This window comes from Streptomyces sp. NPDC005393, assembly GCF_040606675.1.
Classification (GTDB): Bacteria; Actinomycetota; Actinomycetes; order Streptomycetales; family Streptomycetaceae; genus Streptomyces.
In genome coordinates, this window is record NZ_JBEXFG010000014.1 from 6,362 (window position 1) to 62,460 (window position 56,099).

General features: G+C 70.9%; 51 protein-coding genes, 6 pseudogenes and 2 riboswitches (1 of these 59 cut by a window edge). Of the genes and pseudogenes, 34 read left to right on the top strand and 23 right to left on the bottom strand.

The genetic code is table 11. The annotated features are described in order from the left end of the window. On the bottom strand, positions 1-2,740 hold a 2,740-nt coding region (locus ABZS71_RS14610), incomplete at its 3' end, for a type I polyketide synthase (protein ID WP_356210015.1). A gap of 304 nt (positions 2,741-3,044) precedes the next feature. Here ABZS71_RS14610 and ABZS71_RS14615 point away from each other — a divergent pair. The 4 genes from ABZS71_RS14615 (at position 3,045) to ABZS71_RS14630 (ending at position 7,651) form a co-directional block, all read left to right on the top strand. Next, positions 3,045-3,857 carry a methyltransferase domain-containing protein gene (locus tag ABZS71_RS14615; RefSeq protein ID WP_356210017.1) on the top strand — a complete coding sequence of 271 codons (813 nt, stop codon included), beginning with the start codon at positions 3,045-3,047 and terminating at the stop codon, positions 3,855-3,857. Positions 3,858-4,630: 773 nt separating this feature from the next. After that, positions 4,631-5,401: an AfsR/SARP family transcriptional regulator gene (locus ABZS71_RS14620; RefSeq protein WP_355858786.1), complete on the top strand. Its 771-nt coding sequence runs from the start codon at positions 4,631-4,633 to the stop codon at positions 5,399-5,401. Positions 5,402-5,427: 26 nt separating this feature from the next. Beyond that, entirely contained in the window at positions 5,428-5,658 is a 231-nt protein-coding gene (locus ABZS71_RS14625) for a DUF5988 family protein (protein ID WP_355858789.1), read from the top strand. Positions 5,659-5,749: 91 nt separating this feature from the next. Next, entirely contained in the window at positions 5,750-7,651 is a 1,902-nt protein-coding gene (locus tag ABZS71_RS14630; protein ID WP_356210019.1) for a Xaa-Pro dipeptidyl-peptidase, read from the top strand. A gap of 70 nt (positions 7,652-7,721) precedes the next feature. Here ABZS71_RS14630 and ABZS71_RS14635 read toward each other — a convergent pair whose 3' ends face one another. Next, the gene (locus ABZS71_RS14635) at positions 7,722-8,486 is read right to left on the bottom strand and encodes a DUF2127 domain-containing protein (protein WP_355858795.1); all 765 of its coding nucleotides are present in this window, start codon (positions 8,484-8,486) and stop codon (positions 7,722-7,724) included. A gap of 223 nt (positions 8,487-8,709) precedes the next feature. On the opposite strand from ABZS71_RS14635, the gene ABZS71_RS14640 reads away from it, so the two are divergent. Then, positions 8,710-9,870, top strand: coding sequence for a CapA family protein (locus ABZS71_RS14640; RefSeq protein WP_355858798.1), 1,161 nt, complete (start codon positions 8,710-8,712; stop codon positions 9,868-9,870). 40 nt (positions 9,871-9,910) lie between these two features. On the opposite strand, the gene ABZS71_RS14645 is transcribed toward ABZS71_RS14640, so the two are convergent. Further along, a complete protein-coding gene (locus tag ABZS71_RS14645; protein ID WP_356210022.1) occupies positions 9,911-12,457 on the bottom strand; it encodes an ATP-dependent Clp protease ATP-binding subunit in 2,547 nt (848 codons plus the stop codon). A 61-nt stretch (positions 12,458-12,518) separates the two neighbouring features. Continuing rightward, positions 12,519-13,628: a PP2C family protein-serine/threonine phosphatase gene (locus ABZS71_RS14650; RefSeq protein WP_356210024.1), complete on the bottom strand. Its 1,110-nt coding sequence runs from the start codon at positions 13,626-13,628 to the stop codon at positions 12,519-12,521. Between the two features lie 523 nt (positions 13,629-14,151). Here ABZS71_RS14650 and ABZS71_RS14655 point away from each other — a divergent pair. Further along, positions 14,152-14,535, top strand: a complete 384-nt coding sequence (locus ABZS71_RS14655; protein ID WP_356210026.1) for a hypothetical protein — start codon at positions 14,152-14,154, stop codon at positions 14,533-14,535. A 293-nt stretch (positions 14,536-14,828) separates the two neighbouring features. Here the strand turns inward: ABZS71_RS14655 and ABZS71_RS14660 are convergent, their stop codons facing one another. After that, positions 14,829-15,311, bottom strand: a complete 483-nt coding sequence (locus tag ABZS71_RS14660; RefSeq protein ID WP_356210029.1) for a DUF3293 domain-containing protein — start codon at positions 15,309-15,311, stop codon at positions 14,829-14,831. A gap of 45 nt (positions 15,312-15,356) precedes the next feature. Then, a riboswitch (SAM riboswitch) is annotated at positions 15,357-15,471 on the bottom strand. 85 nt (positions 15,472-15,556) lie between these two features. Beyond that, positions 15,557-15,665, top strand: a riboswitch (SAM riboswitch). Positions 15,666-15,714: 49 nt separating this feature from the next. Between ABZS71_RS14660 and ABZS71_RS14665 the strand changes: the two genes are divergently transcribed. Continuing rightward, complete coding sequence (locus ABZS71_RS14665) at positions 15,715-16,728, top strand: hypothetical protein (RefSeq protein ID WP_356210031.1); 1,014 nt, start codon at positions 15,715-15,717, stop codon at positions 16,726-16,728. A 659-nt stretch (positions 16,729-17,387) separates the two neighbouring features. On the opposite strand, the gene ABZS71_RS14670 is transcribed toward ABZS71_RS14665, so the two are convergent. Next, on the bottom strand, positions 17,388-18,017 hold the full coding sequence (locus ABZS71_RS14670; protein ID WP_356210034.1) for a DUF1877 family protein: 630 nt from the start codon (positions 18,015-18,017) through the stop codon (positions 17,388-17,390). A gap of 360 nt (positions 18,018-18,377) precedes the next feature. Between ABZS71_RS14670 and ABZS71_RS14675 the strand changes: the two genes are divergently transcribed. The 3 genes from ABZS71_RS14675 to ABZS71_RS14685 all read left to right on the top strand — a co-directional run bounded on the left by ABZS71_RS14675 (position 18,378) and on the right by ABZS71_RS14685 (position 20,806). Beyond that, positions 18,378-18,707 carry a hypothetical protein gene (locus tag ABZS71_RS14675; protein WP_355858816.1) on the top strand — a complete coding sequence of 110 codons (330 nt, stop codon included), beginning with the start codon at positions 18,378-18,380 and terminating at the stop codon, positions 18,705-18,707. A 480-nt stretch (positions 18,708-19,187) separates the two neighbouring features. Next, positions 19,188-19,799, top strand: a complete 612-nt coding sequence (locus tag ABZS71_RS14680; protein ID WP_356210036.1) for an NAD(P)-binding domain-containing protein — start codon at positions 19,188-19,190, stop codon at positions 19,797-19,799. A 50-nt stretch (positions 19,800-19,849) separates the two neighbouring features. Next, the gene (locus tag ABZS71_RS14685) at positions 19,850-20,806 is read left to right on the top strand and encodes a hypothetical protein (protein ID WP_356210039.1); all 957 of its coding nucleotides are present in this window, start codon (positions 19,850-19,852) and stop codon (positions 20,804-20,806) included. Between the two features lie 10 nt (positions 20,807-20,816). Here the strand turns inward: ABZS71_RS14685 and ABZS71_RS14690 are convergent, their stop codons facing one another. Further along, on the bottom strand, positions 20,817-21,329 hold the full coding sequence (locus ABZS71_RS14690) for a hypothetical protein (RefSeq protein ID WP_355859148.1): 513 nt from the start codon (positions 21,327-21,329) through the stop codon (positions 20,817-20,819). A gap of 819 nt (positions 21,330-22,148) precedes the next feature. Here ABZS71_RS14690 and ABZS71_RS14695 point away from each other — a divergent pair. Then, positions 22,149-22,565: pseudogene (locus ABZS71_RS14695) on the top strand (tetratricopeptide repeat protein); the annotation flags it as partial. A gap of 372 nt (positions 22,566-22,937) precedes the next feature. On the opposite strand, the gene ABZS71_RS14700 reads toward ABZS71_RS14695, so the two are convergent. After that, entirely contained in the window at positions 22,938-23,264 is a 327-nt protein-coding gene (locus ABZS71_RS14700) for an MmcQ/YjbR family DNA-binding protein (RefSeq protein WP_355859158.1), read from the bottom strand. A gap of 56 nt (positions 23,265-23,320) precedes the next feature. Beyond that, on the bottom strand, positions 23,321-24,097 hold the full coding sequence (locus ABZS71_RS14705; RefSeq protein WP_356210042.1) for a GNAT family N-acetyltransferase: 777 nt from the start codon (positions 24,095-24,097) through the stop codon (positions 23,321-23,323). A 145-nt stretch (positions 24,098-24,242) separates the two neighbouring features. On the opposite strand from ABZS71_RS14705, the gene ABZS71_RS14710 reads away from it, so the two are divergent. Further along, positions 24,243-24,902 carry a PhzF family phenazine biosynthesis protein gene (locus ABZS71_RS14710; RefSeq protein ID WP_356210044.1) on the top strand — a complete coding sequence of 220 codons (660 nt, stop codon included), beginning with the start codon at positions 24,243-24,245 and terminating at the stop codon, positions 24,900-24,902. 26 nt (positions 24,903-24,928) lie between these two features. Here ABZS71_RS14710 and ABZS71_RS14715 read toward each other — a convergent pair whose 3' ends face one another. After that, complete coding sequence (locus ABZS71_RS14715) at positions 24,929-26,434, bottom strand: glycosyltransferase family 39 protein (protein WP_356210046.1); 1,506 nt, start codon at positions 26,432-26,434, stop codon at positions 24,929-24,931. Between the two features lie 108 nt (positions 26,435-26,542). After that, a pseudogene (locus ABZS71_RS14720) lies at positions 26,543-26,758 on the bottom strand (PLP-dependent aminotransferase family protein); the annotation flags it as partial. A 68-nt stretch (positions 26,759-26,826) separates the two neighbouring features. On the opposite strand from ABZS71_RS14720, the gene ABZS71_RS14725 reads away from it, so the two are divergent. Then, on the top strand, positions 26,827-27,111 hold the full coding sequence (locus tag ABZS71_RS14725) for a hypothetical protein (RefSeq protein WP_356210049.1): 285 nt from the start codon (positions 26,827-26,829) through the stop codon (positions 27,109-27,111). Here the strand turns inward: ABZS71_RS14725 and ABZS71_RS14730 are convergent. Both ABZS71_RS14730 and ABZS71_RS14735 read right to left on the bottom strand, forming a co-directional pair. After that, complete coding sequence (locus ABZS71_RS14730; RefSeq protein ID WP_356210051.1) at positions 27,060-28,016, bottom strand: pseudouridine-5'-phosphate glycosidase; 957 nt, start codon at positions 28,014-28,016, stop codon at positions 27,060-27,062. The genes ABZS71_RS14725 and ABZS71_RS14730 overlap by 52 nt on opposite strands. Then, positions 28,013-29,137, bottom strand: a complete 1,125-nt coding sequence (locus ABZS71_RS14735) for a PfkB family carbohydrate kinase (RefSeq protein WP_356210054.1) — start codon at positions 29,135-29,137, stop codon at positions 28,013-28,015. Before ABZS71_RS14735 ends, ABZS71_RS14730 begins: the two co-directional genes overlap by 4 nt. A 157-nt stretch (positions 29,138-29,294) precedes the next feature. Between ABZS71_RS14735 and ABZS71_RS14740 the strand changes: the two genes are divergently transcribed. The 4 genes from ABZS71_RS14740 (at position 29,295) to ABZS71_RS14755 (ending at position 32,528) form a co-directional block, all read left to right on the top strand. Continuing rightward, positions 29,295-30,215, top strand: coding sequence for a hypothetical protein (locus ABZS71_RS14740; RefSeq protein WP_356210056.1), 921 nt, complete (start codon positions 29,295-29,297; stop codon positions 30,213-30,215). Further along, entirely contained in the window at positions 30,212-31,039 is an 828-nt protein-coding gene (locus tag ABZS71_RS14745) for an alpha-L-glutamate ligase (protein WP_356210059.1), read from the top strand. Before ABZS71_RS14740 ends, ABZS71_RS14745 begins: the two co-directional genes overlap by 4 nt. Positions 31,040-31,211: 172 nt before the next feature. Further along, complete coding sequence (locus ABZS71_RS14750) at positions 31,212-31,970, top strand: alpha/beta fold hydrolase (RefSeq protein ID WP_355859175.1); 759 nt, start codon at positions 31,212-31,214, stop codon at positions 31,968-31,970. Between the two features lie 177 nt (positions 31,971-32,147). After that, positions 32,148-32,528: a hypothetical protein gene (locus ABZS71_RS14755; protein WP_356210061.1), complete on the top strand. Its 381-nt coding sequence runs from the start codon at positions 32,148-32,150 to the stop codon at positions 32,526-32,528. A 46-nt stretch (positions 32,529-32,574) separates the two neighbouring features. Here the strand turns inward: ABZS71_RS14755 and ABZS71_RS14760 are convergent, their stop codons facing one another. Together ABZS71_RS14760 and ABZS71_RS14765 are read right to left on the bottom strand one after the other, a co-directional pair. After that, positions 32,575-33,789, bottom strand: coding sequence for a DUF4032 domain-containing protein (locus tag ABZS71_RS14760; RefSeq protein ID WP_356210063.1), 1,215 nt, complete (start codon positions 33,787-33,789; stop codon positions 32,575-32,577). Between the two features lie 30 nt (positions 33,790-33,819). After that, complete coding sequence (locus ABZS71_RS14765; RefSeq protein ID WP_356210066.1) at positions 33,820-34,422, bottom strand: TetR/AcrR family transcriptional regulator; 603 nt, start codon at positions 34,420-34,422, stop codon at positions 33,820-33,822. Positions 34,423-34,581: 159 nt separating this feature from the next. On the opposite strand from ABZS71_RS14765, the gene ABZS71_RS14770 reads away from it, so the two are divergent. From ABZS71_RS14770 to ABZS71_RS14815, 10 genes and pseudogenes are all read left to right on the top strand, one after another. Next, the gene (locus ABZS71_RS14770; protein WP_356210068.1) at positions 34,582-35,373 is read left to right on the top strand and encodes an SDR family oxidoreductase; all 792 of its coding nucleotides are present in this window, start codon (positions 34,582-34,584) and stop codon (positions 35,371-35,373) included. Further along, a pseudogene (locus ABZS71_RS14775) lies at positions 35,370-36,092 on the top strand (DMT family transporter); the annotation flags it as partial. The gene ABZS71_RS14770 and the pseudogene ABZS71_RS14775, both read left to right, overlap by 4 nt. 66 nt (positions 36,093-36,158) lie before the next feature. Further along, positions 36,159-36,653: pseudogene (locus ABZS71_RS14780) on the top strand (DMT family transporter); the annotation flags it as partial. A gap of 87 nt (positions 36,654-36,740) precedes the next feature. Then, positions 36,741-36,965: pseudogene (locus ABZS71_RS14785) on the top strand (Ada metal-binding domain-containing protein); the annotation flags it as partial. Positions 36,966-37,712: 747 nt separating this feature from the next. After that, a pseudogene (locus ABZS71_RS14790) lies at positions 37,713-37,907 on the top strand (cytochrome P450); the annotation flags it as partial. Between the two features lie 61 nt (positions 37,908-37,968). Beyond that, complete coding sequence (locus tag ABZS71_RS14795) at positions 37,969-38,166, top strand: ferredoxin (protein WP_356210070.1); 198 nt, start codon at positions 37,969-37,971, stop codon at positions 38,164-38,166. Further along, entirely contained in the window at positions 38,163-39,371 is a 1,209-nt protein-coding gene (locus ABZS71_RS14800) for an FAD-dependent oxidoreductase (protein ID WP_356210073.1), read from the top strand. The genes ABZS71_RS14795 and ABZS71_RS14800 overlap by 4 nt, the downstream gene beginning before the upstream one ends. Before the next feature lie 102 nt (positions 39,372-39,473). Then, a complete protein-coding gene (mptB, locus tag ABZS71_RS14805; protein WP_356210077.1) occupies positions 39,474-40,964 on the top strand; it encodes a polyprenol phosphomannose-dependent alpha 1,6 mannosyltransferase MptB in 1,491 nt (496 codons plus the stop codon). Further along, positions 40,961-42,214 carry a glycosyltransferase 87 family protein gene (locus ABZS71_RS14810; protein ID WP_356210080.1) on the top strand — a complete coding sequence of 418 codons (1,254 nt, stop codon included), beginning with the start codon at positions 40,961-40,963 and terminating at the stop codon, positions 42,212-42,214. Before mptB ends, ABZS71_RS14810 begins: the two co-directional genes overlap by 4 nt. A 3-nt stretch (positions 42,215-42,217) precedes the next feature. After that, positions 42,218-43,177 (top strand): lysylphosphatidylglycerol synthase domain-containing protein, encoded by a 960-nt coding sequence (locus ABZS71_RS14815; RefSeq protein WP_356210082.1) that lies wholly within the window; start codon positions 42,218-42,220, stop codon positions 43,175-43,177. A gap of 22 nt (positions 43,178-43,199) precedes the next feature. Here the strand turns inward: ABZS71_RS14815 and ABZS71_RS14820 are convergent, their stop codons facing one another. After that, the gene (locus ABZS71_RS14820; RefSeq protein WP_356210085.1) at positions 43,200-44,312 is read right to left on the bottom strand and encodes a CapA family protein; all 1,113 of its coding nucleotides are present in this window, start codon (positions 44,310-44,312) and stop codon (positions 43,200-43,202) included. 259 nt (positions 44,313-44,571) lie between these two features. Between ABZS71_RS14820 and ABZS71_RS14825 the strand changes: the two genes are divergently transcribed. Continuing rightward, positions 44,572-46,632 carry a phosphocholine-specific phospholipase C gene (locus ABZS71_RS14825; protein WP_356210088.1) on the top strand — a complete coding sequence of 687 codons (2,061 nt, stop codon included), beginning with the start codon at positions 44,572-44,574 and terminating at the stop codon, positions 46,630-46,632. 86 nt (positions 46,633-46,718) lie between these two features. Here the strand turns inward: ABZS71_RS14825 and ABZS71_RS14830 are convergent, their stop codons facing one another. After that, positions 46,719-47,603 (bottom strand): AraC family transcriptional regulator, encoded by an 885-nt coding sequence (locus ABZS71_RS14830; protein WP_356210090.1) that lies wholly within the window; start codon positions 47,601-47,603, stop codon positions 46,719-46,721. A gap of 274 nt (positions 47,604-47,877) precedes the next feature. Here ABZS71_RS14830 and ABZS71_RS14835 point away from each other — a divergent pair, with 274 nt between their 5' ends. Next, a complete protein-coding gene (locus ABZS71_RS14835) occupies positions 47,878-48,450 on the top strand; it encodes a MarR family transcriptional regulator (RefSeq protein ID WP_355852208.1) in 573 nt (190 codons plus the stop codon). Positions 48,451-48,511: 61 nt separating this feature from the next. On the opposite strand, the gene ABZS71_RS14840 is transcribed toward ABZS71_RS14835, so the two are convergent. After that, positions 48,512-49,258 carry a dienelactone hydrolase family protein gene (locus ABZS71_RS14840; protein WP_356210093.1) on the bottom strand — a complete coding sequence of 249 codons (747 nt, stop codon included), beginning with the start codon at positions 49,256-49,258 and terminating at the stop codon, positions 48,512-48,514. 152 nt (positions 49,259-49,410) lie between these two features. Between ABZS71_RS14840 and ABZS71_RS14845 the strand changes: the two genes are divergently transcribed. From ABZS71_RS14845 to ABZS71_RS14855, 3 genes are all read left to right on the top strand, one after another. Next, the gene (locus ABZS71_RS14845; RefSeq protein ID WP_356210096.1) at positions 49,411-49,593 is read left to right on the top strand and encodes a maleylpyruvate isomerase N-terminal domain-containing protein; all 183 of its coding nucleotides are present in this window, start codon (positions 49,411-49,413) and stop codon (positions 49,591-49,593) included. A 103-nt stretch (positions 49,594-49,696) separates the two neighbouring features. Then, positions 49,697-50,203 carry a DinB family protein gene (locus ABZS71_RS14850; protein ID WP_356210099.1) on the top strand — a complete coding sequence of 169 codons (507 nt, stop codon included), beginning with the start codon at positions 49,697-49,699 and terminating at the stop codon, positions 50,201-50,203. 40 nt (positions 50,204-50,243) lie between these two features. Then, entirely contained in the window at positions 50,244-50,669 is a 426-nt protein-coding gene (locus ABZS71_RS14855) for a hypothetical protein (protein ID WP_356210101.1), read from the top strand. A gap of 35 nt (positions 50,670-50,704) precedes the next feature. Here ABZS71_RS14855 and ABZS71_RS14860 read toward each other — a convergent pair whose 3' ends face one another. The 5 genes from ABZS71_RS14860 to ABZS71_RS14880 form a co-directional block, all read right to left on the bottom strand. Continuing rightward, on the bottom strand, positions 50,705-51,880 hold the full coding sequence (locus ABZS71_RS14860) for a damage-control phosphatase ARMT1 family protein (RefSeq protein ID WP_356210103.1): 1,176 nt from the start codon (positions 51,878-51,880) through the stop codon (positions 50,705-50,707). A gap of 76 nt (positions 51,881-51,956) precedes the next feature. After that, on the bottom strand, positions 51,957-52,790 hold the full coding sequence (locus tag ABZS71_RS14865) for a pentapeptide repeat-containing protein (RefSeq protein ID WP_355852192.1): 834 nt from the start codon (positions 52,788-52,790) through the stop codon (positions 51,957-51,959). Between the two features lie 115 nt (positions 52,791-52,905). Beyond that, positions 52,906-53,139: a hypothetical protein gene (locus ABZS71_RS14870; RefSeq protein ID WP_355852189.1), complete on the bottom strand. Its 234-nt coding sequence runs from the start codon at positions 53,137-53,139 to the stop codon at positions 52,906-52,908. Positions 53,140-53,201: 62 nt separating this feature from the next. After that, positions 53,202-54,344, bottom strand: coding sequence for an inorganic phosphate transporter (locus ABZS71_RS14875; protein WP_356210106.1), 1,143 nt, complete (start codon positions 54,342-54,344; stop codon positions 53,202-53,204). Positions 54,345-54,504: 160 nt separating this feature from the next. After that, positions 54,505-54,744, bottom strand: coding sequence for a hypothetical protein (locus ABZS71_RS14880; protein WP_356210272.1), 240 nt, complete (start codon positions 54,742-54,744; stop codon positions 54,505-54,507). A gap of 77 nt (positions 54,745-54,821) precedes the next feature. Here ABZS71_RS14880 and ABZS71_RS14885 point away from each other — a divergent pair, with 77 nt between their 5' ends. Further along, positions 54,822-55,064 (top strand): LysR substrate-binding domain-containing protein, encoded by a 243-nt coding sequence (locus ABZS71_RS14885; RefSeq protein ID WP_356210257.1) that lies wholly within the window; start codon positions 54,822-54,824, stop codon positions 55,062-55,064. A gap of 1,005 nt (positions 55,065-56,069) precedes the next feature. Further along, positions 56,070-56,099, top strand: the start of a protein-coding gene (locus ABZS71_RS14890; protein ID WP_356210108.1) for a TauD/TfdA family dioxygenase. The gene runs 906 nt beyond the window's last position; the window shows 30 of its 936 coding nt (coding positions 1-30); its start codon is at positions 56,070-56,072; the stop codon falls past the right edge of the window.

A 56,099-nucleotide genomic window follows, 5' to 3' on the forward strand; every position in this document is an offset into this window, starting at 1 on the left:
CGGTGGGGGCCGTGGGGGCCGTGGGGGCCGTGGGGGCCGTGGGGGCCGTGGGGGCCGTGGGGGCCGTGGGGGCCGTGGGGGCCGTGGGGGCCGTGGGCACGAGCGTCGTGTCGGGCCAGTAGCGGTCCCGTTGGAAGGCGTAGGTCGGCAGTGTGACCCGCTCACGGGGGTGCCCGGCGAAGGCCCGCTCCCAGGTGACTGCCGCACCTCGTACATGTGCGTGGGCCATGGCGGAGGCGAACGTGCGCACCTCGGGCCGGTCGCGGCGCAGCGCCGCGAGGGCGACGGGGCATGGCCGCTCGGGGCCCGCACCGTGCCGTACGGCGAAGCATTCGCGGGCCATGGCGGCGAGCAGGGCGTCCGGCCCGAGCTCGACGCATGTGGTGACCCCGGCGTCGCGGAGGGTGTGCACACCGTCCAGGAACCGCACCGCGTTACGCGCGTGTTCGGCCCAGTAGTCCGGTGAGCCGAGCTGCTGTGCGGTGGCGAGCCGACCGGTCACATTGGAGACAAGGGGAATGGCCGGCGGGGCGAAGGTCAGCCCGGCGGCGACAGCGCGCAGTTCGTCGAGCGTGCCGTCCATATGGGGTGAGTGGAAGGCATGGCTGACCTTGAGCAGATGGGCCTTGCGGCCGCGTTCGCGCCAGGCGGCGGTCGCCTCGTGGACGGCATCCCGGTCGCCGGAGATCACGACGGACGACGGTCCATTGACCGCGGCGACACTCAGCCGGCCCTCTCGCCCGGCGAGGAGTTCCGCGGCGTCGTCGGGCGTGGCCTGCCATGCGGCCATCGCACCCTCCGCCGTGACCGACTGCATCAGCCGGCCGCGAGCGGCCACCAGCGTGCAGGCGTCAGGCAGGGTGAGTACTCCCGCCACATGTGCCGCGGCGATCTCACCGACCGAGTGGCCCATGAGGTAGTCGGCCTTCAGCCCCCAGGACTCGACGAGCCGGTAGAGGGCCACCTCGATGGCGAACAGCGCGGGTTGGGTGTACGAGGTCCGGTCGAGCAACCTCGCCAGGGGCGAGGCGGGTTGGGCGAACATGACGTCGCGCAGCGGCTGTTCCAGATGCGGGTCCAGCCGGCCGCACACCTCGTCCAGGGCGTCGGCGAAGGCCGAGTGGGCGGCGTACAGCTCGCGGCCCATGGCGGGGCGCTGGCTGCCCTGACCGCTGAAGAGCAGGGCAAGGCCGCCGTCCGCCACTCTGCCCCGGGTCAGTCCCGGCGCCTCGGTGCCCCGCGCCAGCGCCTCCAGTCCGCTCAGCAGTTCGTCGGTGTCATCGCCGAGGATCACGGCGCGATGGGTGAAGGCGGTCCGGGCGGTGGCGAGGGTGTATCCGACGTCCGCCGGGGCGAGATCGGGGTGGTCCGCCAGATGCTCGCGCAGCCGTCGGGCCTGGGCGCGCAGCGCGTCGGGGCTCTTCGCGGAGACCAGCCAGGGCAGGGCGGGGGGCGGGGGCGCGGATACGGCGTCCGCCACCGGGGTCGCGGGCGCTTCGGCGAGCACCAGATGGCAGTTGGTTCCGCCCATGCCGAAGGAGCTGACACCGGCGAGCAGCGGCCGGTCGGGGCGCGGCCAGGCGGTCAGTTCGTTCTGGACCCGCAGTCCGAGCTCCGCCAGGGGGATCCGCGGGTTCGGCTCGGTGAAGTGGAGGCTGGGCGGGAGCTGTCGGTGCGTGATGCTGAGGGCGGTCTTGAGCAGTCCGACGATGCCGGCGGCGCCTTCCAGGTGGCCGACGTTGGTCTTGGCGGAGCCGACGAGCAGCGGTGTCCCGTCCGTTCGGGCGGTGCCCAGGGCGGCGCCGAGCGCGGCGGCCTCGACGGGATCGCCGACGGGGGTGCCGGTGCCGTGCAGCTCGACGTACTGGACGTCGGCGGGCGAGGTACCGGCCCGCTGATGGGCCAGGCGCAGCACGGCTTCCTGGGCCGCCGGGCTGGGGGCCGTGAGGCCGTCGGTGGCGCCGTCGTTGTTCACGGCGCCGGCGCGGATGACGCAGTACACCGGGTCGCCGTCGCGTACGGCCGCGGCCAGCGGTTTGAGCAGTACGGTGCCGCCTCCCTCGCCGCGTACGAAGCCGTTGGCGCGGGCGTCGAAGGTGTGGCACCGGCCGTCCGGGGAGAGCCCGCCGAACTGGGCGGCGGCGGCCTCCATACTGTCCTCGGTGAGGATCAGGTTGACGCCGCCGGCCAGCGCCAGGGTGCACTCCTCGCGCCGCAGGCTCTCGCAGGCGGTGTGCACGGCCACCAGTGAGGAGGACTGTGCGGTGTCGATGGTGAGGCTCGGGCCGCACAGCCCGTAGCCGTACGAGATCCGGTTGGCGATGATGCTGCGGTGGACTCCGGTCATGGCGTGCCGGGTGGCCACGAGGGGGTCGTGCCGGCGCAGGAGGGTGGCGTACTCGTCCCAGATCGCGCCGATGAACACGCCGGTCGGGGTGTCCTTCAGCGTCTCGGGGCGGATTCCCGCGTCCTCGAAGGCCTCCCAGGCGAGTTCGAGCATCAGCCGTTGCTGGGGGTCCATCGCCACCGCTTCGCGGGGCGAGATGCCGAAGAACCCGGGGTCGAACGTGTCGACCCGGTCCAGGAATCCGCCGGACCAGGCCGGTGCGGGCCGGCCGGGGTCCATAGCCGTGTCGGCCTGGCGACGGTCGGCCGGCATGGTGGTGACGGCGTCTTCACCGTGCCGCAGCAGCCGCCAGAAGGCCGACGGGCTGGATGCGTGGGGGAGGCGGCAGGCCATGCCCACCACGGCGACGGGCTCCGGGGACTGAGGTGTCCGGGTAGGCGTGGCGCTAGCCATCGCACCACGTACGGCGCTGGGAGAACATCTGGATGTCCTTGGTCATGGGCGGCACTCCCGCTCCGGATTGATGATCGGTGCGAGCACGCCGCCCATCGTGGGGCGCGGTTCTAAAGGCAGACCAAATAGGCCACGGCCGGTCACTTTAGAGACGCGTAACCGGAACCCCGGACCATCGCTGAACGGGTGACCCGTTGCGGGCCCTTCATGGCCGACCCGAACTCCGAGCACACAGGAGGAGTGCATGACATCCCCATCACCGGCGCCGCCAGGCGGTACGGTCTCGGACTACTACAGCTCACTGGGGCCGCTCCTGCAGATGGCGTGGGACGACAACTTCCACTTCGGCTACTGGGACGGCCCGTCAGACACCAGTTCGGTCCAGGAGGCCACCGATCGCTTCACCGATCTGCTGATCGAACGGCTGCGCGTGGGGCCGGGAGACCGGGTCCTGGACGCCGGCTGCGGTATCGGTAAGCCCGCACTGCGGGTGGCGTCCGCGACGGGAGCGGATGTCCTGGGCATCACGATCAGCGAGCTCCAGGTCCGGCAGGCGACCGAATCCGCCCGCGTCGAGCAGGTGTCCGACCGGGTGACATTCCGGTACGCCGACGCCATGGCCATGCCGTTCGACGACGCGTCATTCGACGCCGTACTCGCATTCGAGTCGATCAATCACATGGACCGGCCGACGGCGCTGCGGGAGATGGCGCGGGTGCTGACCTCCGGGGGCCGGCTGGTGCTGACGGATGTGACCCCGCCGGGCGACGGCAGCTACCAGCCGGACGGCGATCCCGGCGTCGTCACGTCGCTGACCCGGCTGGCTGACTGGCCCGGTCTGATCAGCGACGCCGGACTGCTGCTCGACGAGCTGACCGATGTCACGGAGCACACGAAGGACACCGCCAACCGGATGATCGACGGTATCCTGCGATGCCGTCGCGAGTTCGAGGAGCGGCACGGGGTGAGCGTGCAGGAGGTACTGGACTCCGCCAAGTCGGCGCTGCCCACGGTGCCCAGCGCCGGATGTGCGATCGTGGTGGCCCGCCAGCCCTGATGCCAACACACCTGACGGTTATTCCACAACCGTCACCGAGTCCCTCGGAGTGCCGGAATTTCCCACTCCTCATCAACAGTGCCGAGGGGCCCAGGATTTCACCGGACACGCTTGTCCCGGCCGACGCGCTCAGCGTACTCTCTTTTACGGACTGCCACACCTCGAGTGCGCGGGTATCCGGACCCAGATCTTCCGCACTGTAGGGAGAATGCTGCCTCCGCCCTGACCATGCGGAGACGCGTCAAGATATCATTCAAGATCTCGTATCGCACGGTGTCCGCCTCGATGAGAGCCACCCATTCCCTGCCGCCGAGGGCAGCGGGCCTCAAGGGTATGTATATCCGAAATCTAGGTGAGGTGGGTAGTCATAGGACTCGCTTACCATGTGGGGCACTTGCCGCAGACATCGGAGCCATTCGTTCTCTGGCGCATCGGCAGGTCGGCGATAAAAGAGGAGTGAGTCATGGCAGTCGCACACGACGTGAGTCAGTGGATCCGGCGGCACTGTCCGTCTCCGTGCAACGAGGCGCGGCCGGACCACTTTCCGCACGCGGGCGGCTCGGCAAGCTCCCACTTCCCCTCCCCCTCGGGGATGCAGGGCCGGCGGTCACCGCAGACCACGAGAGCCCACCCCGCGCATTCTGTCGCCTCCAGCGGCAGACGGACCCCGTCCCAGGACTGGAGCGTCAACGCACAGGACACCGCGGGCACTTCCGGCAAAGGCGCCGACTGTCCCATTACCGCACTCGTCGGCGACTCGGATGGGGCAAGCCGTGCGATATGAGATCATGGGACCTCTCCGGGTGGTCGAGGAGGAGAGGAAGTTATCCATCAGGGCACGAAAGATCGAGGTCTTGCTGACCGTGCTTCTCGTCCGCGCGGACCAGGTGGTCCCGATCGACCAGCTCATCGCGGAGATCTGGGGGGAGGATCCGCCTCGTAGGGCGATCGCCGGGCTTCATGTATATGTCTCCCAGATTCGCAAGTTCTTGCGCCGGCCGTGGCAGAGCGAAAGCCCCGTGCTCACCCGGCCCCCGGGATACGTCCTACGACTGGGATCCGACGAACTCGACTTCCATTGTTTCGAAAGACTGGTGAGCGAGGGCCGGGGCCACCTCAGGGAGCGGCGTTACCAGCAGGCCACCGCCAGTTTCGAAAACGCACTCGATCTATGGCGTGATCCGCTGCTGGACGATGTATGCCATGGGCCGATCCTCGAGGGTTTTCAGACCTGGCTGAAGGAAGCCCGCCTGGAATGCGTCGAGATGCTGACGGATTCTCGTCTGATGCTCGGCCGCCATCGCGAGCTGGTGAGCGATCTGTACCAGCTGACCACGGAGCATCCTTTGCGGGAGGCGCTGCATCGCCAGCTGATGCTGGCGCTCTATCGCTGCGGACGCCGGGCGGACGCCTTGCATGTGTATCAAGCGGCGCGCAAGACACTCAACGAGGAACTCGGGCTCGAACCCTGCCGGGCCCTCCAGGACATGCAGCGGGCCATCCTCACCTCGGATGACCGGCTTGAACTTCAGGTCCCCGCATGAGAATGACCGCAGGCGGAGGTGGACATATGAACGATCACGTCAGTTATGTGGCCGACGGCACCCCGATCGAGGTCGTCCTCGAAGGTGGGCCGGACGATCTGCCCCGGGCGTATCGGGCCGGCCGGTCGACGATAACCGCCAAGAAGCTCAAGATTCAGCATCGCAACGGATACGAACACTTCGAACTCGTCAACGAGTCGGGTGATATCACCCCGGCGATCTTCCGCTGGACCATGCGGACGAAAATCGCCGAATAGCCTCACCGGCCCGGAAACCCCACCGGCACAGGCCGCTCGCCGTCGGCCTGTGCCCCTGCGGCTGGGTCTGCCCTGTGACCAGGAGATCCGTGTGAACACCTCACGTTGGCGGGGGGCCGTGGTCGCCGCGCTCGCGGTCTCGGCATGTCTTGCCGCCCTCCCCGCCGGGTCGTTATCGGCCCGGACGCCCGCCAAGCCCTCGATCACCGTGGCTCACGGCCGGACCCAGCCGGTGTTCTCCTACCGGGACGCGCTACGCGAACACCTCATGGTCCGGACGCCCGTCGACAGTGATGGCGACGGACGGAAGGACCGGGCCGCGGTCGACATCATCCGGCCCAAGGAGACCCAACAGGGCCTCAAAGTACCGGCGATCATGTTGTCCAGCCCCTACAGCGACACCGTCGGCCGCGGATTCGAGTCGGAGAAGAAGCGCTACGACGCCCGGGGCAACCCGACGACGTTTCCCCTGTTCTACGACAACTACTTCGTGCCGCGCGGATACGCCGTGGTCGATGTCGACATGACCGGGACCGGCAGATCCGATGGCTGTCCCACCATCGGTGGCCAGGCCGATGTCGCCGCGGCCAAGGCGGCGATCGACTGGTTGAACGGCCGCGCCACGGCGTACAGGACCGACGGCAGCGAGGTGAAGGCCACCTGGTCGACCGGCAAGGCAGGAATGATCGGCCACTCGTATGAGGGAACACTGGCCAACGCCGTGGCGGGGACCGGTGTGGACGGGCTGGAGACCATCGTCCCCATCTCCGGGATCAGCTCCTGGTACGAGTTCGCCCGTAGCAACGGCGCCAAGCACTGGAACGGCTTCGGACCCTGGCTGGCCGGTGCGCTGGACTCCGATCCACCCGAGAAGTGCCAGGCGGTACGCGAGGGTCTGCGGGCCGGCGAGGACGATGCCACGGGCAACGACAACGCCTACTGGCACGAACGCGACTACATCGCGCGGCCGGCGCCCGAGGTGGGAAAGGTGCGCGCGAGCGTCTTCGCGGTCCATGACACCCAGGACTACAACGTCAGGATCGACCAATTCGCCAACTGGTGGGCCCCGCTGGCCGAGCGCGGTGTGCCACGCAAGCTGTGGCTCGGACGCTACGGCCACACGGATCCCTTCGACTGGCCCGGGCGGCGCGATCTGTGGGTCGGCACCGTGCACCGCTGGTTCGACCACTGGCTGTACGGGATCCCGAACGGCATCATGGACGAGCCCCGGGTCGATCTGCAGACCGGCCCGACCACCTGGACGACCGAGGCGGACTGGCCCGCCCGCACCTCCTCGGTGCCCCTGCGCCCCCGCCCCGACGGCTCGCTGGCGCTGAGCCCCGCCGGTGGCGCCCGGACCTTCACCGACGCCAAACTGAGCGAGGCGGATCTCACCGCCGACCCGTCGACGAGCCTGCCCGGCCGGCTGGCGTTCGTCACCCCGCCGCTGCGCGCCGGTGTACGGCTCTCGGGCACACCCACCGCGGATCTGCGGGTCATGCTCGACAAGCCGACCGCCAACCTCACGGCGCTGCTGGTCGATTTCGGCGAGGAGGAACGGATCGACTGGGCCCGTGACGAACCCCGGCTCGGCATCCACGACGGCCTGCGGGGGCTCGCCGAGGAGTCCTGCCATGGCGAGAGCACCGCCCAGGACGACGCCTGCTACCGGAAGACGGCCGAGGTGACGGCGCGCCAACCGTCCGAGGTGATCGCCCGGGGCTGGATGGACGCGCAGAACCGCCACTCGGCCACCGCCCCCGAGCCGCTGACACCCGGCCGGTACCACCGGATCACGTGGCGGACACTGCCGAACGACTACCTGATCGAGCCGGGCCACCGGCTGGGGCTGGTCCTCGGCGGCACCGACGCCGACTTCCTCTACTTCGAGGACCCCACCGGGGCGAAGGTCACGGTGGACCTGGCCGGGAGCCGTGTCACCGTGCCGGTGACCGCCAAAAGCTCCCTCAGCGCCGCTTTGACAACACGGTGACCCCCTCGGCGATGCGGCCCGGGCCTGCAGCGGCTCGGGCCGTATCCCGTGCGCGCGCTCGGCGCTCCGCCTATGCGACCGCCCCGGCCGCCGCCTCCACCTCCATCAGCGAGGCGCTGTGCCGCTCGGCCTCGAAGGCCGCATGTCCGCCACGCAGTCCGAACAGCCGCTTGGACACCAGGATGTACAGCACCGCCAGGATGTTGAGGACCAGGGTGGCGATCTTCAGCCAGCTGATCTTCTCGGTCAGCTCGTATATCTCCAGGGGCAGGAAGGCGGCCGTGGCCACGACGGCCAGATACTCGGCCCAGCGCTTCAGCATCCACAGCCCCACGCCCTCGACGATCTCGATCGCCGCGTAGGCGCACAGGGCGACGGCCGCGATCACCAACGTGGAGTGGCGGTACTCGAAGGTCCCCCGGATCGTGTCGACCACCGGGGAGTGGTCGAGGTCGTAGTGGAAGTGGCGGGCGACCGGCCGGAAGACGGTGAGGTACTCGTCGAAGAGCCGGTGCACCGAGTTCCGGCTGTTGCTGAACTTCCACACCGCGGCGGCGGCCAGCAGTACGAACAGACCGCGGATGATCCGCTCGACCGCGATAAAGCGCATGATGATCAAGTCCCGTAGCGCCTTGCCGCGCGCTACGAGCGGGGCGTCGGCCGCGGGCCCCGATCCATGGGGCTCGCCGAGGGCGAAGTCGCCACAGCGCAGACAGCGCCAGGCGTCGCCGAGCGCGGTGGCGGCGTGCAGCCGCTCACGCAGCGTGTCCTCCGTAGGGACATAGGTGACATGTCCGCGCCGCGCACACGTACGCCTGTTCCAGTCGATCTTCACGCTCAGCCTTCCGCTCCGCTTCGCACCGTTCGGGCTTCTTCCGCAGGTCATTGACGGTACCGGGCCGCCCCTCGCGGGGCGAACAAGGGGTCGACCGGGGCCCAAAGGGTGCATCTGGTCGGCCGTTCCAGTGAAGCTCCGCACCGCTCCGCGAGGACCTCCCTTGCCGTGCATATAAATATGACAATCCAACTTATTTCACCCAGACCAGTGCGGAGTGAACGTGTTCCCTCACCGACGCCATCGGACGGCGCTGCTCGCCGCCGCACTGCTCGGCACCGTCACCGCGTGCGGCGGCGGAACCGCCCCGGACGCCGAGGAGAAGCCCTCGAAGACCGCGGCCGAGGCCCAGGCCGGGTCCAAGGGGTTCACCCTGGTGGCCACCGGCGACCTCCTGGTCCATGACTCGGTCATCCGCCAGGCGCGGGCGGACGCCGGCGGCAACGGCTATGACTTCCGGCGCATGCTCGGCGCGGCCGCGCCCATCGTCGCCCAGGCCGATCTGGCGATCTGCCATATGGAGACGGTCTACGGCGCCGCCCAGGGGCCGTTCACCGGCTACCCGACCTTCAAGACGCCGCCGCAGCTGGCCGACGCCGTCAAGCGGCTCGGCTACGACTCCTGCTCCACGGCCTCCAACCACACCCTGGACGCCGGAACCGACGGAGTGGTCCGCACACTCGACGCCATGGACCGGGCCGGCCTCAAGCACGCCGGATCGGCCCGCTCCGCCGCGGAGAGTACCCGGCCGACCATCATGGAGGCCGGCGACGCCAAGGTGGCACACCTCGCCTACGCCTACGGCACCAATGGCATCCCGGTGCCCGAGGGCAAGCCGTGGCTGGTCAATCTCATCAATCCGGCGCGGATCATCAGGGACGCACGGGCCGCCCGGCGCGCCGGGGCCGATGTGGTCGTGGTGAGCGTGCACTGGGGCACCGAGTGGCAACAGGCACCGGACAAGCTCCAGCTCTCGCTCGCCAAGAAGCTCACCGCGTCGGACAGTGGCGGGCGCCGCGACATCGACCTCATCATCGGCACCCACGCCCATATCCCCCAGGCGTACGAGAAGGTCAACGGCACGTGGGTGGTCTACGGCATGGGCGACCAGATCGCGGGGGTCATGCCCGACAAACGCGGCCAGATGGGCTCGGCCGCCCGCTTCACCTTCGCGCCGCCCGCCACCGCGGGCAAGGCGTGGGAGGTCAAGAAGGCGGAGTTCATCCCGCATGCCGTGGACAACGACCCGATCACCCTGGTCAACCTCCCCCGCGCGCTGGAGAACAGCCCGGCCAACGCCGGTTACACCAGCGCCCTGAGTCTCATCCAGGACGCGGTCCTCAGCCGGGGCGCCAAGAAGGACGGTCTCACGATGGGCCGGTGAACCGGACTCACTGCCGCGGGTGCTCGGTGTGCTCCGCGCGTTACGTGCGCTCCGTCCCGTCCGTACGGAAGACCAACTTTCCGTTCTCCACGTCGACCTGGACGGGGTGGTGCGGCCGCAGCGTGCCGTCGAGCAGCATCCGGGAGAGCGGATTGTCGACCTCGCGCTGGATCGTACGGCGCAGCGGGCGGGCACCGTACTCCGGCTTGTGTCCGCGCTGGGCGAGCCAGTCGACGGCGGCGGGGGTGACGTCGACGGGGATGTCCTGGGCGCGCAGCCGACGCCGAGTCTCCTCCAGCATCATGTCGGTGATCTGCCGCAGCTCTTCATCGGCGAGCCGACGGAAGATGACGATCTCGTCGATACGGTTCAGGAACTCCGGCCGGAAGTGCTCGCGCAGGGGGCGCAACACCCGTTCCTTGCGCGCCTCTTCGTCGGCTTCCGCGTCTCCGCCACCGAATCCCAGGGCGCCGCGTCCGGCGATGGTCTCCGAGCCGAGGTTGCTCGTCATCACGATGACGGTGTTCTTGAAGTCGATGGTGCGGCCCTGGGAATCCGTCAGCCGCCCGTCGTCCAGGACCTGCAGCAGGATGTTGAAGACATCGGGGTGAGCCTTCTCCACCTCGTCGAGGAGCACCAGCGAATAGGGCTGCCGGCGCACCGGCTCGGTCAGTTGCCCGGCCTCCTCGTGTCCGACGTAGCCGGGCGGGGCGCCGATCATCCGGCTGACCGTGTGCTTCTCCTGGTACTCGCTCATGTCCAGGCGGATCATGCGGTCGTCCGTGCCGAAAAGCGCCTCGGCCAGCGCGCGGGCGAGTTCGGTCTTGCCCACGCCGGTGGGGCCGAGGAAGAGGAAGCTGCCGCTCGGGCGGTCGGGGTCGGCGAGGCCGGCCCGGGAGCGCAGCACGGCGTCGGCGACGGCGGAGACGGCCTCTTCCTGCCCGATGACTCGCTTGCGGAGGTGTTCCTCCAGACCCAGCAGTCGCTCCCGCTCTTCCTGGGTGAGGCTGCTGACGGGGATCCCGGTCTGCCGGGAGACGATCTCGGCGATGTCCTCGACGGTGACCTCGGCGACGCGCCCGCCGTGGGCGCGCCCGCCGTGGGACTGCGCTCCGGAACCCTTGGTGATCTGGGCGCCCAGCTCGGCGATCCGGTCCCGTAGCGCGGTGGCGCGTTCGTACTGCTCCGAGGCGACGGCCTGGTCCTTTTCCCGGGTGAGCTGCTCGACCTCGCGCTCCAGGGCGCGCAGATCGGTGCCGCGGGCGCTGGAGCGCAGCCGTACGCGCGCCCCGGCCTGGTCCATCAGATCGATCGCCTTGTCGGGCAGGAAGCGGTCGGTCAGATAGCGGTCGGCGAGCTCGACTGCCGCGAGCAGCGCCTCGTCGGTGTAGCGGACCTGGTGGTAGGCCTCGTACCGGTCGCGCAGTCCGCGAAGGATCTCGACGGCGGCCGCGGGGGTCGGCTCGGGGACCATGATGGGCTGGAAGCGGCGGGCGAGGGCGGCGTCCTTCTCGATGTACTGGCGGTACTCCTTGAGAGTGGTCGCGCCGATGACATGCAGTTCGCCGCGGGATAGGGCGGGCTTGAGCAGATTGCTGGCGTCCATCGAGCCGCCTTCGGAGCCGCCGCCGGCACCGACGACGGTGTGCAGCTCGTCGATGAAGACGATCAGCTCGTCGGAGTTGGTGCGGATCTCGTCGATGATCGAGGTGAGCCGCTGCTCGAAGTCGCCGCGGAAGCGGGTGCCGGCCACGACGCTCGCGAAGTCGAGTTGGACGACGCGGCGGCCGAGGAGGATGTCCGGTACGTCGGCGTCGGCGATCCGCTGGGCCAGCCCTTCGACGACGGCGGTCTTGCCGACACCGGCCTCGCCGATGAGAACGGGGTTGTTCTTGCCGCGCCGGGCGAGCACCTCGATGCTCTGCTCGATCTCCTCGTCGCGGCCGATCACCGGGTCGATCCGGCCCTCGCGGGCCATTTCGGTCAGATCGCGGCCGAAGCGGTCGAGGGTGGGGGTGGCGCTGCGGTCCACGACGGGCCGTTGGTCCACCGTCGGGGCGGCCGGGGGCCCTGCCTGCGGTGCGGCCCGGGGTTCGAAGCGGGCGGCGTTCAGGATCTGCCCGGCCGTGGAGTCCCGGTTGGCGGCGAGCGCGATCAGCACATGCTCGGGGCCGATGTACGAGGAGCCGCGGGAGCGGGCTATCTCATGCGCGTCGAGCAGCGCCCGCTTGACGGCGGGAGTGACGGCGACCGAACTGCGCGGCGGGCCCTCCCCGGCCTCCCGGTCGATCTCCTGGGCGATCCGGTCGGGGTCGGCTCCGGCGCGGGAGACCATGGTCCGGGTCGGCTCGGCCGAGAGCGCGGCCCGCAGCAGATGCTCGGTGTCGAGGTCGGTGCTGCCGTGCTCGGCGGCGTACGAGGCGGCGGCCGAGACGAGGTGGCGCGCGGGCTCGCTCATCAGCCGGCCGAAATCGACATGCCGTGAGTCGGGACGCTCTCCGGCCGGCCCGGTTCCGAGAAAGCGGGCGAGGAAGTCGCCGAGGGGGTCTGGCCCGTAGTCCTCAGGGCCTTGGTTCCCACTGCCCATATAACCATTTTAGCGGTGCTCGGCGCATTGAACCCGTCGAGCGGATCCGCGCTCCCCACGCTCAGCTCCCCGGGCGGCGGCGTTCGAGGACGACCAGCGCGGCATCGTCGGCCTGGTGGCCGCCGATATGGCTGAGCAGATCGCGCCGCAGATGGTCGACGAGGGGTTGTGGGCCCTCGCCGTCCCAGCTGGGGAGCCGTGCGGTGAGCGGGTAGAAGGTGCCCTTCGCGTCGCGCGCCTCGATCACCCCGTCGGTGTAGAGCAGCAGCAGATCGCCGTCCTCGAAGGGGAAGTCGTCGATGTGGTAGCGGTCGGCCGCGAGGTCGCCGAGGCCGAGCGGGAGCGCGGGCGCCCGGCCCTCCAGCGCCTTGACCGTGGAGTGGCGCAGCAGAATCGGCGGCGGGTGTCCGCAGTTGACCACCCGCACCGCATACCGGTCGTCGGGGATCTCCAGCACGGCGGCGGTGACGAACGACTCCCCCGCCCCGGGCGCCTGGTCGGCGGGTTCGGTCCGCTCCGCGGACAGGGCGGTGTCCAGATGCGCCACGAGGTCGGTCAGCGGGACGGGCCAGTGGGCAATGGCGCGGAAGGCGCCGAGCACCAGCGAGGCGTCCGCGACAGCGGTCAGCCCGCTGCCCCGGACATCGCCGATGATCAGCCGGGTGGCGTGCGAGGTGCGCGCCGCCGCGTACAGATCGCCGCCGATCTCGGCGCCCGGTGCGGCCGCGAGATAGACCGAGGCGATCCGCAGCGGGCCGACCCGGGCGGGCAGCGGGCGCAGCAGCACCTTCTGCGCCACGTCGGCCACCACGCGGACCCGGCTCAGCTCACGGGCGTGGCGGTCGAGTACGGAGCGGAACAGCACGATCAGCACGGAGACCAGAACCAGGGTGAGGAGCTCGGCCAGGCGGCTGGGCGCGGCCAGGGCGCCCTCCCACACATTGATCCCGATCTGGGCGCCCACCGCCACGAGTCCGACGTAGCCGGTGAGCAGGGGCCCGGCGAACGACGCGGTCATCGCGGGGGCGGCGATCAGCAGTGGGCTGAGCCGGACGCTCGCCGGGGCCAGCACATCGCCGACCATGATCAGCAGAATGAGCGCCAGGGGAATCGCGACCAGGCCATGGCTGTGCCGCCCTGGCCGGCCCGGTTCCGGGGGACCCTGCCGCATGTGCACATCTCTTGCTTACGCCCGGGTCCGGTCCGAGCGCCAGTCCCTTCCCTCTCATCCGCTGGTTGCGGGCCGGCGGCCCGCCGCCCCTGGGCCGTCCGTCTCGTCCCGGGCATGGGCTGAGCCCACACGGGACCGGGCCGCGCCTGCCCACGATCTCCTCACAGGGATCTGTGGGAAATTCCGTCGTCGCAGCTCAGGCCTGATGCCGTGCGACGCCCCCAAACGCTGCAGCACAGGATCCCAAACGTCTCTGCAGTGTTTTTGCAGTTCACGACATGCGTCGCACTCGCCAGAACGATGCCGTGATGCACCGGAACCTGTGCACCCTGCGAAGGCGGGACCCCCTCGATCGGCATCACATACTGGCGCTGTGGGGTGAGGGTCTCACCCATAGGACGGCACACCGCTCGCTACTTAAATAGCCGCACGTGCAGCCTTGCAGTGTGCCCACCTCTCATATCCCACAGCAGCTCATCGACCGCCGCGTCTATCTACTCCTCCTGGACGACAGGACCGCCTCATGCTGTGCGGCGGTTGCTGCAGTGCCTGGACCGTCCCGCAAGCGTTGCTCACGCCCGGCGTCGATTTTCCAGACGGAGCCGCTCACTATCTCGCCGAGCGGTTTCGCATCACCGAGCCTCGCTTCGGATCGGTCTACGGAGTCCGCGAAACGCAGGGCTTCATGATCTCCGATTCCAGGAGTCGGGTCGTGTTCACTGACGACGAGGTCCCTATTGCTGTATTGATCAGCGAAAATGAGTTAACAGAATGTGAAGAAGCTCGGGCGGTTGTGCAACGCCAGCTGCAAAGCGACGCACATCGGGTCCCCGACGACGAGGCGCTACCGAAGGATCCGCCCGGCGAAGAGCCTCATCGCGATGAGGAGCACTGGGGAGATACCTGATTCTCGGTGGGCGGCGCGCGCCGGGCCCGCTCGGCACCAGCGGATGAGTTGGCGGAGAAGCCCAGCTGGATCGCCGCCGGCGGTCTTCTCGGCGTGCCTGAAGTCGATCCATTCGTCACTGATGCGGATCTGCCAGGCGAGGGTCTTCCAGGGGCTCGGTGGCGTCGGCGCAGGCGGCATCGGTCCAGTCCTCGAAGAGGGGTCGTCGGCAGTGTGGTGGCACCGCGATTACGCAGGTACACGAAGAGAAGGTCGCAATGCCACCCGAACCGTCAGTGTCGAGGCTGATGGGGTCAGTTCTCCGGGGAGTGCCTGGTTGCCTGCCAGCCGCGCATTGGTGCCTCCTCGGTTCCAAAGCAGCAAAGCAGTCTCCATGCCGTTGCCGACCAGGCGAACACCGCGTCCTGCCCGAACTGCCGGCCGAGTGCGTGTGCTTCGTGGTCACTCAGACCGACGACCGCTGCGCTGTCCTCGGTGTGCTGGCCTTCCGCGTCACCCCCGACAGCGGGCCACCACCGAAGTCCACGTCGGCGCAGCAGGCCGAGCAGCTCTTGGTGGGCGCGGTCGTTGTCCAGTCGGGATGCGAGGCAGCCGCCAGGGTTGTGGGCCGTGACGACGTGGACGGTCTCCTCGTGACGGACAGGAAACGAGCCGACCGTCACCCCGCGCGGAGCCGGAGCCACTCGGACCGTTCCTTCGGGCAGTTCGATATCCACTACGGCCTGCTGGTAGAGCGTCCACTGCAGCGTTCGGGCGATCGGTGTGTCAGCGGGCATGGGGGCCTCCGTCCGAGAGGGACCCCCTTACCCGCCGGGCAGGGAGATCCGCGCTTACCCCCACGGGCTGTGGGGGCCTGGTCTTCCCTGGAGGGCACCTTGCGCGGTGGGCGAGGTTGCCAGCCGACGCTCGTCCAGGGGCGCGATCGGCTTCGTGACCGGGACGGATGCTGGCACAGGAACCGGCTGGAAGTCCAGCAGGGGAAGGCATTGCCACATCTCGTCCGCAGCGCTAGCCTGCCTGCGGTCATGAGCTCCAGTGAGAAGCCCCGGCTTGCTGGACAGCATCCCGCCCGCAGCGGGTGCTCCGGGTGACGACCAGCCCTGCGCGAAACGCGCAGGGAAAAGCGGATCACCGGGGTCGGCGCGCCACCGGGGTCCTCGACCCCGGAAGGACTGTGCCGTGCACGTGACGCCTGCCCACCCCGTCCAGGATCCTCCCCCCTTCGTTGAACTCGATCTTGCCGCGGTCCATGCCCTGTTCTCCACCGCCGCTGTCAACAGCAGCGGGCAGCTCGCCCGGCGAGAGCTGCTCACGCGCTGGCTGGAGGAGGGCTGGCACATCGCCTTCTACCGAGCCGCCGACGGCCGCCTGTTCGTCCGCAAGAGCAACCCGACGCAGTCGCCGGACACTTGGGCCTTCATGGACCACGCCCTCAAGGTTCCTCTGGAATCCGCCTACCTCGATCCGAGGTGGACGGCACGCGCGGAGCCGGCCAAGGAATTCCGAGGCGAGGAAGACGACCCGTTGGGGGACGGCTTCGACTGGGTGCCCGAACCGGATCGCGTGCCCGGCGTCGTGCCCGCGCACAGCGCCGTCCTGCACCGGAGCACCCAAGACTGGGAGCTCACCCTGGAAGGCAGCGGCGCGGAGGGTGACACCCCGGTGCTCACCATCCCGATCCGGCAACCAGCGGCTGCGGCACATTCAGACTCATCGGATCCCGCACACACCGCTGCGCTGCTCGACGCCGGCACCGCCGCACTACACGAGTCCGGATACTCCCTGATCGACGGCTGGGAGCGCGAGACAGACCACTGGTACGACTACATCCAAGCCTCCCACGTCCCTGAACGCTGGGGCCACCAGGACACAGTCCTGGACGAGGGCGCGTACGCCACCCTGGTGCCCGACGAGGTCAAAGGATGGCATCTCCTGGTCAACGACGTCCGGAGCGACCGGTGGTGGGGGGCCGACGCGTCGGAGGTCTGGGTGGACGAGTTCCTTCAGCTGGACGACCCGCTGGAGGACGTCACGGAATGGGACCCCGCCTGGCTCCTCACCCTCCTCGACAGTGCGCTGCACGCCGCCGGCTACCGGATCGATTTCGAACGACCCTCGCAGCGTCACACCTATGTTGCCGTGACCAAGCTGACGCAGGATGACGCTGCTCAGCAGCCCCTACCCAGCGATTAGCAGCGGCACTGCCACCACGAACCGCGCCGGCATCCGAGGCTGTCTTCCGTCGTGCGCCGAAGATGTGGTCCCGGATCGCGAATCCAACGACGATCAGGACGAACAGAAAGGCGCGCAGCACGACGAAGCCGCCAAGGGGGTCACAGGACCACTCGTTCGGCGGCTGTTGGCGCGCTTGTAGAACTCCATCCGCTCGGCGCGCAGGTCGCTCTACAACTACGACTGCCGCGCCAGCGCCTCGGGTCGTGTGGTTTGCCAGCACGCGTTCTGCAGGTGGGAGTCCGTCATTCTCCCCCACTTACGTACAACTGTGCTTCGCGCCGTAGCGGAGAGGTTTTGTCCCAGACGTGCCAGCGCCCCCCGCAGGCCGGATCTTCGCCGTAGGCTGCATCTTCCGGAAATCCCGGTACGGGCGGCCTGACGGGTTTCGGAGCCTCTTTGAGGTTGCGCCCACACTTGGGGCAGTTCTCCGGGTTTCTCATCGGGTACATGCCCATGCAGTCCTCCTCGCGTTGCCGAAATCCCACGTACCGCCGAGGCCTGATCTTCGTGCACGAGTCCTTCCCCGAGGCCATGGCGGCCGGGGCGAAGCCTACGGCGACCTGGAGCGAGACAAAGCCCGAGGACGGTCCTGTCGAGGAGGTGGGAAACCGGCGGCATCAACCGCTTGAGGTGGCCCCGCTCTTCCGGTCTCGGGTGACCCCAGCAGGGGGCCACGCGGGAGTGAGTTCCGGCCTGAGCCGGGGCCGGCTCGAGCCGGCCCCGGTCTGCTGATCGACCGTGAAGATCGCCGCCTGGCTGTTCTGCGCTGCCGTGCGGTAGAAGTTCTTCAACCCGGGCAGGAACGCCTGGGTGTAGGCGATGTCCTCCGTGTCGCCGGTGCCCTGGTAGGCGTCGAAGGTGAGCGTGGCGAAGCGATCGCGCAGCCACTGCCCGCCAAGTGGTTCCAGGGCTGCCGCAACATCGCGGACCTGCTCCACGGTGACGCAGCAGACGCTGTAGTCGGCCCCTTCGTGCAGTGGTACCCCGCCGAGGGGGACATGCGCCAAGGGGAAGTCACCGTTGTCGAATACCAGGTCGCCGTCCGTGAAACAGCGGTGCAGCGCGTCCCAGGACTTGTTGAGTTCGCAGAGACGTTCCAGGCCCCAGCGCTCCTCGATCTCTTCGACGACTTGCATCAACTCGTCATCGTTCTGGCAGGCCAGTAGACGTTCAGCATCATTGCCGTCCGGAGCGAAGCGCACCGCGCGAGCCGTCATCATGCCTCCCATCGCTGCGAAGACGCGCACGGGTGATCCAGCCACGCGCTCGACGGGCAGGCGCCTTGGGCCGCCTCCATCGACTGGCCTGTAGGCCGACTCAGCAGCTCGAGTCCTGGCAGTGGATCGAGGCGTCCGCATACCTGCTCAGCCTTACGGAAGTTGCATATCAGAGCGGCCAACCCAACGGCTGATAACGGGGGTTATCAGAATTTCAGTCCCGCCCCTTCTCGTTCTTCCGTCACCTTGGGTCCCGCAGCCACCTCGCCGCCGACCGGAACCGAAAGGACGGGCCCGGCAGCGGCTGCCGCCTACTGCGCCAGGTCGGCTCCGCCGGCTGGGACGAACTGGGGGCAGCAAAGACAACCGCCAGACCTGGGGAGGGACCGCTTGGACGACACCGGTGAGCAGGAGTTGACCGTCTACTACCGCCACTTGGCGGCGATACTCGGCCGCAGTGACGATGACAACTTCGATGCGCTGATGGAGCAAGCCGAGCACGTCACTGGAAGAAGTTACGAGACCACGCTCCAGGATCATCAGCAAACCTTCCGTCTCCTCTGGCAACACCTAGAGCGCAGCGGTTACCTGCGACGCATCCACCGCGAGGCCCCCGCTCGCCTCACCGCCGGCGACGTGTCCCCCGCCGAGGCAGCCCGCTTGGAACTGTTCCTGACCGTCTACGCAGGAGTTCGCGCCACCCCCGCCCGCGACACCTGAGCCACCGGGATGCGCGTCGGCACCGCACCGGATCTTCTCAGCAGCCATGGGCCCCGGCGGCCGCCGCCGCAGCACCCGGAGCCGTCACCGAACACCGCAGCAAAGCCGGCAGCACACCCCGACAGGAGGCGCGAGGTGCTGCAGACACGGACAGCTGCCGCCCTCCACGTCCCGAAGAGCGATGTGTGAGCTGCCCATCGCATCCCGCACCGCGCCCCTCTCAGCACTGAGGCCGCCTCAATGATGCTCACAACTTCATCACAAACCCTCCATGAGACGCACACATGCGTCTCCGGAACCACTAACTTGACCATCGCTCACCCCAGCCGCCCGCCGCTTCCCGCGTACGTGCCTGCGGGTGACATCCGCTTGCAATCGGGGGGATCCGATATGACGTACGTCGAAGACTCGTTGGGCCCGCGGTCGGCGCACCGCCTTGTGCATGCCGTCGGGGAAAGGCCCGTTCTGCACCGTTCGGCCGTGCAGCGTCCCAGTGCCGGAGAAGAGGCCCGCCTGCCCGATCCGGAGGAGCACGCGAAGGCCCCTGTCGCCGTCGTCGGACTCGGCTACGTGGGACTGCCCACCGCGCTCGCCCTGCTCGCTGCGGGCAACGAAGTCATCGGGCTCGACGTGAGCGACGCGCGTCTGGAGGCCATACGCAGCGGCGACGTGGACCTGCTTCCCAGCGATCACCAGCGTCTCAGCCGCCATCTGGACCACGCCCGTTTCACCCTCACCTCGGATCCCGACCAGCTCGGCCGAGCCCGCACGGTCATGATCTGCGTGCCCACGCCCGTGGACCGGCACCTCGTACCGGACCTGACCGCCATGGCAGCGGCCTGCGCGACCGCTGTCGCCCACGCCGTGCCCGGCCAGCTGCTCATGCTCACCTCGACCACGTACGTGGGCACGACGCGGGACCTGCTGATGAAGCCGCTCACCGGGCGGGGCCTGGAGGTGGGCAGCGAGGTGTTCGTGGCCTTCTCGCCCGAGCGCACGCGAGCCTGCCCGACCTCCGCGCCGCCACCACCCTCCCGGCCAAGGGCCCGGACGGTGACGGGAGGCTGGAGCGGTCGCGGCGCGATGGTCTGACGACGCTCATCAGGCGCCGCCCACGGCTCGTCGGGGCCGGAGCCGCGGTGGTGGCGCTGGCGATCGCCCTCCCCTTCACCCCGTTCGTGCACGGGGGGCAGGCGGACGAGAACCACTCCTCCGGGACACCGTCGTCGAAGGACGTGTCCGCGAAAGACGTGTCGTCCGTGTTCGGCAACACCCACACCGCCGATCCCTGCGCCCTGACCGACGCCACCGCGCTGCGCCGGTTCGGCGACACCGAACTCGACCGGGACTACGGGAACTTCGACCGCTGCGACGTCCTCGTGACGTCGGGCGATGACAGCGTCGTGGACGTGGAGGTGAACTTCGACGGCGGTCCGCCACCGGAGTTGGCGGCACCGACGAGGAGGGTGGGGCGGGTCGGGGTCGTGGAGGAGCGCGCCGAGAGCGACGCATGCGACCGGACCCTGGTGCTCTCGGGGGAGCGCGACGCCTTTGTCACTGTGACCGCGAAACAGACCGAGCGGCGGAAGGCGCCCCTGTGCGCGATCGCCGACGCCGCCACAGGCAGCGCGGTGAAGACGCTCAACCGCGGGATGATCGCCCGGCGCTCACCGGAGCTCCCCGCGGCCTCCCTGGCGCACCAGGACGCCTGTTCACTGCTCGCGCCCAGCGCGCTGGAGGTCGTCCCCGGTGTCGACGTCGACGACCCGGACATCGGCTTCGGCGGCTGGGACTGCGAATGGGGCAGCAGCACCAGGAAGCTCGCCGTGGACCTGAGCTTCGACCGCGGACAGCCGCCGACGGCGGAGGACGGCACCCCCACCCGGCTCGGCGGGTACCGCGCCTTCGTCCAGCCGGAGGGGGACGGGGAGCGGACGTGTCTGGCCCGGGTGGTCTATCGCTCCTACCCGGACCAGAACGGCCAGAAGGCGGTCGAGATGCTGCATCTCGTCGTCGCCGGGGAATCCTCCGCCGATCAGCTGTGCACGATGGCGCAACGGCTCGCCCGCTCGGCCGCCGATGCGCTGCGCACCGTCTGAGGGCGTCCCGCTATTCCCTGAGCGAAAGGGCGAGAACAACTGTGCCGTCCTTGATCTGCTTCACCCGGATGACGATGGCATTCAGGACGCTGACGCCGCCCGGCCCCGTCCTGGAGTTCAGATGCGACCCGCTTGGCGTACTGGCGGCAAAGGTCACCGAGTCGGAGGTGATGCGGCTGACCGAGATCGAACTGATCCCGATCGCGTTGTCGATGTCGATCGTGGTGGGCTTGGTCAGGGCGATCTCGCAGGTGCCGTCGTAGCACTCCTTGATGTCCGAGGCGGGTGCGGCGGACGCGGCGGATGCGGCGGACGCGGAGGTGGGGGGAGCGCTCGTCGTCGTGGCGGCCGTGCTCGGCCCGCCCCGCGCGCGGCTGTCGCCGTCAGCCCTGGATTCCTTCGCGTCGTCCGCGCCACAGCCCGTCAACCCGGCCAGGCCCAGCGCGCATACGGCCAGCACGGCGGCGGCCCGGCGCACACCCCGGCGCGCGCCCGCGCTCTTCGATCGGATCCTCGTCTCCATCGTGTTCTCCCTGCCACACTGTGTAGTGATCAATTCAGTAGGAGAGCGACCATGAACAGCCCTCGGACTCTGGCGCGCGGTGTCGCGCCCTCCCGGTCCGGCACGCTCCACGCGCGCTCGGTCACGGGCGGGATCAAGGTAACGCCTCGGCCCGGCGCGACCCTGCGATTCGGGCGCGGCGGCGAGCCGGATGTCGAACTGCGGGTCGGCGAGGACGACCTTCGGGTGAGCCGGCGGCATGGCGAATTGACGTACCGTGACCGCCGGTGGTGGCTGCGGAACACCGGACAGCAGCTGTTGCGGCTCCCCCACGGGCGGATGATGCACACCACTACGGAGCCCATTCCACTCGCCACGGGATACACCCCGCTGTTCATGAAGGGCTCGGGCCACCGGGAACACCTGGTCGAGCTGTATGTGACGGACCATGACGAGGAGGGTCTGGTGCCCCGCCGCCGCGCCGTCACCCTGCCGCCCAAGCGGTGGCCGCTGGCGGACGACGAGCGGCTGGTCCTGGTCGTCCTGGGCCAGCGGTATCTGCTCTACGAGGCGGGCGCGCGGCCGCTGTCGTACCGGGAGGCGGCCGCGCGGCTCGCCTGTCTGCGCACCGCGGAGAACTGGACGAGGCGCCGGATCGAGCACAAGGTCGAGGCCGTACGCCACCGGCTGTCCCGGGGCGGCGACTTCCCCTATCCGGTGGTGCGTGACGAGGTGTCCGCCGGCCCGAACGACCACACCGATGCACAACCTCCTGACCGGGCTGGTGGAGTCCACGACCCTGGTGCCACCGGATCTGGCGCTGATCGAGGACGGACCATCTACACCTGGGCCCTGGTCCGGCGGGCCCATGTCCGCAGCACCCTGGGCGATGTGACGGGCGCGCTGGACGATCTCGACCGTGCCGAGGGGCTGGAGCCGGACACCCAGGGGACACTGGGAGAGCGTGGCAATGTGTACCGCTTCGCGGGCCGGTACGAGGAGGCCGTCGCGCTGTACGACCGGGCGCTCGCCCTCGATCCGGGATACGCCTGGGCCCTGGGCAGCCGGGCGCTGGCCAACGAGGCGCTGGGCCGGCGGACGGAGGCGCTGGCGGATCTGGAGCGGGCCGTGGAGATGAACCCCGGCTACGCCTGGGCCGTGGCGCAGCGCGAGCGATCGCTGTCGAGCGGGAGTTCAGGGGGTCCTGGGGATTCCGGGGATTCGTCGGAGAGCGGTCACGGCGACGGGCCGCGGTGACGACGCGGAGCCCCCGTCACCCTTCCCCTCTGGCCGCGCGCCCTTTGAGGCAGTGCGACACCGCTCGGCGCACGGCGCGCAGGAAGGCGCGGCAGCCCGGCAGGCGTCGCGGTCGTCGCGGTGCGGCGGCCGCCGTCGTTACGGCATCGGGGGCGGTGGCCGCGTCGGGGACCGGGGCGTCCGCCGGATCGGCCGGGGGCGGGGAGGGGTCGGCGGTCGTGGGGGGCGGGGCGGTGGGGCACCGGGTGGCTTCGGCGCGCATCAGCGCGCGCATGGCGGCGTAGACATTCCGCACTTTCACCCGTGTCGGTGATCTCCTCGAACAGCAATACCGCCACATTTCGAGGAGGGGCCCGTCACCGCGCGGCGCGGTCAGTCCAGCAGTGCGGCCGGGGCCGCCTGCCGCCAGGAGTCGAGGAGGATGTCACGCAGCTCGTCGATGTCTTCCAGCGCCGCGAGCCGGACCCGCACCCAGGCGAAGTTCGCCTCGTGGTCGGCGATCCAGAACTTCTCCGGCTCCGCGAGCGCCAGTTCGTCGCGCTCCTCCCTGGGGCACCTGACGGCCATCGAGGTCTCGTCCTCGGGCAGCGTGGCGAACATCTTCCCCGCGACCCGGAAGGTGGGCATGGACCAGGCGATCTTCTCGGTCGTCTCCGGCAGCGACAGCGCGATCTGACGGACATCGTCGGACGTGGTCATGGGCTGACCGTAGAGCACACCACTGACACGGCGCCCCTCCGGCCATTGACGTCGACTCAGCCCTTGTACACATACGGCGTGGTCGTGGTCAGCGGGACGAAGCCGAGCCGCTGCAGGATCGGGCGGCTCTGGCTGGAGGCGTCGACCTGCAGATAGTGATAGCCGCGGTCGGCGGCGATCCGCACGCGGAAGGCGACCAGGGCGCGGTAGACACCGCGGCCCCGCCAATCCGGTACGGTGCCCCCGCCCCAGAGCCCGGCGAACGGCGTGCCCGGCGGCAGTTCCATCCGCGCCGCGCTCACCGGCCGGTCACCGGCCATGGCGACGACCGAGACGACCGTCTCCGGCTCCTCGGCGAGCTGGCTGAGCAGCCGATGCCTGAGGTGGGTGCTGGCGATGCCGAACGCCCGCTCATGGACGTCGGCCACCTGCTCCACACCCGCGGCGTCGGTCACGGGGCACAGCCGGACGCCCTCGGGCAGTTCGACCTCGGTGGGCAGGTCCTTGACCTGGGCGACCATCAGCGTCTCCGCGGGCTCGGAGACGAAACCGGCCGCCCGGAGCCGTCCGGCGAGATCGCCGGGCCGGTCGTAGGCGTAGAGCTTCCACTCGAATGCGCGCCCCGTACCGCCGAAGTACCGTATCTGCGCCGCGATCTCCGCGTCCGCGGTGTGCTGATCCAGATCCGACCAGAGGACCCCGTTCCAGTCGTCGGTGGCCCCGGTCTGCCGCACCACCCCACCCGCGCGCTCGACCCTCGCCCCGGGACCGTCGGCCCGTGCGCCCTGCCTCATCTGCCGGTCGAACAGCGCCAGCACCGCGTCTCGATCCATCCCGTCACCCCAGCACCCGCGGGCCGGTCCCGGCAACCGGTTATCCCTCCCCGCGTGTCGGGCTCAGGCGCATCGGGACCGAGCTCGAGGTCCGGTCGCCGGGCGCGGCGGTCCGCACCGGCGGCGATCATGTTTGAATGCCGGGGTGACGGCTCTCGACGTACTCAAGGTGTTCTGCGGGCCCTACGGCCGTGGGGGCAATGAACTCGGCGTGGTGCGCGACGGCGGTGCGGTGACCGGCGAGCGGGAGCGGCAGGCCCTCGCCGCCCGGCTGGGCTTCAGCGAGACCGTTTTCGTCGACGACCCCGAGCGGGGCGTCGTCGACATCTACACCCCGAGCGTCCGGCTGCCTTTCGCGGGCCATCCGCTGGTCGGCACCGCCTGGCTGCTGGACCTCCCCGAGCTGCTGCCGCCCGCCGGGGAGGTCCCCGCCCGCCAGGACGGCGAGTTCACCTGGATCACCGGCCGCCCCGAGTGGGCCTCGGGGCGGCGCACCCAGCGGTACGCCTCCCCGGCCGAGGTCGACGCCCTCCCCTCCCCGCCGCAGGGCGAGGGCTGGCTCTACGCCTGGGCGTGGCAGGACGAGCCGGCGGGCCGGGTGCGCGCCCGCGCCTTCCCCCGGCGCGGCGACGGGATCGTGGAGGACGAGGCCACCGGCGCCGCCGCCCTGGTCCTCTCGGGCGAGCTGGGCCGCGCCCTCAACATCACTCAGGGCGAGGGTTCACAGATCCTCACCAGCCCCCAGCCGGACGGCTCCATCGAGATCGGCGGCCGGGTTGAGCTCGCCGAGGTCCGCTCGCTGTGAGGCCGCCCGCGCGTCGGGACCGGCCGTCAGTAGTAGTGGCGCAGCGAGGGCCACAGGTGTGACCAGGGGGCGGTCGTGCCCGAGCAGAGCATGACCGCGGCGTTCTGCTCCTCGTTGTCCACAGCGTGGTGGTTGTCGACGCGGGCGACCTCACGGCAGCCGGTGAAGTGCCGCGCGATGCGCCGGTCTCCGCTCTGACGGACCACCAGCACCGGGCCGTCGGCGGAGTCGGGAGGCGGTCCCCAGTCGGCGTAGCTCATATGGCCGGAGTAGGGCCGCGGCAGTCCGTGGCGCGGTCCGTAGTACGTGATCGCGCCCGCCTCCCCGTAGTTCTCAGTGAAGATCACGGCATGGTCGCGGCGGCCGGCGGGGATCCGGGACCAGCCCTTCTCGACGGCGGTCACCAGGGCGGGCCAGCCGATCTGCTCGCCCTGCTCCGGATTGACCGCGTTCGGCACGGCGAGGGCGCCGGGCGGCAGGACCGGCAGGGACAGCACGACGCTGACCGCGGCCGTCACGGCCAGGGCCGCCGCGACGGCCCGGCCCCGTACCGTGCGCCACCCCGCCCGGATCCATCCGGCCACGGACTCACATCCTGCCGCTGTGAGGACGAGGAGCAGCGGAAGGGCGTAGTACGGCTTGCCCCCGGTTACCAGCACCAGCGCGCACAGCAGCGGGTACGCCACCGCCAGTGCGCGGGCCCAGCGGAGCGCGGGTTCGCGCCACAGCCACAGCCATCCCGCGATCGAGACCGGTACGAACAGCGGGGACAGATACAGGATCTGCTGCGGGATGAACATCACGCGGTTCTCGGTCCCGTCGTCCGAGCTGATCCCCTCCGCGACCGTCAGCTGCGGCCATCCGTGCCGCGCCTGCCACCACACATTCGGCAGGGCGAGGAGCAGGGCCACGGCGGCACCGGCCACCAGCCATCCGCTGCGCAGCACGCGCCGCGGCCCCACCACGGCCACCGACGGCAGCAGCGCGATGAGCAACAGCACCACCAGGTACTTGTTCAGCAGACCGATGCCGACGGCCGCTCCGACCGCGATCCACCAGCGGCCGTCCCCGGTGCGCAGCAGCCGCAGCACCAGCCAGCAGATCAGCACCCATACGCACTGGTCGACGGTGGTGGTGGACGCCAGGTGCCCGATCCCCAGGACGAATCCCGACGTGGCCGCGCAGCCCGCGGCGAGCGCCTGCGCCCGGCGGCCCCCGCCGAGCTCCTTGGCCACCACGGCGACCAGGATGACGGTGGCGGCGCAGCAAAGTGTCGCGGGCACGCGCAGACCGACCGGACTGTTCCCGAAGACGGCGGTGGCCGCCCTGGCCACCAGCGGGGTCAGCGGGGGCTGGTCGGCATATCCCCACGCCGGATGGTCGCCCGCGGCCAGAAAGTACAACTCGTCACGGTGGAAGCCGTACCGGCCGGAGAGCGCGGTCAACACCCCGGCGAGTACGGCGGCGATGGAGAGGACCGGGACGGCGGCGAAGGGCGCCGCTCCCGGCCGGTCGTCGCCCGTCACGCTCATGGCACACCCCCGGAGCGGACCGGCGCCCCCTGCACCGGGCGGCCCGCTCGCAGCGTAATGGTGTGGCCGGCGGCTTCGCACCCGGAATGTCCCGATCCCCGGCCGTCGTCAGAGGTGGCGTCGTACGAGGTCGCCGAGGATCGCCACGCCCTCGGCGATACGGGTCGTCATGTTCGCGGCGTAGCCCAGCACCGGTCCGGGTGGCTGCCCGGGGGGCCGGCCGTGCCACGAGAGGGGCTGCACCTTTACTCCGCGCGTGAGCGCGGCGGCGGCGAGGTCCGTGTCGGCGAACCCGGTGTCTAAGGTGACCATCAGATGCTGCCCGCGCGGCGATCGACGGGCAGATCCGGCTCCAGTCGGAGGCGGGCGGAAACGCTCTGATCGGGCGGGAGTTGCAGCCGCTGCTGACCCGTGCCGGATACCAGGAGCTCACGGTCCGCCCGCGCACGGTCTACGCCGACCGGACCCGGCCGGCGCTGGTCGAGGGCTTCACCCGCGACACCTTTATCGCCATGGTCGCATCCGTCCGGGAGGACGCGCTGGCCGCGGGGCTGTCCACCCCGGTCGACTGGGACCGGGGGATCGCCGATCTGCACCGGACCGCGTATGAGGACGGGACCTTCCACTACACGTTCTTCAAGGCGGTCGCCGTCAATCCGCCCTCCGCCTCCGCGTAGCGGATCGCGATCCGCGCCCCCAGGCGGGCGTTGTTCTTGACGAGGGCGATATTGGTCCGCAGGCTCTCACCGGCCGTCAGCTCGACGATGCGGCCCAGCAGATAGGGGGTGGCGTCCTTGCCGGTGATCCCCGCCTCCGTCTTCTCGGCGAGCGCCCGCGCGATGATGCCGTCGATCCGCTCGGCGGGGATCTCGTCCGCCTCGGGGACCGGGTTGGCGATGCTCAGCCCCGCCATCATGCCCATGTCCCACTGGGTGCGCATGATGGCGGCGATCTCCTCGGGCGAGTCGACGCGCAGCGGAGTGGGGAAGCCGCTCACCCGGGAGTAGAACGCGGGGAAGTCGTCCGTGCCGTAGCCGAGGACGGGCACGCCCAGGGTTTCCAGGGTCTCCAGGGTGAGCCCGATGTCGAGGATGCTCTTCACCCCGGCGCTGATGACCGCGACCTGGGTGGTGGCGAGCGCGGTCAGGTCCGCGCTGATGTCGAAGCTCTGCTGCGCTCCGCGGTGCACCCCGCCGATGCCCCCGGTGACGAAGACCCGGATCCCGGCCAGTGCCGCGAGCCGCATCGTGGACGCCACGGTGGTCGCGCCGTGGCCGCCGCGCGCCATGACATGGGCGAGGTCACGCACGCTGACCTTGCCGACCTCGGGGCTGGTGGCGAGCAGTTCGAGATCCGCCCGCTCCAGACCGACGCGGGGTGTGCCGCGAAGGACGGCGATGGTGGCCGGGACCGCGCCCTGCTCACGGATGATGCCCTCGACCTCGGTGGCCATCTCGACGTTCTGCGGATACGGCATGCCATGGCTGATGATCGTGGATTCCAGCGAGACCACCGGAAGGCCGTCGCGCAGGGCGTCCCGGACCTCCTCGCTGAGGGCCAGCCGGGGGTGAGGGGTGGTCATGTGGTCCTCCGCAGCGGGGCGTTCAGCGCGTCCTCGACGAGGCGCGGGGTCAGATCGGGTCGTACGGTGGCGGGGGTCGCCACCGTCAGCGCGGCGGCTGCGTGGCCGTAGCGGGCGGCGTCGACCGGGTCGGCGCCGGTCAGCAGCGCGTGGGCGAACGCGCCGAGCATCGCGTCACCGGCGCCGGTGACGTCATGGACCTCGGCCGGTGGCGCGTCGAGGAAGTGGCGGCCCTCGCCGAGGGTGCTCAGCAGCGAGCCGCGCTCACCGAGCCGCACCCACACATGCTGGACCCCGCGCTCATGGAGGACGGCCACGGCCCGGATCAGCTCCCCGTCACCGCCGTCGACGCGGCGGCCGACCAGCGCGCCGAGTTCGGCCAGGTTCGGGGTGACGGCGAAGACGGTCCGCTCACCGGAGAACAGCGGGGCGAGCAGCGCCGCCTTGGGGACGCTCACCGGGTCGATGAGCGTCTGGACTGAGGTGGGCGCCGCGATGTCCAGCGCGTACGCGAGTGCCTGAGCCGGGAGATTTCCGTCGAGCACGAGCATGCTCGCATGGCCGATGAGCTCGCGCGCGGGGTGCAGATGCTCGGGGCTCAGCCCATCGGTGGCGGCCATGTCCGCGATGGCCACGACCAGATCGCCGTCGGCGTCCAGCACCGCCGTGTAGGTGCCGGTGGGATGTGTACTGCGGTGGACATGGTCGATCCGCACCCCGGTCGCCCGGGTCTCGCTCAGCAGCCGCTCCCCCGCCGGGTCCTGTCCGACGGCGGCGATCAGATGGGTCGGGGTGCCCAGCCGCGCGAGGTTCTCCGCGATGTTGCGGGCCACCCCGCCCGGACTGGTGTGGGACCGGCCGGGGTTGCTGGTGTGGTACGCGACGGGCGCGAGGCTGCGCACCTTGACGTCGACGTTGGCGCCGCCGATGACCACCACCGCGTGCTCCTGGCGCAGGATGTAGCCGCGCCCCAGAATGGCGCCCTTCTTGCCCAGGTTCGACAGATGGACGTTGACCGCCGCCCGGGTGGTGCCGAGGGCGTCGGCGATGGCCTGGGCGCCCGCCAGCGGGTCCCGTCGCAGCGACGCGAGAACCTCGCGCTCCCGGCGCGTCAGCATCATGGTTCAGCAAGATAAAGGAAACTTAGCCGCATAAATAGGCCTGGTCGTGGCCCAGGAGATCGTAAAGGAACCGTTGATGACATCCTGAGGGGCCATGGCTCGCCGGACACTCTCGGCAGTAGCCCGGGAACGTGTCCGGTGATGAGGAAGAAGGCCGATGAGACTCTGCTTTCTGGTGGAGGAGCGCTATCGCCACGACGGCATGCCGCGTGAGGTGATCCGTCAGCTCTCCGCCTGGGGGCACCAGGTGGACGTGGTCCGGCCGGGCAGTTCCTTGCTGCGCATGTCCGACGCGGTGCGGGCGGGGAGCCATGACGCCTGGGTGCTCAAGACGGTGTCCGGGGGCCCCGGGCTGACGCTGCTGGAGGCCGCGGCGGCGGTCGGGCTCACCACCGTCAACGACGCGCGGTCCATCCGCGGGGTGCGGGACAAGGCGCTGGCGGCGGCCATCGGGCGCAGCCGGGGGCTGCCGATGCCCCTCACCTACGCGGCGGCCCGGCCCGAGGTGCTGGCGGAGATTCCGGAGGCCGAGTTCCCGCTGGTGGTCAAGCCCGCGGACGGCAGCTCCGGGCGGGCGGTGCGGCTGGTGCCCTCCCCGGACCGGCTGGCCGCGCTCGGTTCCGAACTGACCGGGGAAGGCATGCTCATCGCCCAGCCCTATGTGCCGAACTCGGGCATCGACCTCAAGGTGTACTGCGTCGGCGGTGAGCTCTACGCGACCGAGCGCGGCTCACCGCTCGGCCCCGACCGGGGCGTACGCGGGCGGCGGGTGGCGCTGACCCCCGAGGTGGCCGCGATCACCGCCGAGGTCGGGTCGGTCTACGGACTCGACCTGTACGGGGTGGATGTGCTGCTGGGCCCGGACGGTCCGGTGATCGTCGATGTGAACGACTTCCCCAGCTTCAAGGAGGTGCCGGACGCGGCGGCGCGAGTGGGGCGCGCGGTGCTGGAGTTGGCGGGTACAGGCGGCACCCGGCCGGGCGCGGCGGCCGTCGGGGCCCTCCCCGAGCCGGTACGGGCCCCGGTCCCTGCCCCCGCGCCTGCTCCCATGTCCGCGACGGTGAGCGGCGGCCGATGAGGATCGGTCTGATCACCGCCGACCCCGGCCATCAGCTCCTCGCCGACACCACAGTCCTGCTGACGCCCCGTCATGAGGTGGTGGCGGTGGGTCCGGGCGGCTACGACCCCGCGTCGGGGGACCCGGTCTCCCCCGACGCGCTCGCCGATGTGTATCTGCTGAAGGCCCGGACGCCGCGTGCGCTGGCGCTCGCCCGATTCCTGGAGGGGTGCGGCGCCCCGGTGGTGAACTCGGCCGCGGCGACCGGGCTCTGTCAGGACCGGACGGCGATGGCCGAGCTGGCGCACCGCGCGGGGCTGCCGTTCGCAAGCACCCGGACCGTGGCGGCGCTCGGGCGGCTCACCGCGTCGCAGCTCCGCTACCCGGTCGTGGTCAAGAGCCGGCACAGCCGCCGGCACGATCTGGTGGCCCGCGCCGACGACCCCGTACAGCTGAGCGCCCTGAGCGCCGCGTGGCCCGATGAGCCGGTCGTGGTGCAGGACTTCACCCCGAACGATGGCTGGGACCACAAGCTGTGGGTGATCGCGGGCACGGTGTTCGCCGCATTGCGCCGCTCGGAGCTGGCGCCCGGCGGCCGCGGTACGACGCTGCCGCTCGCCCCCGGCGAGCTGCCGGCCGGCTGGCCGGCCCTGGCGCGCCGGGTCGGCTCGGTCTTCACGCTGGGGGTGTACGGCGTGGATGTGATCGACGCGGGCGGCGGCGCCCCGCTGATCGTGGACATCAACGCCTTTCCCGGCGTCCGCGGCCAGGCCGGCGCCCCCGAGGCGCTGGCGGCACTGGCCCTGCGGACCGCCGAGCGGGGCCCGGTCCCCCTGACGGGCTGAGCGCGGGCCGCCCTTGAGGACGGACAGGGTAGGGGCGTGCCCGTCCGAAATAGGGGTTGTACCCGCTCCTCCCGCCCCGGCAGGCTGGCATACGCTCTCCGCGCGAGCCCGAGGCATGCGCGCGAGCGCCCGCGACAGCCGCCGTCGTACCGGCGGCACGAAAGGACATCAGGTGACCGCACACCCCACCGGCACAAGTCTGTGGATCAGGCAGTTCCACCCCGCGCCGACCGCGGCGACGCGACTCGTCTGCCTGCCCCATGCCGGCGGGTCCGCCTCCTTCTACTTCCCCGTCTCCAAGGCCCTCGCCCCCGAAGTCGACGTGCTCGCCATCCAGTACCCGGGGCGCCAGGACCGCCGTAACGAGAAGTGCATCGACACCATCCCCGAGCTGGCCGACGCCCTGCTGCCCGAGCTGCTGCCGTACACGGACCGGCCGCTCGCGCTGTTCGGCCACAGCATGGGGGCGTCCCTCGCCTACGAGGTCGCGCTGCGCCTGGAGCAGAAGGGCGTGGTGCCGGCGGCGGTGTTCGCCTCGGGGCGGCGCGCCCCGTCCCGCCACCGCGACGAGACGGTCCATCTGCGGGACGACGACGGTCTGATCGCCGAGATGAAGTCGCTCAGCGGTACCGATTCGCAGGTCCTCGGGAACGAGGAGATCCTGCGGATGGTCCTGCCCGCGATCCGCAGCGACTACAAGGCGGCCGAGACCTACCGCCACACCCCCGGTCCGCGGCTGACGGCGCCGATCCACGCGCATATCGGCGACAACGACCCCAAGGCGACGGTCGAGGAGGCCCGCGCCTGGGGCGAACACACCACCGGCGACTTCGATCTGCAGATCTACCCCGGCGGCCACTTCTACCTCAACAACCAGGCCCCGCGCGTCATCGCGTCGCTCTCGGGGGTCCTGTCCTCGCTGCCGTCCTGAGACACGCCCCGGCTCATCCCCCGTCACACATCGCTCATCGCCCCGCCGGCCCCTGGGAACCAGGCGCCGGCGGGGCGATGAGCCGTCCGGACGGCGCCAGGGTGGGGCTGCCGCCGGGGACGTCGGCCGACAGCTGGAGTACGGCCTGCAGGATCAGCACCGCGGAGGCGGCCGCCCATGCCTGGGGATGAAGCCGGCCGCGGCGCTGCTGTCCACTATCCGGTGGCGGTGCTTTTCTTCTGCTTCGAGCGCCACTTCGTCCGGGGCGCGAACTCGGCCTTCGAGGTGGCCGGCCGTGGGCTCGGGCTGCCGGACGACGCGGCGGAGGGGGCCACGGTACGGGTCGAGCTGCCCGGCGCCGGGCCGGTGGACGCCGTGGTCGATTACCGCAACCCGTACTTCATCGGGCTGCGCACGGACGATGCCATGTACCGGCTCTTCGGCCGGAACCACTTCGGGGCGCCGGTCGGGGTCGGTGTGCACGACTTCGCGCCGGGCGCCGACGCCCAGCGCACCGGGGACGCGTGGCGGACCTGGCTCGGCGGCCTCTTCGCCTGACCGAAGCGACGCGGGGGCCGGCCGTGGATCCATCCGGCCCGGCCCCTTACGCGTGCGGGCGGTTGCCCAGAACGGTCCGTATGTAGTCCTCGACGGTGGCCTCAAGGCCCATGTCATGGCCGGCCCGCTCGGACAGCAGCCAGCGGTGTTCCAGCAGTTCATGGTAGATCTGCGCGGTGTCGGTCGCCCCGCGCAGCTCTCGGGGGACGCCCCGTACGGTCGGCCGGAAGACATCGCGGACCCAGCGGTGGGCGAGCACCTCCGGCCGCGCGCCCAGCGGATCACCGGGCGCGTAGTCGTCCTGCGTGGCCATCCACGTCTCCAGGTCGTTGAGCAGGCTGCGGGCCTGGTTCTCCTCCGCGTCCAGACCGGTCAGCCGCAGCAGTTGCCGCTGGTGGTGGCCCGCGTCCACGACCTTCGGCACAAAGGTGACCGTGTCACCGTCCGGTGAGCGCTCGATCTGCATCTCCGCCACATCGAACCCGAGGTCGTTCAGGCGCCGGACGCGCGCGTCGATCGAGTGGCGCCGCGCCACCGGATACACCGACTGACGCGTCAGCTCATGCCACAGCTCGCTATACCGCTCGACGATGGCCTGGCCGAACAGCACCGGGTCGACCGAGGGGTGCAGGGAGCCGCTCGCCTCCAGGTCCATCAGCTCCCCCGCGATGTTCACCCGCGCCACCTCGACGTCGTACTCGCGCTGCCCGCTGGTCAGCCGCGGCTGGATCTGCCCGGTCTCGGCGTCCACCAGATACGCGGCGTACGCGCCCGCGTCGCGCCGGAAGAGGGTGTTGGACAGTGAGCAGTCGCCCCAGGCGAACCCGGACAGATGCAGCCTGACCAGCAGCACGGCGAGCGCGTCGAGCAATCGCTTGATCGTGCTGGGCCGCATGGTCGTCTCGAACATCGACCGGTACGGCTGCGACCCCACCAGATGCCGGGTGATCAGCGCGGGCTCCAGTGGCTCACCGTGTTCGTCGGTGCGCCCGGTGACCACCGCGAGCGCGTCCACCGCCGGTACGGCGAGCCGGTCCAGATCGCGCAGCAGCCCGTACTCCCGTACGGCCGCCCACTCGCCGACCTCCTTGACCGCGACCACCTCGCCGCCCGCCTGGGCGAACCGGACCACATGGCGGGAGATGCCACGCGGCAGCGTCACCAGATGCTCCGCCGGCCACTCCTCCAGCGGGATGTTCCACGGCAGATCGAGGAGGGAGGCCGGATGCTCGGGCGAGGTGGCGGTGATCTGCAGCTCCATGACACACCAGTGTGCGGCAGCGGCGCGCGATCAGGGACGGTCGGGCAGCGGGGTCCTCGCGGGCGCGCGCATGCCGTCGAGGACGACCGTGGCACACCGTTCGGCCTGGAGCCGGTCGGCGGGCAGATCGAGCACATAGCCTCCGCTGGTGGCCGACTTGGCGAGGAAGGGGATGTCCCGCCAGGACAGATCGGTGCGCAATGCGCCATTCCGCTGGGCGCGTTCGGTCAGCCGCCGTAGGAGATCGAGCAGTCTGAGACGGGCGGCGGCCACCTGGGGCCCGCCACGGTCGTCGAGGGATTCCGACAGGCCCGCGTTCTCGCCGGTGCGCAGGGCGAGTTCGGTGAAGAACCGGGAGAAGGCCGGCCAGCCGCCGTCCTCGGTGAGGGCCGCTTCGGCGCTGTCGGCGAGTTCGCCGAGCACATCGAGGAGGACGGCTTCCAGCAGTTGGGCCCGCTCGGGGAAGCGGCGGTAGACCGTGCCGACGCCGACTCCGGCCAGCCTGGCGATCTCGTGATAGCCGACGTCGAGGCCATGGGCCGCGACCGCCTGACGCGCGCCGGTCAGAACGCGGGCGGCGTTGCGCCGCGCGTCCGCGCGCGGTGGTCTCGCGGGCCGCTGTGCTGAGGGCATGCCTCAGCCTAGTCAGAAGTGGACAGATTCTGTCCACCTACGTACGCTGAACATTAAGCGGACAAGATGTGTCCACTTAGTGCTCGACATCAGGTCCGCCTACCCGGTCGAACGCCCCGCACACGCCTCCGCCCCGCCTCACCGAAGGGAGCCCCGGCCTTGAGCCATCTCGACGGCACCACGGCAGTGATCACCGGGGGGAGCGAGGGCCTTGGCTATGCCATCGCCGATGCCTTCGCCGCGGAGGGCTCCGACCTGGTGCTGCTCGACCCCGACCAGGACAAGCTCGACCGGGCCCGGGACGCGCTGGCCGGACACGGGACCACCGTGCGGACCATCTCCGTCGACCTCGCCGACCCCGGCGCCGTGACCACCGCCGCACACGAGGTGCTCGCGCTCACCGAGCGCGTGGACACCCTGGTCAACAACGCGGGGACGGCGCACTTCAGCCCCCTCGCCCAGACCTCCGCCGACACCTTCGACGCGATGCTCCACCTCAACGTCCGGGTGCCCTTCCTGCTCGCCCAGGCGCTGCTCCCGGCGCTTGTCGAGGGCCACGGCAGCATCATCAACATCACGAGCTACTGGGCGCACACGATGGTCGCCGACCGTCCGTCCGCCGCCTACTCCGCCACCCGCGGCGCCATCAACGCGATGACCAGGGCACTCGCCAATGAGCTGGGCCCGTCCGGCGTCCGGGTCAACGGCATCGCCCCCGGCGCCGTCCGCACCCCCGCCTACGAGCGGGACCATCTCGGCCCGATGAGCGCCGAGGAGCGCGACGGCCACGACCGCCGCGCCCGCGAGGCCTATCCACTGGGCCGGATCGGGGAGCCGCGGGAAGTGGCCGCCGCGGCGGCCTTCCTCGCCTCCCCGCGGGCCGGTTGGACGACCGGCACCACCGAGGAGGTCGCGGGCGGGCCGCCAGGCGGCCCCCGCTCCGTACCGTGAGCGCCAACAGTAGGCTGACCATCGCCGTCCACGTCCTGTCCTGGATGGAGCTCCATCGGCGGGACGGCCATGAGGTGGCCACCTCGGAGCAGATCGCGGCACGTGGCAACGCCAACCCCGTGGTCATCCGCCGCTTCCTGGGTGAGCTGCGCAAGGCGGGGCTCACCGAGTCCCGGATGAACACGAGAGGAACCACGATGTACGCGCTCTGGCTGCTCCTCGCAGTCGTCTCGGGCAGTCTGATAGCCGTGCAGTCCCGCCTCAACGGCGAGCTGGCCCACGGGATGCACGACCCCTACGCCGCGGCACTCATCTCCTTCGGCTCCGGTCTGGTCGTCATCTGCGCCGGGCTGCTCGCCGCGGGCGCCCGGCGCGCGGGGCGGGACGGCCGTACGGACCAGGGCGCGGGTACGGGGCAGGGCGACGGTACGGGGCAGGGCGCGGGTACGGGGCAGGGCGCGGGTACGGGACCCATCGCCCTGGTCCGCGCGGTGCGCCAACGCCGGCTGAAGTGGTGGCAGGTGCTGGGCGGGTGCGGTGGCGCCCTGCTGGTGCTCTCCCAGGCCGTCACCGTCACCGCACTCGGAGTGGCCCTGTTCACCGTGGCCGTGGTGGCCGGGCAGACCACCGGCGGGCTCGTCTTCGACCGCAAGGGCCTCGGCCCCGCAGGACCGCAGCCGCTGACCGCGCCCCGTGTCATCGGCGCCCTGCTCATCCTCGCGGCCGTCGCCGTCTCCACGGCCGGCAAGCTCACCGCGGGCTTCCCGTACTGGATGCTCGTCCTGCCACTCGTCGCCGGGGCCTGTGTGAGCTGGCAGCAGGCCGTCAACGGCCATGTCCGCGTCGCCACCGGCTCGGCCTCGACCGCGACCTTCACCAACTTCGCGGTCGGCGCGACCGCCCTGGCCACCGTGTTCGCCGTGCACGCGCTCGCGGTACGTGGGCCGCACACCCTCGCGGACCACTGGTATGTGTACCTCGGCGGACCGGTCGGCGTCGTGTTCATCGCCATCGCCGTCGCGGCCGTTCACCACCTCGGGGTGCTCATCCTCGGGCTGGCCACCATCACCGGTCAGCTGCTGGGGTCGCTCGCGCTGAACCTGGCCTTCCCCCGGGCGGGCGCCGAAGTGACCACGGCGACCTTCGTGGGCATCGGAGTGGCGCTGGCGGCCATCGCGATCGCCGCCCTTCCCCGGCGGCGCGGCCGGGCCTCGCGGACGGTGGCGGCCGGCGCCCGGGCCGCCGCGGACACCCGGCGGCCCGACCACAGTCCCCGATAGGCCACCGCGCAGCGCCGCCGCGCCCCGAACGCCGTGTCCGTTTTCCGCCAGCACACTGCCTGGGTCATGCCGCACAGTGGGGGTGTGATGAGCGAGGACGGCAGGTACGAGGCGGTGCGCAGCCGTGATGCGCGCTTCGGCGGCGCATTCTTCGTCGCCGTCGCCACGACCGGGATCCACTGCCGGCCGAGCTGCCCCGCGACCACCCCACGCCGTGAGAACGTCCGGTTCTTCCCGACCTCCGCCGCGGCCCAGGGCGCCGGTTTCCGGGCCTGCCGCCGCTGCCGCCACGACGCCGTACCCGGCTCCGCGCCGGGCCGCGAACCCGGCCGCGCCCTCCCGGTCGACCACGCCGTCCCGATCATCCGCATCGCGCGGCCGACGGCGTCCGCGCGGGCGTTCCACGCGTACGGGTGATATCGATCGGGTGGAATCAACAGGACTCCCCTTGACCGTACGTGAGCAATGCGGATCTTTCGTAACCCGCGTATTTCCGGCATGTGATGGGCGATGATCCCATACGTACCGACGGTGACCGGCGCCGGGTGCCACGGTCGGGCATCGGCATCCCGCTGGGCCATGGCGTGGCGGTGACCGGCAGCGACAAGAATCCGCCATTGTCCCGGACGGTGAAGCTCGCAGATCGCCGAAGCCGGGACCGCGCCGCCCGGGGCTCCCTGAGGGACGAGCTGATGGCCGGTCTCATTACCGCGGACGCACATGCCAGGCTCATATGTGTCCGATCGTGGCCATCTTTGAGCGGAGCGTGTTGTGCTGGGCACCGAACGCCAACTAGCCTCCGTTCAGCCCGTTACCGAACGCTCGTTTAGTCATTGACTCAGGGCATTCCGCGGCCACGGAGGAGACATGACCGACACGCTCACGGACGCGGCGACCGGCACGGACTCGGCCCCGGGCTACCCGATCGACAAGAGCATGCGCTGCCCCTTCTCCCCGCCCGCCGATCTGCGGAGGCTGCAGGCCGACGCCCCACTCCAGACGGTCCGGCTGTGGGACGGCAGCACCGCCTGGCTGGTCACCCGCTACGACGAACTGCGCCGCCGCCATGTGGCCTTCGGATACGGCGTCCACCAGTGTCTCGGCCAGCAGCCGGCCCGCGTGGAGCCGCAGGTCGTCTACGGCACCCTCTGCCGGCGCGTCCCCACCCGGCGGCCGGCCGCCGGCCTCGCCGAACTCCCCTTCAGGCACGACTCGACCGTCTACGGGGTCTACGAGCCGCCCGTCACCTGGTGACGGAGCTCCGCCTGCTCCCGTACGGCCCGCATCACCTCGCCCCCATCGTCCGGAGATATCCATGCTGGTGACCTTGCATCAGGACACATGCGTCGCCTCGGGCCAGTGCGTACTCGCCGCCCAGGACGTGTTCGACCAGCGGGACGAGGACGGCGTCGCCGTCCTGCTCGACGACAACCCCCCGGCCGAACTCCACGACGACGTCCGCCGGGCCGCCGCGATCTGCCCCGCCCTGGCCATCACCGTGGCCGAGTCGTGAGCACACCGGACAACGTGGTCGTCGTGGGCGCCTCGGTCGCCGGGCTCACCACGGCCGTGACCCTGCGCTCCCTGGGGTACGGCGGGAAGCTCACCCTCATCGGCGACGAGCCCCACACCCCCTACAACAGGCCCCCGCTGTCCAAGCAGATCCTGGTCGGCGCCTGGCAGCCGGACCGGATCAAGCTGCGCACGGACGAGGAGCTGTCCGCCCTCGACGCGAAGCTGCTGTTCGGCAGGTCCGCCACCGGACTGGACATCGCCGCGCGGCGGGTCCTGCTGAACGACGGCGACACCGTCCCGTACGACGCCCTGGTCATCGCCACCGGCGTCATCCCGAGCAGTCTGCCCGACGCGCACCATCTGGCCGGGGTGCATCTGCTGCGCACGCTCGACGACACCCTCGCCCTGCGCGCCGAGTTACGTCGCGGGCCCAAGGTGGCGGTGGTCGGCGCGGGCTTTCTCGGCGCCGAGGCGGCCTCGGCCTGCCGCAGGATGGAACTCGACGTCACCATGATCGATCCACGCCCGGTGCCCATGCGGCGTCAGTTCGGCGACCGGATCGCCGGCCTCGTCGGGCAGCTGCACCGGGACAACGGCGTGTCCATGCGCTGCGGCACCGATGTGAAACGGTTCCTCGAGGAGAACGGCCGGGTGACCGGGCTCGAACTGACCGATGGCACGGTACTCGACGCCGATGTCGCTGTGGTCGCCATCGGCGCCACCCCGGCGGTCGGCTGGCTGGCCGGATCCGGCCTCGAACTGCGCAACGGCGTCGAATGCGACGCCACCTGCCGGGCGGCGCCGGACATCTACGCGGCCGGGGACGTCGCCTCGTGGCACAACAACCACTTCGACCGCCGGATGCGGCTGGAGCACCGGCTGAACGCGACCGAGCAGGCCCAGGCCGTCGCCCGCAACCTGCTCGGCGCGAACGAGCCGTTCGCCCCCGTGCCGTACTTCTGGACCGACCAGTACGACGCCCATATCCAGGCGTACGGCATCTTTCCCGCCGACGCCGAGCTCGCCGTGGTGCACGGCGAGCTGGACAACCGCCGCTTCGTCGTGGCGTACGGCCACCGGGGCCGGGTGGTCGGAGTGCTCGGCTGGAACAGCCCTCGTGAGGTGCGCACGCTCCGGGAACTCGTGGTCGACCGGGCGGCCTGGTCTTCGATCGCGGCCGGGGCGGGTCAACGCGACTGGTAGGAGCGGTGCGCGGCCGGTCGCGGAGGCGGCGGCCGGCGCGCCGGGTGACCCGGCCGACACCTGTCGGCCAGCCGCCGGTGACCGCGGCGTCAATTTTCGGCCATGCGCCACGGCAAGTCTGGGCGGGTGCTGGTCCGTCGTCTTCTCGTCCAAGGTGTCGCCGTCGCTCCACACCACTGTCGGCTGCTCGGGCTCGCAGGCTCGGTGGCCCTGGCGGCGGGCGGAGCGACGGCTGGAGCGCTGCCCGTGGGGGAGGTCCTCACCCCGGACTCCGGGAGAGCGGCGATCGGGTTGGCCGTCACCTATTTCGGACTGGTTCTGCTGGTGGCGGCGTGGTGGTGGCTGGGGCGCGCGGTGCGTGGCCCGCGGCCGCCCAGCCGGCGCAGCCTGCTGCTGACGCTCGTCACGTGGGCGGCTCCGCTGCTGCCCGCGCCCCCGCTGTTCAGCCGGGATGTGTACAGCTATCTCGCGCAGGGCGCCATGGTGCACGCGCGGATCGATGTCTATACGCATGGCCCCGTACGGCTCGGTGGACCACTCGCGGCCGAGGTGGCGCCGGGATGGCAGCACACTCCGACGCCCTACGGCCCGGTGTCCCTCGCGTTCGAGAGCGCGATCGCGCATGCCTCGCGCGCCGAACTGTCCCTCGGCGTCCTGGGGTTGCGGCTGCTCGCACTGCTCGGGGTGGCGGTGATGGTGCTGGCCCTGCCGGTTCTCGCGCGGCGCTGCGGCACCGATCCGGGCGCCGCGCTGTGGCTCGGGGGGCTCAACCCTCTGTTGCTGCTGCATTTGGTGGGCGGGGCGCACAACGATGCCCTCATGCTCGGACTGCTCGGCGCCGGTCTGGTGGCCGCGACGGGCCGGTGGCCCGCGTGCGGTGCGGTGCTGGTGACGCTCGCCGCCCTGGTCAAGGCGCCTGCGGCGCTGGGGCTGCTGGCGGTCGCCTCGCTCTGGGTGCGCCAGGTGGAGGGCCGTAGGCGGCGGGTCGGGGCGGTGCTGGCCACCGCCGCGCTGGCGCTCGCCACCACGGGCGTGGCAACGGCCGTCACCGGCACCGGATACGGCTGGATCACGGCCCTGAGCACCCCGGCCTCACCCGACAACTGGGCGCTGACCAGCGCCCTCGGCCGGGCCACCGGCGCCCTGCTGGACGCCGTCGGCAGCGGTCTGGCGCCGCTGGCCACCCCGGCGTGGCATGTGCTGGGGCTGGTGGTGACCGCCGTCGTCATATCGGCCGCCTGGCTGCGTCCGCCCCGGCGCCGCCCGCTGTACGCACTGGGGCTGAGTCTGATGGCGGTGGCCGTGCTGGGCCCGGCGATCCGGCCCTGGTACATCCTGTGGGGGATGTTCCTCATCGCGGCGGCGGCGCCGAGCGGGCAGGTGCGGCGTGCGGTCGCGGCGGCGAGCGGGGTCCTGGCCCTGGCCGTACTGCCCAGCGGCTTCGCCCCGGATTCGCGACAGCTGACGTTCGCGGTCTGCGGGGGCACGCTGGCGCTGTGTGCGCTGTGGTGCGCACAGCACACACCGGGCTTCGCCACCGCCCCCGGGCTGTCCACCGCGAAGGGCGGCCGCCGGCCGGAGCGTTCGGCATGACGGGGCCCACCACGACGCGCGGGCGGCTGCTGCTGGCGCTCGGTCTCACCGGAGCCTCGATGCTCTTCCTGGTCACCGTCCCGCTGCACCGGCACTGGTTCGATCTGAACGTCTACTACGAGGCGGTCGGCCACTGGCTGCGGGACGGCCGGATCTATGACTTCACCATCCCCGGGGCGGACGGCACGGACTACGGATTCACCTATCCGCCCTTCGCCGCGCTGTGCATGCTGCCGATGGCCCTGGTGAGCTGGCCGGGCGCGATCACGATCAGCATGCTGCTCAATGCGGCCGCCTCGGCCACCCTGCTGTCCTGGCTGATCGGTCCGGCCGTCCGCCGGCAGGGCTGGAACAAGTGGTTCGCCTTCATCGTGGCGGCCTGTCTGTTCGCCCTGCTGGAACCGGTCCGGGACACCTTCAGCTTCGGACAGGTCAATCTGCTGCTGCTGGTCCTCGTGTTCTCGGACGCGTGGCTGCTGTCCACGGGGCGTGGCCGGTTCGCAGGCAGCGGGATCGGGCTCGCCGCCGCGATCAAGCTCACCCCGGCGATCTTCATCATCTATCTGCTCGTCACACGGCGGTGGCGGGCCGCAGGTGTGGCCACGGGCACGGCGGTGGCCGCCACGCTGCTGGCCGCGTGGGTGGCACCGGGCGCCTCCCGGGTCTACTGGACCGAGGCGCTGTGGGACACGAACCGGATCGGGGTGCTCTCGTATGTCTCGAACCAGTCGTGGGACGGGGTGCTGGCCCGGCTGCTCGCGCCGGTGCAGCCGAGCGGGGCGGTGTGGGCGGTCGGTGTACTCGCCATCCTGGCCGTATGGGCCCACCGGGTACGCGGCGCGGCGGCCGTCGGGGACGAGGTGGCGGGGTTCGCGCTGACCGGCATCGCCGCCTGCCTGATCAGCCCGATCACCTGGGTGCACCATCTGGTCTGGCTGATTCCGGCCCTGGCGGTGCTCGCGGACACCGGACTGCGGCCGGGTGCGCCACCGGCCCGCCGCCGGCTCCTGCTGCGCGCGTCCGCCGCGATCTACGTGATCCTCTGCAGCAGCCTGGTGTGGCTGTGGCGCTTCGACTTCACCGGGGTGAGCGGCTTCCTCGGCAGCAACGCCTACGTATGGATCTGCCTCGGGCTGCTGCTCGCGCTTCCGCTGCGCGGCGACGCGGCGCAGACGCTGAGCGGACAGCCGCATCCGGCACACATCCCAGGAGCGGGAATGTCCGGACCGATACCGAAAGCGACACGGTAGCCCATGCGGCGACCAGCCCGCCTGCCTGCGTACCGCGGGATTCCGGTGCGCCGGATCCTGTGTCTGCTGCCGCTGGTCGTCGTCGGCGTATGGGCGGTCCAGCACCGTTCGCTGATCGGCTCCGGCGCCCGGCAGATGCTGACGGCGAATCCGTACTGGCTGCTCACGGCGGTGGCGACGACCGGGCTCGGCTGGGTCGCGGTGTCCTTCGCGCGGCAGGGCGCGGTGCTGGAACGGCTTCCGGCCAAACGGCTGTTCGCCACCCAGTTCGCCGCGGGGGCCGCCAACCATCTCCTGCCGTCGGGGATCGGCGCGAGCGCGGTCAATATCCGCTTCATGACGGGCTGCGGTCTGCCGGCCGCCCGCTCCTCGGCCGCGCTCGCCCTGTACTTCCTCGCGGAGGCGACGACCCGGATCGGGCTGCTGGTCGTCCTGTTGCCGGCCTTCCCCGAGGCGCTGCACCTCGGCCCGCTGCTCCCGGATCGGGTCGGCACAGCGGTGGTGGCGGGGGTGGTGGCGGCGGTCTGTGCGCTGGTGCTGGGGGTGGTGATGATCCGCCCGGTGCGCAGGATCGTCCGTACCTTTCTGCGGACCGCGCTGGCCGACGCCCGCTCCCTCCATACGCGGCCGTCCCGGGCGCTGGCCCTGTGGGGAGGCTCACTGGCGTTTCCCCTGCTGCAGGCGGCGGGGCTGGTGGCGGTCGGTCTCGCGCTGGAGCTCGAGGTGCGGCCACCGCATGTGATGCTCGCCTATCTGGCCGCCACAGCGGTGGCCGCCGTGATCCCCTCCCCCGGTGGCATCGGCTCGGTCGACGCGGCGCTGGTCATCGCGCTCGTCGCGGCGGGGGCTCCGGTCGACTCCGCCACCTCCACGGTGCTCGCGTACCGCTTCATCACGGTGTGGCTCCCGCTGATCCCGGGTGCGCTGGTGCTGGGCACGCTGGTGCGATCAAAGATCGTCTGAGTGTGCTCACGTCCGCGTCCGCTCACCCGCGTCGCAGGGTGAGCACGTCGTCGTGCTGGACGTCGACGTGTGAGCCGAGGCGGGAGCCGGCCCGGTCGAGGGATCTGCGGAGCCAGGCGACGTCCGGGTGGCCGGCGCGCCGCAGCCGCATCTGCCGTGACTGCAACGGCACCATACGGACGTCGATGAGCCGGCCAGTGTCCGGCTCCACCGTGACGAAGTAGAGAAGCCGCAGGTCGTCCCGGTACTGCTCATAGCCACCGATGCCCTCGTAGTCGTCGATGAGGTCGCCGCAGCCGTAGAGGATCAGCTTGCCGCGGTACACCTCGGCGGGGCGGGGGTGGTGCGAGGAGTGGCCGTGGACGAGGTCGACGCCACCGTCGATCAGGGCGTGGGCGAAGCGGATCTGATCCGCGGAGACCTCGTATCCCCAGTTGCCGCCCCAGTGGATCGAGGCGACGGCGATATCGCCCGGTCGTTTGATCTGCCGCACCCGGTCGGCGATCGCCACCGCGCGGCCGTCCGACAGCTCGGCGATGTAGTCGACCCCGGGCCGGTCGTCGGTCGCCGCCCAGCGGCCCGGGATGCCGCTGGAGGCCGCCCCGAAGGAAAAGACCAGGACGCGCCGGCCGTCACCGGCCGGGACGATGGCGGGGCGCCGCGCGGCGGCCGCGTCGCGGCCCGCTCCCGCCACCCGGAGCCCGGCGGCGGCCAGGGTGTCGAGTGTTTCCTCGAGTCCGCTCCGCCCGCCGTCGAGCACGTGGTTGTTGGCCAGGACGCAGACATCGGGCCGGGCCACGGTCAGGCAGGGGAGATTGGCCGGGCTCATCCGGTAGTGGACCTCTTTGCCGGAGGCGAATTCGCCACTTCCCGTGATGCTGGTCTCCAGGTTCAGCACCCGGACATCGGGCGCGGTCTCGTCCAGCACCGACAGGGCGTCGCCCCAGGGCCAGGAGAAGTCCACCGGCCATGGAATCGGGCCGTTCACCTCCTCGGCCAGCTCGACATAGGCCCGGGAGTCGCGGATGTACGGCTCCCGCAGCTCCGGGTCGCCGGGGTGCGGCAGGATCTGGTCGACGCCGCGGTCGAGCATCACATCGCCGCACACGAACAGCGTCAACGCATCGCCGTGCATACTCTCCAACGTAAGTCTTCACCCGCTGTGACGCCCATCGCCCGGTCGGCGCCCGGGGCCGGGCCCCGACCGGGCCGGGGACCGCACAGGCCCCGAGGCTCCGCGGGGCCCGACGACCGCCGGCGGGGCGCGGTGACCAAGGTTTACGGAGGCTTTTCCGTCGTTTCTCCCATGGGCCGTTGTGCGGTCCTGCCGGGCGGAAGAGACTGCCCCGGTTCCCCGCACCACTTCGGACGCCCCCCAGGAGACCCGGACCCTTATGACCTCCATAGACCGTCGAAGTTTCATGCAACTCGCCGGCACCACCACCGCCGTGTCCCTGCTGTCCACCAGCATCGCGCGCGCCGCGGAGATCCCGGCGAACCGCCGGACCGGAAGCCTGCGGGACGTGGAGCACATCGTGGTCCTGATGCAGGAGAACCGTTCGTTCGATCACTACTTCGGCACCCTGCGCGGAGTGCGGGGATTCGGCGATCCGCGTCCGGTGCGCCTGCCCAGCGGCAAGCCGGTGTGGCACCAGTCGGACGGTACGAAGGACGTGCTGCCGTTCCGCCCCGAGGTGAACGACCTCGGGCTGCAGTTCCTCCAGGACCTCAACCATGACTGGAAGGGCGGCCACGCGGCCCTCAACCAGGGTGCGTACGACAAGTGGGTACCGGCCAAGACCGCTACCACGATGGCGTACCTGACCCGTGAGGACATTCCCTTCCACTACGCGCTGGCCGACACGTTCACCATCTGCGACGCCTACCACTGCTCGTTCATCGGCAACACCGACCCGAACCGCTATTACATGTGGACCGGTTACACGGGCAACGACGGGGTGGGCGGCGGCCCGGTCCTCGACAACGCCGAAGCCGGCTACGGATGGACCACCTACCCCGAGCGGCTGGAGAAGGCCGGGGTCTCCTGGAAGATCTACCAGGACATCGGTGACGGCCTCGACGCCGCCGGCGGCTGGGGCTGGATCGAGGACGCCTACCGCGGCAACTACGGCGACAACTCGCTGCTGTACTTCAACCAGTACCGCAACGCCGCTCCGGGCGACCCGCTCTACGACAAGGCCCGCACCGGCACCAACGCCAAGGCCGGCGACGGCTTCTTCGATATCCTCCGGGCCGATGTGAAGGCCGGAAAGCTGCCGCAGGTCTCCTGGATCGCGGCGCCCGAAGCCTTCACCGAGCATCCCAACTGGCCCGCCAACTACGGTGCTTGGTATATCGCCCAGGTGCTCGACGCACTCACGTCGAACCCGGAGGTGTGGAGCAAGACGGCCCTCCTCATCACCTACGACGAGAACGACGGCTTCTTCGATCACATCGTGCCGCCGTACGCACCCGCCTCACCCCAGCGGGGCGCCTCGACCGTGGACACCACCGGAGAGCTGTTCCCCGGCTCGTCCTCGCAGGTGGCGGGTCCCTACGGGCTGGGGCAGCGGGTCCCGATGCTCGTGGTGTCGCCGTGGAGCAAGGGCGGCTGGGTGTGCTCCCAGACGCTCGACCACACCTCGATCCTGCGGCTGATCGAGCAGCGGTTCGGCGTCAAGGAGCCGAACATCTCGCCGTGGCGGCGCGCGGTGTGCGGAGATCTGACCGCGGCCTTCGACTTCGCACGGACCGACGCCCGCGTCCCGGCCCTTCCGGACACCAGCGGCTATCTGCCGAAGGACCACGACCGCCACCCCGACTATGTGCCGGCGCCCCCGGCGAAGCCCTCCCTGCCCCGGCAGGAGCCCGGACTGCGCCGCACCAGGCCGCTGCCGTACGACCTGTCCGCCGACGCCACGACCGGCGCCGACGGCACCCTGCGGGTCGGTTTCGTCAACCGCGGCGAGGCCGCGGCGCACTTCCACGTCACCTCCGCCACGCACACCGGCGGGCCGTGGGGGTACACGGCCGAGGCAGGCAAGCAGCTGGCCGGAAGCTGGCCCAGGTCCGCGCCGGACAAGGGCGGGTACGACATCGAGGTGTACGGGCCGGCCGGTTTCCTGCGCCGGTTCACGGGCCACGCCACCGGCAAGGGGCCCGAGGTGAGCGCCCGCCATGACCGTAAGACCGGGCAGATCAGGCTGACCCTCACCAACGAGGGCAGTACGACGGTCCGGCTCACCGTCACGGACCACTACCACGAGGAGAAGACGGCGACCCACCGACTGAAGCCGGGCGGGCGCGTCGTGCACACCGCGGACCCCCGCGAGAGCCACCACTGGTACGACCTGTCGGTGGTCTCCGACCACGACAGCGGCTATCTGCGGCGGCTGGCCGGCCATGTGGAGACCGGCCGGGCGGGCATGAGCGACCCCGCCCTCGCGACGGACTGAACCACCCGCCCGACATCAGGGGCCACACCCCGCGCGTCCGTCCGGCTCCCCGCCGGACGGACGCGCGGTGCGTAGGGGACGCGGAGTCAGGCCCGGTTGCCCGAGGCGCGGGTGCGGAAGCCGGCCGGGGTCTCGCCGGACCGGCGCCGGAAGAACTTGGTGAAGACCGTGGCATCGGGGAAGCCGAGCCGCTCGCCGATGGCCATGGCGGGCAGATCGGTGTGCACCAGCAGCCGCTTGGCCTCGAGCAGCACCCGGTCGTCGATGAAGCGCTTGGCGCCGCATCCGGCGATGGCGCGGGTCGCGCGGGTGAGGCTGCGGGCGCTGTAGCCCAGCCGCTCGGCGTAGTCCTCGACCCGATGCGTACGGGTGAAGTCGCGCTCCACCGCCCGCTGGAAGCGACGGAACGCCTCGCTGCCCGCCGCGTCGCCGTTCTGGACGCCCGGCAGATGCGCCAGGCGCAGCACGAGCACCGCGACCAGATGGCGGACCATCTCGATATGCGCCTCCAACGGCGCGGCCATCGCCCGGTACTCGCTCTCCAGCAGGTCCAGGACGCCGCGTACGGCCTGGGCGGCGGCGCCCTCGGGGACCAGCGGGCGCTGCCGGGCGCGGCGGTCCAGCCGGGCGGCCGCGGCGGTGGCGGCGCCCAGGTAGCCGGGCGGGAAGAGCACGACGGTGCCCTCGGCGGCGGTGAGATCGGAGCGGAACTGGTGGATCTGCCCGGGGCGCACCCACATCCAGCTCCCCTCGGTGAGCTCATGCTCGGTGAAGTCCACCGAGCAGCGCAGCACCCCGGAGCGCACGGTGATCAGCTGGTGGAAGGTGAGCCGCATCGGGGCGTACACGTCGAGGTCGTGGCCCCGGGCGCGGGCGAACAGGCCGGGGAAGTCCAGGACCGCCGCTCCCGGCGGGGCTCCCACGGAGGGCCGGAACGGGGCCTCGACCTCAGCCTGTCCGTTTCTGTCCATAGCGCGTCTTCAGTCTACGGCCGGGTTGCCCTCGTCCGCATCCAGCGTGGAGCGCGAGGCGATGACTCGGTGACCGAAAGAGTCACCGTAGGTGCCCGCCGTCCCGCCGCTGCGGACGAAGGCGGCGCAGGGCCCGCGTCCCGCGTGATCGCCGGATCCCCCCGGCACAACTCCGCGCGCCCGGCGGCCGATGCCACGGCTGGTGTCGGCGGCGCCGGGCGCGGGCGCCACCGTACAATCCGGCTCCGAACGATCCCTCGTGAGGAGCGTGCCCGTGCCCGGCCATCGATCCATCACCGACGCCGAGAAGCTGGTCGAGGCCAAGCTCGGCGGTCTCCCCCTCCACCGTGAGCAGATGGCCATGGTGTCCAACATCTACCGGGCCGCCTCGGCGGTGCGGCAGCACCTGGAGAACTCCGTGCTGCGCGGCTGCGATCTGACCTGGACCGCGTTCGTGGTGCTCTGGGTGGTCTGGATCTGGGGTGAGTCGGAGACGCGGAAGGTGGCGGAGGAGGCGGGCATCTCCAAGGGCACGCTCACCGGGGTCTCACGCACCCTGGAAGCCAAGGGGCTGATCAGACGCTCCCGCCACCCCAGCGACGGCAGGCTGGTGCTCCTCAGCCTCACCGGGGAGGGCGCATCGCTGATGCGGCGGGTCTTCCCGGAGTTCAACGAGGAGGAGGCGTTCGTGACCGCGCCCCTGACCGACGAGGAGTGCCGGCAGACCGCGGAGGCGCTGCGCCGGGTCGTCCTCCAGGTCGAGACCCGTGGCGAGGAGCGCCGCCTGACCCTGCTGGACGGCGCCGAGCCCGCGCCACGCCGCAGCGGACGCCGCCCCAAGGCGTGAGGGACAGCCCGGCCCGGGGGCCAGCGCCACGACCCGGTCCCCGACATACCCGGGCCGGTCGTCAGCCGGACGACTTCTCGGACGTCCCCTCCCATGTCTCGTCGAACAGGTCGAGCATGGCCCGCCACGAACGCTCGGCGGATGGCTCGTGGTAGCCGATCCCCGGGCGGAGGGACGGATCCGGGTCGAGGTCCGGGTGGGTGAAGCTGTGCAGGGCGCCACCGAAGATGATCATCCGCCAGTCCACCCCGGCGGCCCGCATCTCCTCCTCGAACATCCGGCGCTGCTCGGCCGGGATGAACGGATCCTCGGAGCCCACACAGACGAGGACCTTGCCGGTGATGCGGGCGGCGTCCTCGGGCCGGGTGGTCATCAGGCTGGGGTGAAAGCCGACGACGGCTTTGAGATCCGTGCCGCCGCGGGCGAGTTCGAGGGCCATGGTGCCGCCGAGGCAGTAGCCGATGGCGGCGAGCCGCGCCGGATCGGTCCTGGGTTCGGCGAGGAGTACGTCGAGCCCGGCGCCGCCGAGCGTACGGAGCCGATCGGGATCGGCGAGCAGCTCATTGACCCGGGCGAACATCTCCTCCCGGTCCTCGATGAACCGTCCCCCGCCGTGGTAGTCCAACGCGAAGGCGACATAGCCGAGACCGGCGAGCCGGTCGGCCCGCATGCGCTGATGCTCGGTGAGGCCGGGGCCCTCATGGGCGATCAGCACCGCGGGGCGTCGGCCGGTGCCGTCGGGCAGCGCCAGATGCCCTGCCATCGTCACGCCGTCCACCGGGTACGCGATCTCCCTGGTCGTCACCATCGCTTCACTCCTCAGCCGTGGGGTGTCGATCCGAACTGGGCGAAGCTAACAGCGGTCGCGCGCCGGGCGACCGCTGTTTCGCTCAGGGGCGATCCCCTCTGCCGATGGCGAAGTGGGACCCGTGGCCGACTGATGCGTGGCAGAGTGCGGCCATGGACTATCCAGCCCATTTCGGCCGTGAAACCGTGGCGTTCGAGGCCGCCGCTCGTCGTGCCGCCGCCGGGGGCGACGCGCCGCTGATCCCCTCCTGTCCCGACTGGACGATGTCCGATCTGGTGCTCCATCTGGGCGGGGTGCACCGCTATGTCGCCCGGATCCTATGTCGGCGAGCATGAGGTTCGCTGTCGCTGTCACGGGCCGAACGTAGAAGCCGGCGGCGCGCACCTCTGGCCCTGGGGTGAAACCATGGTCGGGGAACGACGAGCGAGGGAGCCACGCATGAACAGCGCGGATCTGCTGGCCGACGCCTTCGGGCGGGTGTACGAGGCGGTGCACTCGGCCGTGGAGGGGCTCACCACGGACGAACTCGCCGTACGGCTCGACAGCGGGGCGAATTCGATCGCCTGGCTGGTGTGGCATCTGACCCGCATCCAGGACGACCACATCGCCGACGCCGCGGGCACCGAGCAGCTCTGGACCGCCGAGGGCTGGTACGACCGGTTCGGCCTGCCGTTTCCCCCGGCGGCCACCGGCTACGGGCACCGGAGCAAGGACGTGGCGGCAGTGCGGGTGGCGCCCGAGCTGCTCACCGGGTACTACGACGCCGTGCACGAGCGCACGATCGCTTATGTGCGGGGGCTCAGCGACGCCGATCTCGACCGGGTCGTGGACGAGACGTGGAGCCCGCCTGTAACCCTCGGCGTCCGGCTGGTCAGCGTCATCTCGGACGATCTGCAACACGCCGGTCAGGCGGCCTTCATCCGCGGCGCGATCCGCAGACGATAGCCACGGCCACGCTCGGCGTGCGGGGGCGTCGAGCGAGTATGTGCTCGTCGGTGGCGGGTTCCGGGTGGACTGGCACGGGTCCGGCAACCTCGCCACCGCCTCCTTCCCCGCCACCGAGACCTCCTGGAAGGCGCGGTCGAAGGACCATCTGGTCTCGGATCCCGCCAATATCCGGGTGTTCGCCATCGCGCTGCGCCGCTATCTGCGGGTCGGGACGGTGTCGAACAGCTTCACCAGGGCCGATTCCGGTCAGTCCCCGCACCCGGCCGCCGTGGCGTCCGTGACCCCCGGCTACGCGCTGACGGGAGGTGGCGCGGAGGTGCACTACCGCAACGGGGGCAATCTGCTCTGGAAGCTGGAGCCGACCACCACCCAGACGCCGAGCTTCAGCGCGGCGTCCAAGGACCACCATGGGTCCGACCCGGCCACCATCACGGCCTACTCGGTGGGCATCCGCCTCTTCTGACGGCGTCCGCCCCGGCCCTCCGCCGGCGCCGCCCCTCAGCGCCGTACCTGGATCAGCGCATGGGTGCCGCTCGTACGCCAGGTGTTCTCCTGGGCGTTCAGCGCGGTCTCGGTGCGCTCGTCGAGACCGACGATCACGTCCGACTTGAGGGTGCGCAGCGCGGCCACCGGGCCGGGGAAGTATCCGGTGCGGGCGGCGAAGGAGGTGGTCGGGGGCCACATGCGGTCGCCCACAAGGCGCCGGTAGTTCAGATCGCCCTTCATCACGGTGAGGGTGGCGTCGGCGAACTCGCGCCGCAGGTCGTCGGGCATCTCGGCGTACGGCAGCGGGGCGCGGAAGAAGTCGTGCACCCGGACGGTGAGACGGCCGTCGCCCATGGCCGCCCACAGCCGCTCGCCGACCTCGGTCGCGGCACCCTCAGCCCGGATCAGATGACGCAGAGCATCGATGACATCCGCGGTGGTGGCGTCGGAGACGTAGTAGGGATACGGCTTGACCTGCAGAACGGCCCGCTCGGCGCGCCGGTGGCGCAGTACGTGGTCGATGAGGATGAGATCGGGGATCAGCTCGCGCCCGGCGTTGTCCGCGACCACGCACAGCGTGGCCGGGGCGCCGCCGGGCAGCAGCGACCACAGCGCCTGCGCGTCGTCGGCGACGAGCGGTGGCGCCTCCCCGCCACCCGGTTCGGCGCCCTCGGCGGTGACACGGAAGCCGAGGTCGGCGCGGTTGCCCCAGAGCGAGCCGTGCACCAGCGCGCTCGCCTGCTCCTCGACGGGCAGCCGCAGGATGTTGTCGAGCGCGGCCAGTTCCGCGTCGGCCTCGGGGCTGTGCAGCTCGGCGTGTTTGAAGGGCCGGAAGGGATCGATGCCCCGCCAGGGGCCGTTCGTGAAGTAGCCGACCGCTTCGAGGAGTTGGCGGTAGAAGTAGCTCTCGGCCCAGAGGAAGGGGACCTCGAACCAGGACCGGCCGAAGTACTCCCGCCCCCACGCCTGCCAGCGGTCGTGATCGTACGCGGTGGGTGTGAGCGGTGTGATGACACCCTCGGCGGTGTTGTCGCGCAGGGCATCGAGCGCACGGTGCTGTTCGGGGCCGTACGGAAAGGCGTCGCGCACCTTCTCGATCAGCGCCGGATGCCGCTCGGCCAGCACACTCCGGGAGAACGAACCGGGCTCATCGCTCAGGATCACGGGCGCGTCGGCGGCGTCGGACATGGCGCAAGGATGGCATACGCGCTCCCAGGAGCCGACGCTTCACTCACCGGGGGGCGGCCGGCAGGGAGGCCGGGAGCTACCAGTGCGCGGGCCGGGTGAGCGCCGAGGGCAGCCTGGTGGCGGCGTCGCCCCTGGCCGCGTTGAGCTGCGCCTGGGTGAGGAAGAGGGCATCCGTCAGATCGGCCCCGCGCAGATCGGCGTCGCGCAGATCGGCCCCGATCAGATCCGCCGCGGTCAGATCGGCCCGCCCCAGGTCGGCCGCGATGAGATAGGCCCCGCGGAGGTTGGCGCCACGCAGATCGGCGCCCTGGAGACGGGCGCCGATGAGATCGGCGCCCCTGCGGTTCTTCTTCTTGCCCGGGATCCTGGCCCGGACGAGCTCGCTCGTCCGCAGCAGCAGCTGGTTGACCTCGGCGCGGTGTGCCGCCACATCCAGCTCCATGAGGTCCTGGGCGGCGCCGCGGGTGAGGCGCTCCGTCTCGCGCAGGGCGTGGCGCAGCTCCCGGTGGAGGGGGCGGGCCGGCGTGAGGGTCAGCGCCTCGGTGAGGTACCACAGGAGTTCATGGAGCTGCCGCATGACAGGGAACACCGCGAACATCCGCGAGGCGGTCTCCGGGTGCCGCCGCCAGTCGCGGCCCTCGAAGGTGAGCTGGGAGACCTTCTGTCCGGCGCCGAAGCAGTCGAAGACCGTACAGCCCGAGAAGCCCTCCTCCCGCAGCCGGGTGTGGATGCCGCAGCGGAAGTCCGTCCGCAGATTGCCGCAGGGCTCCCCCGCGTCCTTGGTCGTGGCGAAGTCCGCCGACGCCGCGAAGGGCAGCGCGACGCAGCACAGCCCGAAGCAGCCGGCGCAGTCGGCCTGCAGTTCAAGGCGGTCCGTGGGGGCGGACGAGGCTTCGGGGGTGAGTGACACCGGGCGTGGTCTCCGCTTCGCGAGGCGCACCGCGGCGTACGGCGGTGCTCGGCATGGGCCCCTATTCTCCCAGCCCGGTGGCGGTACGGGACGGGCGCCCGGGGCGGCTGCGGGCTCAGCCGGGAATGATGAGTTCGATCCCGTAGGCCGCGATCGCCAGACACGCGGCGAAACACAGCAGCGCCGTGGCCGCGGCCACCTTGTCGGGTCCGCCGTGAGCGGCCCCGGGGTGCGGCGCGCCACCGCGGGCCCACGCGGCGATGCCGAGCGAGAACATCACGACCACCAGCACGGTGATCCCGAGACTGACCCCGAAGACTCCTCCGAGGGTGCTCCATTCGATGTCCATCTCGTTCGGTTTCCTCTCCTACGGCCCTGCGACGGCCCTGCGACGGCTCCTCCGGCGCGGGGTCACGCGGCCGAGCGCACGGTGTCCCCGGCGTGCTCGGGGGCAGGCAGCTCATTGACGTTGTCCGGGTTCACCGGGCGACGGCGGGACAGCACGCAGAAGCCCACGGCCGCCACGAGAGCGACGCCCGCCACCAGGGCCACACCCCCGTCGCCCTGGTCCGCCACCCAGGCCGCGACGCCGCCCACGGCCGCCGCCGCGGGCAGCGTCAGCAGCCAGGACGCGGCGATCCGCCCGGCGATGCCCCAGCGCACCTGGGCGAGTTTGCGGCCCAGCCCCGCGCCCAGGATGCTGCCCGTGCAGACCTGGGTGGTGGACAGCGCGAAGCCCATGTGCGACGAGGCGAGGATGACCGCGGTCGCGCTGGTCTCGGCCGCGAAGCCCTGCGGCGCCTGAATGTCGGTGAGCCCCTTGCCCATCGTCCGGATGATCCGCCACCCCCCGGCATACGTGCCCAGGGAGATGGCGAGCCCCGCGCTGAGCACCACCCACCACGGCGGTCCGGAGCCGTGGCCGAGCACACCGCCGGTGATGAGGGTGAGGGTGATGACGCCCATCGTCTTCTGGGCGTCATTGGTGCCGTGTGCCAGGGCCACCAGGGAGGCGGAGCCCACCTGGCCGGCGCGGAACCCCTTGCTGACGGTGCGGGTGGCCGCCCGCCGGGTGATCACATAGGCCAGATAGGTGGCGAGCATGGCCACCACGCAGGCCACGACCGGTGAGGCGACCGCCGGAATCACGATCTTCTGGAAGATCGCGTCGAAGCGCACCGCCGATCCGCCCGCCCCCACCCACACCGCGCCGATCAGCCCTCCGAACAGGGCGTGCGAGGAACTCGACGGCAGGCCGACGAGCCAGGTGATCAGATTCCACAGGATCGCCCCGATCAGCCCCGCGAAGATCATCACTGGGGACACCTTGATGTCGTCGACGATGCCGTTGGAAATGGTCTTGGCCACTTCCGTGGAGAGGAACGCCCCCGCCAGATTGAGCACCCCGGCGATGGCCACGGCGACCCGGGGGGACAGCGCGCCCGTGGCGATGGAGGTGGCCATGGAGTTGGCGGTGTCATGGAAGCCGTTGGTGAAGTCGAAGGCCAGCGCCGTGAGGATCACGGCCACCAGAAGGAAGGAAACAGAATCCATTCCGGACCTCCCACACCTGGGGCGATCCGCCACACTCGGCGTCGGACCGGCCGTGCGAAGACCGCTGCCTGATTCCCACGCTAAGCGCGGAGTCAGACAGTCGCCAACGCGGGTGTCCGGCCAAGGAGCCGGGCCGGGTTGGCGACAGGCGCGGCCCCGCTCATGCGGGCGTGAGGGAGGCTCGGGTGTTGAGCGCCCGTACGTCGCTTCCCGTGGCCTGCCGGTAGGTGTCGGTGACCCGGGCGAGCTCCCGTGGGCTGCGCCCGCCGTCCCGGTGCATGGCCCGGTTCGCCCGTACGACGGCCGCGGTCGCCTCGCGGCGCTCGGCCTCGTAACGGGCCATCCCGGCCGGTACATCGGCCGCGCTCGCGAGTTCACGGGCGAGGACACGGGCGTCCACGACGGCCTGGGAGGCGCCGTTGGCGCCCACCGGATACAATCGACGAGGCGTGCGCGGCCGCCGGTTTCACCCCGCATATCGCCTTCGAGGCCAGCGACCCGGAGGTACTCGCCCAGCTGGCCGAGCGCGGTCTGGGCGCGGCGATCCTGCCGGGCGCGTTCGCCGAGGCGCGGCCGGAGCGGCTGCGGACGATCGCCATCAACCGGCCGGCGCTGCGCGGGCGGTTGGCCTTCGCCTGGCGGGCGGACGGCCCGAGCGGTCCGGCCGGCCGGGCCCTGGTCGAGCGCGCCCGCGGCGCGCTCGGCATCGGCGGCGCGTAACCCCGCTCCCTTGGCGCGGTGTCAGACCGCGGGGACGGCCGAGGGGTTGCGGATGACGCCCCGAGCACCGCGGCCCGCGCGCCCGCCCCGGCGGCCTCGTTCGCGAGCGTCCGCATGATCAGGCTGCCCAGGCCCTTACGGCGCTGGTTCACCGCGGTCTCGATCTGGTCGACGACGGCGGTGTGGGCGCCCTGCGGGACCGCCACCTGGCCGCGGGCGGCGAAGGTGCCGTCGGCGGTGACCACCAGCGCGCGGGTGAGGCCGCCCCGCGTCCAGGTGCGCAGCCGATAGCCGTCGGGCACCGGCGCGGACACCGGCTCCAGCGCCGCCGACATCAGAAACCCGGGATCGTCGAAGCCCCAGCCGGGCGCCATCCAGGGCCTCACGGTCTCCCGCGGCAGCAACACCTTGAGCCAGGTGCCGGGCGCCGTGAAGGTCTCCGTGAGCTTGCGGACCAGCGCCTCGTCGGCCTCGGGCAGGACATGGCGGGTCACCTGGCGGGGCATTCCCACATCGAAGGTGAACCCCCAGTCCGCCTCCACCGGCGGCGATGCCAGGCGCGAGATGACCCAGCCTTCGACCCAGGCCCGCACCAGCTCCGGGTCCACCCGAGCGGTGTCCGTCTGCTCCGCGTCGAGCGGATTCGTGTTCACGCGATCCCCCGTCTGTAATAGGCAAGTTGGGCATGCACAGCTTACACGCCCCGTTGACAGCGTGGCAGGGAACATCCAGAATTGCCCGCATGACCAGGCGCCGGCTCGACACGACGGGACATCTGAGCGCCCCGGACCGGACCGGGTGTGAGCGCTCGGGGCGCTAGCCCCCCTTCCACTCCGCGCCACAAGGCCACCGCTTCCGCGCCACCGAGGCCACGCCGGTCATTCCCCTGACAATCCGGATATCGCGACGATCCGGACGGTTCACCGTGGTCCCCCGTGACGCGACGGCATCTCTCTCCCCTCCCGCCTGCCTCCTGTCACCGCATCACGTATGAGGAGAACCGCCATGACCGTTGTCGACACCCAGCCATCCGCC

What these genes read in the sequence shown, in the direction of transcription:
- ABZS71_RS14615 (WP_356210017.1), top strand. Translation starts at nt 3,045, where the DNA reads ATGACATCCCCATCACCGGCGCCGCCAGGCGGTACGGTCTCGGACTAC.
- ABZS71_RS14625 (WP_355858789.1), top strand. Translation starts at nt 5,428, where the DNA reads ATGAACGATCACGTCAGTTATGTGGCCGACGGCACCCCGATCGAGGTC.
- ABZS71_RS14645 (WP_356210022.1), bottom strand. Translation starts at nt 12,457, where the DNA reads ATGGGCAGTGGGAACCAAGGCCCTGAGGACTACGGGCCAGACCCCCTC.
- ABZS71_RS14650 (WP_356210024.1), bottom strand. Translation starts at nt 13,628, where the DNA reads ATGCGGCAGGGTCCCCCGGAACCGGGCCGGCCAGGGCGGCACAGCCAT.
- ABZS71_RS14655 (WP_356210026.1), top strand. Translation starts at nt 14,152, where the DNA reads ATGCTGTGCGGCGGTTGCTGCAGTGCCTGGACCGTCCCGCAAGCGTTG.
- ABZS71_RS14660 (WP_356210029.1), bottom strand. Translation starts at nt 15,311, where the DNA reads ATGCCCGCTGACACACCGATCGCCCGAACGCTGCAGTGGACGCTCTAC.
- ABZS71_RS14690 (WP_355859148.1), bottom strand. Translation starts at nt 21,329, where the DNA reads ATGGAGACGAGGATCCGATCGAAGAGCGCGGGCGCGCGCCGGGGTGTG.
- ABZS71_RS14700 (WP_355859158.1), bottom strand. Translation starts at nt 23,264, where the DNA reads ATGACCACGTCCGACGATGTCCGTCAGATCGCGCTGTCGCTGCCGGAG.
- ABZS71_RS14705 (WP_356210042.1), bottom strand. Translation starts at nt 24,097, where the DNA reads ATGGATCGAGACGCGGTGCTGGCGCTGTTCGACCGGCAGATGAGGCAG.
- ABZS71_RS14715 (WP_356210046.1), bottom strand. Translation starts at nt 26,434, where the DNA reads ATGAGCGTGACGGGCGACGACCGGCCGGGAGCGGCGCCCTTCGCCGCC.
- ABZS71_RS14730 (WP_356210051.1), bottom strand. Translation starts at nt 28,016, where the DNA reads ATGACCACCCCTCACCCCCGGCTGGCCCTCAGCGAGGAGGTCCGGGAC.
- ABZS71_RS14735 (WP_356210054.1), bottom strand. Translation starts at nt 29,137, where the DNA reads ATGATGCTGACGCGCCGGGAGCGCGAGGTTCTCGCGTCGCTGCGACGG.
- ABZS71_RS14740 (WP_356210056.1), top strand. Translation starts at nt 29,295, where the DNA reads ATGAGACTCTGCTTTCTGGTGGAGGAGCGCTATCGCCACGACGGCATG.
- ABZS71_RS14745 (WP_356210059.1), top strand. Translation starts at nt 30,212, where the DNA reads ATGAGGATCGGTCTGATCACCGCCGACCCCGGCCATCAGCTCCTCGCC.
- ABZS71_RS14755 (WP_356210061.1), top strand. Translation starts at nt 32,148, where the DNA reads ATGCCTGGGGATGAAGCCGGCCGCGGCGCTGCTGTCCACTATCCGGTG.
- ABZS71_RS14760 (WP_356210063.1), bottom strand. Translation starts at nt 33,789, where the DNA reads ATGGAGCTGCAGATCACCGCCACCTCGCCCGAGCATCCGGCCTCCCTC.
- ABZS71_RS14765 (WP_356210066.1), bottom strand. Translation starts at nt 34,422, where the DNA reads ATGCCCTCAGCACAGCGGCCCGCGAGACCACCGCGCGCGGACGCGCGG.
- ABZS71_RS14795 (WP_356210070.1), top strand. Translation starts at nt 37,969, where the DNA reads ATGCTGGTGACCTTGCATCAGGACACATGCGTCGCCTCGGGCCAGTGC.
- mptB (WP_356210077.1), top strand. Translation starts at nt 39,474, where the DNA reads ATGCGCCACGGCAAGTCTGGGCGGGTGCTGGTCCGTCGTCTTCTCGTC.
- ABZS71_RS14810 (WP_356210080.1), top strand. Translation starts at nt 40,961, where the DNA reads ATGACGGGGCCCACCACGACGCGCGGGCGGCTGCTGCTGGCGCTCGGT.
- ABZS71_RS14815 (WP_356210082.1), top strand. Translation starts at nt 42,218, where the DNA reads ATGCGGCGACCAGCCCGCCTGCCTGCGTACCGCGGGATTCCGGTGCGC.
- ABZS71_RS14820 (WP_356210085.1), bottom strand. Translation starts at nt 44,312, where the DNA reads ATGCACGGCGATGCGTTGACGCTGTTCGTGTGCGGCGATGTGATGCTC.
- ABZS71_RS14825 (WP_356210088.1), top strand. Translation starts at nt 44,572, where the DNA reads ATGACCTCCATAGACCGTCGAAGTTTCATGCAACTCGCCGGCACCACC.
- ABZS71_RS14830 (WP_356210090.1), bottom strand. Translation starts at nt 47,603, where the DNA reads ATGGACAGAAACGGACAGGCTGAGGTCGAGGCCCCGTTCCGGCCCTCC.
- ABZS71_RS14840 (WP_356210093.1), bottom strand. Translation starts at nt 49,258, where the DNA reads ATGGTGACGACCAGGGAGATCGCGTACCCGGTGGACGGCGTGACGATG.
- ABZS71_RS14845 (WP_356210096.1), top strand. Translation starts at nt 49,411, where the DNA reads ATGGACTATCCAGCCCATTTCGGCCGTGAAACCGTGGCGTTCGAGGCC.
- ABZS71_RS14850 (WP_356210099.1), top strand. Translation starts at nt 49,697, where the DNA reads ATGAACAGCGCGGATCTGCTGGCCGACGCCTTCGGGCGGGTGTACGAG.
- ABZS71_RS14860 (WP_356210103.1), bottom strand. Translation starts at nt 51,880, where the DNA reads ATGTCCGACGCCGCCGACGCGCCCGTGATCCTGAGCGATGAGCCCGGT.
- ABZS71_RS14870 (WP_355852189.1), bottom strand. Translation starts at nt 53,139, where the DNA reads ATGGACATCGAATGGAGCACCCTCGGAGGAGTCTTCGGGGTCAGTCTC.
- ABZS71_RS14875 (WP_356210106.1), bottom strand. Translation starts at nt 54,344, where the DNA reads ATGGATTCTGTTTCCTTCCTTCTGGTGGCCGTGATCCTCACGGCGCTG.